Annotated in this window: 40 protein-coding genes (2 of these 40 cut by a window edge); 12 read left to right on the top strand and 28 right to left on the bottom strand. The window is 36.3% G+C overall.

Translation table 11 applies throughout. The annotated features are described in order from the left end of the window. Positions 1–1,186, bottom strand: partial view of an efflux RND transporter periplasmic adaptor subunit gene (locus BC781_RS12570; RefSeq protein ID WP_109618199.1) — the 5' portion only. It extends 56 nt beyond the left edge of the window; the window shows 1,186 of its 1,242 coding nt (coding positions 1–1,186); it begins with the start codon at positions 1,184–1,186; its stop codon lies off the left edge, out of view. A 373-nt stretch (positions 1,187–1,559) separates the two neighbouring features. Between BC781_RS12570 and BC781_RS12565 the strand changes: the two genes are divergently transcribed. Further along, positions 1,560–2,972, top strand: coding sequence for an aldehyde dehydrogenase (locus tag BC781_RS12565; RefSeq protein ID WP_109618197.1), 1,413 nt, complete (start codon positions 1,560–1,562; stop codon positions 2,970–2,972). A gap of 125 nt (positions 2,973–3,097) precedes the next feature. Here the strand turns inward: BC781_RS12565 and BC781_RS12560 are convergent, their stop codons facing one another. The 4 genes from BC781_RS12560 to rpsU all read right to left on the bottom strand — a co-directional run bounded on the left by BC781_RS12560 (position 3,098) and on the right by rpsU (position 6,391). Next, complete coding sequence (locus tag BC781_RS12560) at positions 3,098–4,615, bottom strand: peptide MFS transporter (RefSeq protein ID WP_109618194.1); 1,518 nt, start codon at positions 4,613–4,615, stop codon at positions 3,098–3,100. A gap of 265 nt (positions 4,616–4,880) precedes the next feature. Further along, positions 4,881–5,327, bottom strand: coding sequence for a DinB family protein (locus BC781_RS12555; protein ID WP_109618192.1), 447 nt, complete (start codon positions 5,325–5,327; stop codon positions 4,881–4,883). 178 nt (positions 5,328–5,505) lie between these two features. Further along, the gene (hpf, locus tag BC781_RS12550) at positions 5,506–5,814 is read right to left on the bottom strand and encodes a ribosome hibernation-promoting factor, HPF/YfiA family (RefSeq protein ID WP_109618190.1); all 309 of its coding nucleotides are present in this window, start codon (positions 5,812–5,814) and stop codon (positions 5,506–5,508) included. Between the two features lie 382 nt (positions 5,815–6,196). Then, on the bottom strand, positions 6,197–6,391 hold the full coding sequence (rpsU, locus tag BC781_RS12545) for a 30S ribosomal protein S21 (protein WP_109618188.1): 195 nt from the start codon (positions 6,389–6,391) through the stop codon (positions 6,197–6,199). A gap of 338 nt (positions 6,392–6,729) precedes the next feature. On the opposite strand from rpsU, the gene BC781_RS12540 reads away from it, so the two are divergent. The 3 genes from BC781_RS12540 to BC781_RS12530 all read left to right on the top strand — a co-directional run bounded on the left by BC781_RS12540 (position 6,730) and on the right by BC781_RS12530 (position 11,313). Next, positions 6,730–8,847, top strand: coding sequence for a L,D-transpeptidase (locus tag BC781_RS12540; protein WP_109618186.1), 2,118 nt, complete (start codon positions 6,730–6,732; stop codon positions 8,845–8,847). Between the two features lie 493 nt (positions 8,848–9,340). Next, positions 9,341–10,159, top strand: a complete 819-nt coding sequence (pgeF, locus tag BC781_RS12535; protein ID WP_109618184.1) for a peptidoglycan editing factor PgeF — start codon at positions 9,341–9,343, stop codon at positions 10,157–10,159. A gap of 53 nt (positions 10,160–10,212) precedes the next feature. After that, a complete protein-coding gene (locus BC781_RS12530; RefSeq protein ID WP_109618181.1) occupies positions 10,213–11,313 on the top strand; it encodes a Nif3-like dinuclear metal center hexameric protein in 1,101 nt (366 codons plus the stop codon). On the opposite strand, the gene BC781_RS12525 is transcribed toward BC781_RS12530, so the two are convergent. Genes BC781_RS12525 through BC781_RS12515 form a run of 3 tightly spaced genes read right to left on the bottom strand, consistent with a single transcriptional unit; the run spans position 11,310 to position 13,780 of the window. Continuing rightward, a complete protein-coding gene (locus BC781_RS12525; RefSeq protein WP_109618179.1) occupies positions 11,310–12,710 on the bottom strand; it encodes a COG3014 family protein in 1,401 nt (466 codons plus the stop codon). The two genes, BC781_RS12530 and BC781_RS12525, sit on opposite strands and share 4 nt — an antisense overlap. 39 nt (positions 12,711–12,749) lie before the next feature. After that, complete coding sequence (locus BC781_RS12520) at positions 12,750–13,331, bottom strand: penicillin-binding protein activator LpoB (RefSeq protein ID WP_245935615.1); 582 nt, start codon at positions 13,329–13,331, stop codon at positions 12,750–12,752. Positions 13,332–13,351: 20 nt separating this feature from the next. After that, a complete protein-coding gene (locus tag BC781_RS12515; protein ID WP_109618175.1) occupies positions 13,352–13,780 on the bottom strand; it encodes a hypothetical protein in 429 nt (142 codons plus the stop codon). Positions 13,781–14,006: 226 nt separating this feature from the next. On the opposite strand from BC781_RS12515, the gene BC781_RS12510 reads away from it, so the two are divergent. Then, entirely contained in the window at positions 14,007–15,776 is a 1,770-nt protein-coding gene (locus BC781_RS12510) for a glycoside hydrolase family 3 protein (RefSeq protein ID WP_109618173.1), read from the top strand. 37 nt (positions 15,777–15,813) lie between these two features. Here the strand turns inward: BC781_RS12510 and BC781_RS12505 are convergent, their stop codons facing one another. The 4 genes from BC781_RS12505 to BC781_RS12490 form a co-directional block, all read right to left on the bottom strand. Continuing rightward, positions 15,814–16,221 carry a nuclear transport factor 2 family protein gene (locus BC781_RS12505; RefSeq protein ID WP_109618171.1) on the bottom strand — a complete coding sequence of 136 codons (408 nt, stop codon included), beginning with the start codon at positions 16,219–16,221 and terminating at the stop codon, positions 15,814–15,816. Between the two features lie 86 nt (positions 16,222–16,307). Beyond that, the gene (locus tag BC781_RS12500; RefSeq protein ID WP_109618169.1) at positions 16,308–17,153 is read right to left on the bottom strand and encodes an enoyl-CoA hydratase/isomerase family protein; all 846 of its coding nucleotides are present in this window, start codon (positions 17,151–17,153) and stop codon (positions 16,308–16,310) included. Between the two features lie 77 nt (positions 17,154–17,230). Next, positions 17,231–17,527, bottom strand: a complete 297-nt coding sequence (locus BC781_RS12495; RefSeq protein WP_109618167.1) for a putative quinol monooxygenase — start codon at positions 17,525–17,527, stop codon at positions 17,231–17,233. 41 nt (positions 17,528–17,568) lie between these two features. Further along, positions 17,569–18,372 (bottom strand): glycine betaine ABC transporter substrate-binding protein, encoded by an 804-nt coding sequence (locus BC781_RS12490; protein WP_109618165.1) that lies wholly within the window; start codon positions 18,370–18,372, stop codon positions 17,569–17,571. Between the two features lie 291 nt (positions 18,373–18,663). Between BC781_RS12490 and BC781_RS12485 the strand changes: the two genes are divergently transcribed. Then, entirely contained in the window at positions 18,664–19,557 is an 894-nt protein-coding gene (locus BC781_RS12485; protein ID WP_109618163.1) for an AraC family transcriptional regulator, read from the top strand. A 21-nt stretch (positions 19,558–19,578) separates the two neighbouring features. Here the strand turns inward: BC781_RS12485 and BC781_RS12480 are convergent, their stop codons facing one another. Further along, on the bottom strand, positions 19,579–21,519 hold the full coding sequence (locus BC781_RS12480) for a GTP-binding protein (protein ID WP_109618161.1): 1,941 nt from the start codon (positions 21,517–21,519) through the stop codon (positions 19,579–19,581). A gap of 180 nt (positions 21,520–21,699) precedes the next feature. Here BC781_RS12480 and BC781_RS12475 point away from each other — a divergent pair, with 180 nt between their 5' ends. The 6 genes from BC781_RS12475 (at position 21,700) to BC781_RS12450 (ending at position 30,725) form a co-directional block, all read left to right on the top strand. Continuing rightward, positions 21,700–23,157, top strand: coding sequence for a DUF1214 domain-containing protein (locus BC781_RS12475; protein ID WP_109618159.1), 1,458 nt, complete (start codon positions 21,700–21,702; stop codon positions 23,155–23,157). Then, positions 23,114–24,622 (top strand): DUF1214 domain-containing protein, encoded by a 1,509-nt coding sequence (locus tag BC781_RS12470; protein WP_158281460.1) that lies wholly within the window; start codon positions 23,114–23,116, stop codon positions 24,620–24,622. Before BC781_RS12475 ends, BC781_RS12470 begins: the two co-directional genes overlap by 44 nt. 23 nt (positions 24,623–24,645) lie before the next feature. After that, complete coding sequence (locus tag BC781_RS12465; RefSeq protein WP_109618154.1) at positions 24,646–25,575, top strand: DUF5996 family protein; 930 nt, start codon at positions 24,646–24,648, stop codon at positions 25,573–25,575. Between the two features lie 83 nt (positions 25,576–25,658). Then, positions 25,659–26,591, top strand: coding sequence for a tRNA (adenosine(37)-N6)-dimethylallyltransferase MiaA (gene miaA / locus BC781_RS12460; RefSeq protein WP_109618152.1), 933 nt, complete (start codon positions 25,659–25,661; stop codon positions 26,589–26,591). A 188-nt stretch (positions 26,592–26,779) separates the two neighbouring features. Then, positions 26,780–28,426, top strand: coding sequence for a SulP family inorganic anion transporter (locus tag BC781_RS12455; protein WP_109618150.1), 1,647 nt, complete (start codon positions 26,780–26,782; stop codon positions 28,424–28,426). Between the two features lie 325 nt (positions 28,427–28,751). After that, on the top strand, positions 28,752–30,725 hold the full coding sequence (locus BC781_RS12450) for a SpoIIE family protein phosphatase (protein WP_158281459.1): 1,974 nt from the start codon (positions 28,752–28,754) through the stop codon (positions 30,723–30,725). Between the two features lie 109 nt (positions 30,726–30,834). Here BC781_RS12450 and BC781_RS12445 read toward each other — a convergent pair whose 3' ends face one another. From BC781_RS12445 to BC781_RS12375, 15 genes are all read right to left on the bottom strand, one after another. Then, positions 30,835–32,703 carry an Ig-like domain-containing protein gene (locus BC781_RS12445; RefSeq protein WP_109618146.1) on the bottom strand — a complete coding sequence of 623 codons (1,869 nt, stop codon included), beginning with the start codon at positions 32,701–32,703 and terminating at the stop codon, positions 30,835–30,837. A gap of 270 nt (positions 32,704–32,973) precedes the next feature. Next, on the bottom strand, positions 32,974–34,605 hold the full coding sequence (locus tag BC781_RS12440; RefSeq protein WP_109618144.1) for a hypothetical protein: 1,632 nt from the start codon (positions 34,603–34,605) through the stop codon (positions 32,974–32,976). Between the two features lie 20 nt (positions 34,606–34,625). Beyond that, entirely contained in the window at positions 34,626–36,314 is a 1,689-nt protein-coding gene (locus BC781_RS12435; RefSeq protein ID WP_109618142.1) for a RagB/SusD family nutrient uptake outer membrane protein, read from the bottom strand. Between the two features lie 19 nt (positions 36,315–36,333). Continuing rightward, the gene (locus tag BC781_RS12430; protein ID WP_109618140.1) at positions 36,334–39,465 is read right to left on the bottom strand and encodes a SusC/RagA family TonB-linked outer membrane protein; all 3,132 of its coding nucleotides are present in this window, start codon (positions 39,463–39,465) and stop codon (positions 36,334–36,336) included. Positions 39,466–39,797: 332 nt separating this feature from the next. Then, positions 39,798–43,049: a glycoside hydrolase family 2 TIM barrel-domain containing protein gene (locus tag BC781_RS12425; protein WP_109618137.1), complete on the bottom strand. Its 3,252-nt coding sequence runs from the start codon at positions 43,047–43,049 to the stop codon at positions 39,798–39,800. 4 nt (positions 43,050–43,053) lie between these two features. Continuing rightward, positions 43,054–44,523, bottom strand: a complete 1,470-nt coding sequence (locus BC781_RS12420) for a hypothetical protein (protein ID WP_109618135.1) — start codon at positions 44,521–44,523, stop codon at positions 43,054–43,056. 83 nt (positions 44,524–44,606) lie between these two features. Further along, on the bottom strand, positions 44,607–46,082 hold the full coding sequence (locus BC781_RS12415) for a family 16 glycosylhydrolase (protein WP_109618133.1): 1,476 nt from the start codon (positions 46,080–46,082) through the stop codon (positions 44,607–44,609). A 6-nt stretch (positions 46,083–46,088) separates the two neighbouring features. After that, positions 46,089–47,489 carry a sulfatase gene (locus tag BC781_RS12410; RefSeq protein WP_245935614.1) on the bottom strand — a complete coding sequence of 467 codons (1,401 nt, stop codon included), beginning with the start codon at positions 47,487–47,489 and terminating at the stop codon, positions 46,089–46,091. A 138-nt stretch (positions 47,490–47,627) separates the two neighbouring features. Then, positions 47,628–48,467 (bottom strand): AraC family transcriptional regulator, encoded by an 840-nt coding sequence (locus tag BC781_RS12405; protein ID WP_109618131.1) that lies wholly within the window; start codon positions 48,465–48,467, stop codon positions 47,628–47,630. A 306-nt stretch (positions 48,468–48,773) separates the two neighbouring features. Next, complete coding sequence (locus BC781_RS12400; RefSeq protein ID WP_109618130.1) at positions 48,774–52,874, bottom strand: hybrid sensor histidine kinase/response regulator transcription factor; 4,101 nt, start codon at positions 52,872–52,874, stop codon at positions 48,774–48,776. 181 nt (positions 52,875–53,055) lie between these two features. Continuing rightward, on the bottom strand, positions 53,056–53,700 hold the full coding sequence (locus tag BC781_RS12395) for a bifunctional 4-hydroxy-2-oxoglutarate aldolase/2-dehydro-3-deoxy-phosphogluconate aldolase (protein WP_109618127.1): 645 nt from the start codon (positions 53,698–53,700) through the stop codon (positions 53,056–53,058). Next, positions 53,693–54,640 (bottom strand): 2-dehydro-3-deoxygalactonokinase, encoded by a 948-nt coding sequence (locus tag BC781_RS12390; RefSeq protein ID WP_109618125.1) that lies wholly within the window; start codon positions 54,638–54,640, stop codon positions 53,693–53,695. Before BC781_RS12390 ends, BC781_RS12395 begins: the two co-directional genes overlap by 8 nt. A gap of 4 nt (positions 54,641–54,644) precedes the next feature. Then, positions 54,645–56,117: an aldehyde dehydrogenase family protein gene (locus tag BC781_RS12385; RefSeq protein WP_109618123.1), complete on the bottom strand. Its 1,473-nt coding sequence runs from the start codon at positions 56,115–56,117 to the stop codon at positions 54,645–54,647. After that, positions 56,062–57,234 carry a mandelate racemase/muconate lactonizing enzyme family protein gene (locus BC781_RS12380; protein WP_109618121.1) on the bottom strand — a complete coding sequence of 391 codons (1,173 nt, stop codon included), beginning with the start codon at positions 57,232–57,234 and terminating at the stop codon, positions 56,062–56,064. The genes BC781_RS12385 and BC781_RS12380 overlap by 56 nt, the downstream gene beginning before the upstream one ends. 5 nt (positions 57,235–57,239) lie before the next feature. Next, positions 57,240–57,671, bottom strand: partial view of an L-rhamnose/proton symporter RhaT gene (locus BC781_RS12375; RefSeq protein ID WP_109618119.1) — the 3' portion only. The gene runs 573 nt beyond the window's last position; only the last 432 of its 1,005 coding nucleotides appear in the window; its start codon lies off the right edge, out of view; its stop codon occupies positions 57,240–57,242.

The following is a 57,671-nucleotide window of genomic DNA, read 5'->3' as shown; positions in this document are numbered from 1 at the left end:
TACTTCCCTCTTCAACTCCAGCTTCAATAATAATATATTGATCATTGGCATCACCAACCACAACTTCTTGCTTCGTGTAAGAGAATCCATCTTTAAGAATTACATAAGTGATCGAGTCTCCTTGAGAATGAAGAGATTCTAATGGGATATACAAACAGTCTTTAACCTCTTTAGTAAGAATCACATTTGAAGTAGTCATTGCTGGACGTAAAATTTCATCCACTTCATTAATCAGTACCAATACTTCATAGACTTTGCTATCTGTATTTGGTTTTTGTTCTCCAATATTTGCGACAGACTGCACTTCTCCAGTTAAAGCTTTATCTGGAAATGCATCTAGCCCTATAGAAACTGTTTGCCCGATTTCAATCTTACGAATATCAACTTCGTTTACATAAGTACGAGAAACCATTTGTGACATATCGGGTAGAGTAGCTACTCTAGGATTCCAAGTTCCGATCTGATCCCCTGATTTAATCTTCTTACCATTCCAGTTTTTAATATATATCACCATTCCATCTTCTGGAGCTGTAATCGTAAGCTGATTTTTCACCTCATCATAAATCTGAACTTTCCTTTTAGCCATTTCAAGTTTGGCCGTTGCTGCCTGCATTTTTGCAATCATCTGTTCCTTTTTCACATCATAATTCGCCTTCGCTTGCTTGAGATCTCTTTCAGCTTTAATCACATCCATTTTGGCTTGCTTGATTGTTGCAGGTGGCTCAAAAGCAGATTGCTCTAACTTAATTCTTTTCTCTTCTACAGAAAATCCTAGATTGATCAGTTTATCTCTAGCTTCTCTGAGTTGCAAAGTCGTATCCAGTTTAACCTGTGTATACTGAGATTCTTCCTTTGTGAGATTATCTTCGCTGTTTTTAATCTTATCCTCCAAAGAAGATGCATCCAATTGGGCTACATAGTCACCCTTCTTAACTTGAGTTCCTTCAGGAATCAGATCATTGATATTAATCTGCCAAATCCCAGCCTTTCTTAAGCCTGTACTAGGCCCTAAGATATCCACTGAACTTTTAGCTTCAAGCTCCCCAGTTGTACTTACTTCAATTTTAATATCCCCTTTTAGGACTTCGGCATATAAGATTTCATTTTCTTCAGTTGAAGGGACAAACAACCAAATTAATAATCCGGCAATAACTAATCCTGTACCAAGCAGGCTGTACTTTTTCATAATTAAAAATATTGGGCTCTAACAAAAAATTTGACAACTAAATGTATAGAAGGTTAAGTTTAAATATTAATTAATTTACACTTTTAACAGATGGAAACATTTACAAAATGTATATAAAAAATTCCTCCCCTCTATTTACTTATTTTATTGGTAAATACTCCCTTTCTCTTTTTAAAAAAGTTAAAAAGGATTATTCTAAAATACTGAAAATATAGACTTTGTAAATTATCGATGCAAATACGTCATCTTTGGTTGCATGAGAAACTCCCAATGTTTTACAATTTTTTGAAGTAAAAAGTACAATTGCTTTTAAATTCTAGATTTCTTTATATTTTTAAATAAATACTAATAACCAAATAGCATTTTTATAAACATGGTCACAACAACAGAATCAGCACAAGACTGGACTGCTCAGAGCATAAATTCAGTACTCGAAAAACAAAAAGCTTTTTTTAAGTCAAATAAAACCATCGATATCCAATGGCGTGTACAGCAGCTCAAAAAATTAGCGCATGTCATTAAGAGGTATGAGAAAGATATATTAGATGCCCTTTATAAGGATTTTAAGAAGTCTGAGTTCGAAGGTTATGCCACCGAAGTTGGACTTATGCATAAAGAACTTCAGCATATTATTAAAAAAACAAAGTCATGGGCTAAAACGAAAAAGTCATTTAGCTCATTAATTAATTTTCCTTCTACCAATTATATCTATCAGCAACCATATGGAAATGTTCTGATTATTGGCCCTTGGAATTATCCATTTCACCTCACTTTATTTCCTTTATTTGGAGCTATATCTGCAGGTAATACAGCCATTCTGAAACCTTCAGAACTTACGCCTCATACTTCAGCTATCATTGAAAAAATAATTACTGAATGTTTTGAACCAGAATTTGTTGCTGTAGTTCAAGGAGGTGTACAGACCTCTCAAGACTTATTAAACCAAAGATTTGATTACATTTTCTTCACAGGAAGCGTTAACGTAGGAAAAATAGTAGCTGAAAAAGCGGCTAAATACTTAACTCCTGTAACACTTGAATTAGGAGGAAAAAGTCCATGTATTGTAAGTCATGATGCCGATATTAAAGTTGCAGCAAGAAGAATTGTATGGGGTAAATTTGTAAATGGAGGACAAACTTGTATTGCCCCTGACTACATACTAGTACAATCGTCTGTAAAAGAAGAATTAATTAAAGAGATAGGAAAAACGATAGAGTCATTCTACGGTAAAAATCCTCAAGATAGTACGGATTTCCCTAGAATAATTAATGAGCGTAACTTTGATCGTCTTGCTAAAATGTTTGAAGGTGCAAACATTGTCATCGGAGGACAAACAGATAGAAACGATCTTTATATTGCCCCAAGTGTTTTAGATGATGTAAAATGGGAAGACCCTGTAATGGCTGAAGAAATTTTTGGTCCAATCCTACCTGTTATCAGCTATGAAGAGATTGATAAAGTACCAGAAATTGTCAATGGTTTTGAAAGACCTTTAGCTCTTTACTTATTTACGAAAGATAAAGAGACAGAAAATCTCATCATGGAATCAATTCCTTTTGGAAGTGGTTGTGTGAATGATACTCTCGGTCATATGGCAGAAGGAGACTTGCCATTTGGTGGAATTGGAGAAAGTGGAATCGGTCGTTATCATGGAAATGAGACCTTCCATACATTTAGTCATAAAAAGAGCGTCATGAAGAAAGGGTTCTGGTTTGATTTACCACTCCGTTACCCTCCATATAAAGGTAAGCTAGGCTTAGTAAGGCAAGCCTTACGCTTTTTTTAAACTAACATATCAAGACGTTGAAGATAGAGACACAGCCCCGCTTAACTTTGTTGAGTGGGGTTTTTCAATAAAAAAGTCAGCACATTTTCATATGCTGACTTTCTATATCTGATAATTGAAAAGGCTTAGTGAATACCTTTCATCATTTTGTTAATCTTAGGAGATAGTGCTAATAATAGCAAACCTGCAACTAGAGCTTCAACTCCAATAAAGCTAAACAGCTCCAATCCGTACTCATCACGTAAAGGCTTAACCACATCGCTATTGAAGATTCCCATCATACTTGCAGCCATATAGTTACCAATCGCAATTGATCCCATCCAAAGTCCCATCATTACTGAAACGATCTTTTGAGGAGAAAGCTTAGTAATCATTGAAAGACCAATTGGAGACAAGCATAATTCACCCCAAGTATGAAGTAAATAAACCATTACCAACCAAAGTGGTGAAACTAGTACCGTACCACCTTTAGTAGCATTTGCTCCAATCTGCATTACGAAGAAACCTACAGCTAGCATCAATAGACCTATTGCAAATTTCACTGGTGTACGTGGGTTCTTTCCTGCTTTATCTAATTTACCCCATATTACAGTAAATAGTGGTGCGAAAATAAAGATTGCAATTGCATTTACTGATTGGAAAATAGATGCTGGAATTTCAGAACCAAAAAGCATTCTATCTGTATTTTCTTTGGCAAAGAAGTTGAAAGTACCTCCTGCTTGCTCAAAACCTGACCAGAAAATCACGTTGAATACCGCCAAAAGAAGAATTACACCAACACGGCTCCATTCTGTACTTCCTTTTGTATTCACGACAATTGTCCATAACAAGTAACCAACACCACCGATAGCTACAGCATAAACGATATATGACTGAACATCTGAAGGAATAAGCCCCCAAATTTTCAAGAAACCTAATACAAGAACAATACTTCCAATAGCATAAGCGACTACATTCATCCAATCACTACGCTCAATCTTATTTGCTGATTCAGATGCTTTTGGTGCAAGACCTACATTGTTCATTGTAGTTTCTCTAAAGAAGAACCAAGCTGTACCCAATAGCATACCAATACCTGCTGACATAAAACCATATTGCCAAGCTACTTTTTCTGCCAAACTACCTGCTATAACTGGTGCAAAGAAAGCTCCTGCATTGATACCCATATAGAATAATGTAAAACCACCATCTCTATTCGGATCATTGGCTTCATAAAGTCCACCAACCATAGTCGAAATATTTGGCTTAAAGAAACCATTACCCACAATCAGCAAACCTAAACCTGCATGTAACAAGAATTCTCTAGTTGCTGAAGCTGCTTCAGGATCCATCATCGCAGAATAAGCCATCGTAAACTGACCTGCAGCCATTACGAGCGCACCAATGTACACTGTCACTCTTTGCCCAAGAACTTTATCGGCTAAAATACCTCCAATAATAGGAGTTACATATACCAAACTTGTAAAGATTCCGTAAATCGCAAGACTTTCCTCTTGAGACATACCAAAACCTCCATTTATATATGTTGCAGTAAGGAAGAGTGTTAAAAACGATCTCATTCCATAATAACTGAAGCGCTCCCAGAACTCAGTTGCAAATAGGGTTGACAATCCGATAGGATGCCCAAAAAACGTTTTAGCCATAATCTCTTTGGTAACTTTATTTTATCAAATGCGTATATTTTCTCTTATACTTGTGATTGTGCAAATATATACAAAAATAATCCAACCATAAATATTTTCTATTGCCCACAGACAACACTCCATATAGAATCTAAGGTCAGAACAATAAAATAAAAAATACATTATGAACTGTGTTAGAAACCTAATGAAAGTAGGTTGAGACAATAAAAGAGTCAAAATTTACCAAGATAATGCTAATTACTGCAGAAATAATTCTTAATAAGTATTATCGTTTATAAAAAATATAGTTGGTTTCTGGAGGTGAAACCCCATTATCTCGTAAAATATTTGCGGTTTGAGCTCTATGATAATTAGAATGATGAAAAATATGAAAAAGTATATCAGATAGACTATTGGTAAATGGCTCCCCTTTAGAGTTTTCATATCTAATACTCATATTTAGAGGTAACTCCTCGATGATCTGCCGAGTAAGCGTAAAATTATCCTCCCCTATTTCTCGGAAGTTATCTCGTTCATGAATTTCCCAAATCCCATATAAACTCGCCTTTTTCAGAATTCGACTATTCCAAGCGGAATGTGCATTCAAAAGATGACTAACTTGTCGGATAGCAGCCCTTGGAATTCGCTCTTCCTTGATAGCACCTAGGATGTCAAAAAATTTCTCATTTGCATAAAGATCAAAATCCAATAGTTCTTGAAAATGGAATTGCATAGATCAAAGGCTAAGTAATCGTTTTATTTCTTTATCAAATTAGAAAAAAAATCAAGGAATAAAAACACTATAAATCAGAGCTTTGAACTAGGAAAGTAAAGAAAAAACAAAAGCTTCCTTTAAATGAAGGAAGCTTTTGTTTTTAGGTAGCTAAAATGATTTTATTAGATCATATAAATTAGTGCTTTTCGTATGTTTTTTCTTTATGTTTTTTAGCTTGTCTTCTTAATGATTCTGTTGCTTCATCTGTAGCAGCCTCAAATGAATTGTTATGCTTTTTAGCAACTAAAGTTTCACCAGGAAGGTTAAGAATAATTTCAACTACTTTGTTATCTCTGCTATTATCTCCGTTTTTTTCTACCTTCAAGAATACCTCACCATCAATAAATCGGTCGTAGAAATGTTCCAATTTATCTACTTTTTTTTGAATGAAGTCCAACAATTTTTGGTCTGCTTTGAAATGAACTGAATGGAAGTCTAATTTCATATCGAAAACTGTTTTAAAGTTAGAAAAAAAGAAAACTGATGGTCATCTGCTACCTAAACATTTTAAGATGACTCTTTAATATTTTAGTATCAAAATACTTATGCTATACAATACGTGAACGTGAGACTGTAGTTACATAATTTTTACTATTTTAATGAACTTTTGTACTTGTTTATGTTCATAATAGCTATAGCACACTGTAAACCAACAGTTAATAAGATGAGAAAATTTTCATTGGCTTAACATTTTTTTAATCTTACCTAATATAACGAAAAAAATACTCAGAAAGCTCATAATTAAAAAGTAGTCTTGAAAAACTCAGGTAAGAAAAAAGCCCATCTTTTAATAAGATGAGCTTCGGATAAACAAAACCTAGTAAATCCTAGAAGTTTTGCTCAGCATACAATTTTTGCTTGTACGCAGCTTTCAATTTTGATGTTCTAGTAACAACAGATGGTTTAGTATAATATGCTCTACCTCTAATTTGTCTTAGAACTTTAGTTCTTTCAAACTTTTTCTTGAAACGTTTTAGAGCTCTATCGATAGACTCGTTTTCTTTTACGTTTACAACAATCATTATTTTTCCTCCTTTAATATTTACGGTTAGCAAAGGTACAAAACTATATTACAAAAAAGAACTACTCTCCGTTTCTTTTCTCAAATTTATTCTAAAATCTGAAATAGAGCACTTAAGGCAGAAATACGCCACTAAAAGCATAAGATTCTGTAATCAAGTACTTTTCGTGGTAATATTTAGAGAGACTCTTTAAATTATACAGGAAAAGGCAACTGTGCTCATGGATTTAATGTTCAGCTTTGTAATTATGTGCAAGTTGTTTGTACAAGTACCTAATAAAGAATACCCAATATACTAACAACCCAATTAGATAAAACCTTGGTTTAACTCTAATACCCATGAACCAAATTATCAATCACCTAATTATGAACACCTTAGTGTTCGTATCTACCCTATCTGTGCTCGTAGCTTCTTCTAGAAACCATGAGTCAGACTCCCTATTATCAAAAAGTAGTGCTCAATTAAGTGACATTATTGCAGTACAACAACTCAATGCTGAAAAGCAATATATGTCGTCAGAACTTTCTAGAGCTTGTAATTCATTTCTTGAAAAAATTCAAATTTCCTTCGATTCATTAAGTGAACATCAAAAACAGTTGATGTTCGACCACGCTACCTTTACAGGAAAAGTTCTTTCTCCGAATCATAACTATAGGAAATACATCCTTGTCCGTAAGAAATTCAGTAAACAACTAAATTATCTTAGAAATACTGAAAATATTAAAAATGGTTTTGCGCTCTTAGTCAATGCTATTGGAGATAACAGAGGAGGACAAAGAGCCTATCTTGTGAATATGCGAGATGCTAGTATTCTTGAAATCAAAATATCAACTGCTTGGAAAGGTATAGGATATAGCCCAGATTCAGGAAGAACCCCCTTAGGATTATTCAATGTCTATAGTCTCTTCGATGAAAAAAGTTGGGAAGCCCAAACTATGATGGGAGGAGCACTGGATATCTATAGAAAAATTGAAAAAAGAGAATGGTTAGATGTTTCTAAATCCTTAAAATATAATCCAGATGAAAAGGAGAAAGCATATATCGTTTCTAATCAATTTGGATTGATAGGTCAGAATGATGGAAAAAAACACATTCCTATTGAAGCACCGAAATACTTATATAATAAAGATACGTCCGTATATTATATCAATAACTCAAACTCAGGGCTTAGACAATTATATATTCATGGCACAAACAGAGTTGAGCAATTAGGCTTTGCACTTTCGGGTGGCTGTGTAAGAGTTTCTAGTATTTTTAGTTATCTACTTTCTGAAATTATCTCTGTTCAAAATACTCTGCCTGTATTTATTGATGCCGTAGCATTTCATAGCCCGAGATCAAGGCACAGAACTCCGACTTTTGTCGCCAATGATTTAGAAGATACATATTCCTTCTCATTTTCTTTTTCATTTATGTATGACAGTATGTTTTGTGAAGAGGGAACTCCAAACTTTAAAAAGAACTTGGAACACCAATTGATTCAGCCATTAACAAAAGGTTTTATCAATGACAGAAACATAAATGCAAAACTTAAAATAGCTTCTGCTCTTCCTCTCCCTGAAACCGCAATGAAAGATTGGTACTTTCAGAAGGATGAAATTGAAAATCTTGAACACAAAACCTTCAGATATAATTTTGATCTTGACGGCAAATACATTGGCAATAAATTCAATGTAAAAAGTAAAAACTCGTCACAGTTCATAAGTCAAAATGAAAGTATTGATATTATCAGTAAAAGAGTTGAAACTACTAAAAAATATATCCTTCACAGATTAGAAGAAGAATTATCTAAATTTGAAATCAATGTAGAAGACCTTACCTCTCAAATTGAAATTGATTTCATTCCGTTAAAAGAAAATCAAAATCAAAGTGAATCTGATTCTGTAGGTTTAGGGTTTTGCTTATCTACAGAAAGAGAACGTGTATTATACTACTTAGAATATTTAGATGGACTCCATCAAAGTAAGCCCTTCAAGATTCTAAATCGGAAAGACTTGAAATGGTTAACACCATATCTCACTCAAGAAGGGAATTTAGAAAGTATAAATTCAGAAGAAGGTAAAAAGAGTGAACCTATGAATATTGAAGATGGCTTTCTTGCTCAGGCTTACATTTATGCAATCGGTGAAATGGAATTAAGAAAAAGAGGTGTAGCGGATGGTTTCTTGAAAAATAAGAATGATGAGACAGGCTATCAAAACTATAAATCTACTTTTGATGATGATGAGCTAATGATCAAATTAGATCAATTAGGACAAGCTGAATTACTAAGGTTTTCCACAAGTTACGAATCTAATATTTATGGTAATCTAACTCCTCATATGAAGCAATATGGGACATGGACTTTAGGTATTATACTGACCTCAGAAGAGTACTTCAGCCAATACAAAAAAGATAGTAACAAACTCCATATCATTTCTGAAATCTCACTAAATAACAAGTTACTTGAAGAATAAAATCTACTGTTAAACGAATAAAAATAAGCTCTATTTTACCGTGGTAAAATAGAGCTTATTTTTATATCAACTTATGAATGTAAAATTCGAAAACCCCAACTCAAAATATTAAAAACAAAAGAGTTACAATCAATATGATTGTAACTCTAACAACTTAGCTAAAAACTAAAACCAATTAAAAAATGAGAATATCTTTTGAAAAAGGCACATAAATGCCTTCTGATTAATTTCTTTATTACTAAAACCAAAGATTAAGACTTTGGGTTCATTACTTCTTTACTGAAAAATCCTTAGCTTGATTGAAGCTATTTCACTTTCTAACTTCTACTCTTAAGAAACAAATATGTCTTTACTGTGGAAGCATTATGATGAACGCAAATTTGAGAAAAGTGATACAGTAATTTTGGCTTTTTGCACTTTGTTAACAAAAGATTACACTCGTTTAATCACTACTGTTAAATCAAGATAAATCATCTTCAAAATTTTATATAATATGTCGAATAGTCTAGATAAAAATGAAATCAAACTATATCACTTTGAGAGCTTTCAAAGCTTCAAAAATATCGAACATTATATTTCTACTCGACAAGGAGGACATAGTATCGGCGCTTATGATTCTTTAAATCTTGGCAAAAACACAAAGGATAATCCTGAAAATTTCTTAAAAAACAGGCTTGCCCTTGCAGAAAAATTAGTATCAGAAGTTGATAAAATGACATTCCCTCAACAGACACATAGTGGTAATGTTAAGGTCTTAAATGAGCATTTTTTCAATTCCACTACTCAAGAACAGGATGATTTCTTACGTGAGACAGATGCAATCATTACTAATGTGAAAAAACAATGGATTAATGTTCTTGCAGCGGACTGTGTACCCATTCTTCTTTATGACTCTGAGAAAGAAGTTGTAGCTGCTATTCATGCTGGCTGGCGTAGTTGTGTTCAAGGCATTTTACAAAATACCATCGATTTGATGATTCGTACATTTCAGTCTAAACCTAAAAGTATAAAAATGGGTATTGGTCCATCCATTTCTCAAAAAAACTATGAAGTTGGAGAAGAAGTGGTCAGTAGTTTTAAAGATGCATTCCCTCAATTTCATGAACAGATTTTTTCAAATTTCAAAACTGACAGAAAAGCTCATTTAGACTTATGGACAGCCAATAAGCTTCAAGCAATAGAAAAAGGTATTCCAGATTCAAACATTGAGGTTTTAGGAATATGTACTTATGAAAATCATGACACTTTTTTCTCCTCACGATTTGATAAAGGAATTACAGGTCGATTTGCTACAGGTATCAAACTGAATTGAGAAGTCCTTTCTCTTGCACTCTAATTTGATATCTTTGCTAAAAAAATTAAGACATGATAGTAGCAAATATCACTTCACATCTCGAAAAAATAGCTCCATTAGCCTATCAAGAAAGTTATGATAATAGTGGACTAATCACAGGTTCGCATAACCAAGAAATTACAGGTATTTTGGTTTCGTTGGATTGTACCGAAGAAATTATAGATGAAGCCATTCAGAAAGGTTGTAATATGATTGTGGCACACCACCCAATTATATTTAAAGGATTGAAAAAATTGAATGGTAAAGATTATGTGGAAAGAACAATCATAAAAGCGATTAAAAACGATATCGCAATTTATGCCATTCATACCAATCTAGATAATGTAGTTGGAGGAGTTAGTGATCATATCTGTGAAAGATTAGGTTTACAAAAGCGTTCTATTTTAGCTCCTAAAGGACAATTATTAGCCAAACTCACCACTTTTGTCCCTCAAGCTGACAAAGATAAAGTCTTAACAGCCCTTTCAGACGCTGGAGCTGGTCACATCGGAAATTATCAAGAATGTAGTTTTCAAACGAATGGTGTTGGTACATTCAAACCAAACGATAAAGCAAATCCTCATATTGGAGAAAACGGTAAACTTGAGCAAGTCGAAGAAACTAGAATTGAAGTGATCTTCCCTTCACATATTCAATCTAAAGTTTTGAGAGCATTACAAACAGCTCACCCTTATGAGGAAGTTGCCTACTATTTACATCAACTCGAAAATGTCAATCAAGAGGTTGGTTCTGGAATGGTTGGTTCTCTAGAAAATGAAATGGAGCCGATTGAATTCCTTAAATACCTTAAAGATAAAATGGAGCTTTCTTGCATTCGTCACACAAAATTGACGGATGGAAAAATCAAAAAAGTAGCCGTTTGTGGTGGAGCTGGTAGCTTTTTACTTCATAGAGCTAAAGCTGCGGGAGCAGATATTTATATTACAGGAGACTTCAAATATCACGAATTCTTTGATGCTGAAGAGCAAATCATAATTGCAGATATCGGGCACTATGAAAGTGAGATTTTCACCAAAGATATTTTGGTTTCTTATGTAAAAGAACAAGCTAAAGACGTATTCCCTGTTATCAGTTGCGATACAAATACAAATCCAATTCAATATTTTGTCTAACGGCGTATAGCCCTTGGCTTAGGTTGAAGATTAAAAACAGGATAAATTAGTGATCTAGAAATGCTATCAAGCGTGATGGGTTCAACTGTTTTAGAACCACTTCTTGTTTGCATTTCTAGGTTCATTCTTTGAGAACCTGCCTTAATCGGTACTCTTGTATAATAAATAGAGTGAGGTAGAGTTTGCCAATTTCGAGTATCTGCACTTTCACTGACATTACCGATCACTTGCATAAGCGTTCCCAAGTTTTCATTATTTCTCTTAACTTGATAAGCCGCTACTTGCTTTAATGCCACCCTTGCCACAGCTTCCCCCAACTCAATAAGCGCTCGCTCTTTCTGTATTTTAAAAGCAATTGCATTCAAGTTTTCTGCTTTATCCAATTCATATGCGCCACTCTGATCTTTTACAATAGCCTTGTCAAATAGTAGAGGTCGCTCAACATATGTTGGAACCACAATTTTTATCCAATTCAAGCCCGATAAATCATTACTGCCTATATAATAAGGAAAGCTCATTCCGTATTTCTCATTAACAAAAGTTACCCATCCCCCTCCATTATGGATAATGGCAAAGTTGAGTCCTGTTTCTACTTTTACAGGACCTAAACCATCATTCCAAAGTACAAACATTGACAATTCATCTTTGGGAGGACGAGTGTATTCTATATTGAATTTTTTAATGTACCGATCTCTTTCATCCCATATTCCTGTAAGATCAGCAGTACGGATCACGTCTTTCTTCAACTGTTCTGGTACACCCAGGTTAAAAAGCGTTGAATAGTCTTCTTCATAGATTTTTACTGCATTTCTGTAAGCAATAAAAGCGTTGTTATAGTCTTCAGAAATATCATAAAGAATGCCCATTAGAGTATGAATAAAAGCATCTCTCTTATACTTTTTATCTGATTTATATTTATCACTTAATTGCTGCAATCTTAGGTTTAGCCTACGGCACTCGACTAAGGCTGCTTCATAATCTCCTAATTGTGTATAATTAAGCGCCTTGAAATAATTAACCATCAACACCTCATGATCTTCCCCGAAATAAGTCGAGAGATTAGGGTTGAGCAATAATGCACCTCCTTCTTGTAAGAATTTTTTACGCTCGTCTTCTGTAAACAGATAAGCTTTTTCATAATACTCATTGCTACTCGTGTAATCTCCTTGTAGTGTTTTGAGCATCCCTCCATTTACAAAATGAAGGAAACGGTTTTTCCCACTTGCTTTCTTATCCGCTTTTTCATCAAAAATCTTTTCCGCAGTTACATAATCATTCCTGTAAATTGCTTCATTGAACGTAAAATTCTTTTCATAATAGGTAGGAAGACTACAAGTTTGTAGCATGACAGCAAGCGTGGCTATCAGAATGACACCAAGTAGTCTAAAATAAATCATGAGTTTGTTGTTAGTTAATTATTGGGTTAGAATGTAATCTTAATTTTTTACATACTTTTTAATCTCTTTATCTCCAATCCAAACCGTCTCTGTCGTCTCAAGATTAGATAGCTCTAAGTTTACTTTATAATTGATCACTTTTTCCTTTTTGTATTCATCAACAATAGAGTTGATCGTTCCGAATAACATAAAGTCCGCACCTAGCTCTACCCCAATTTTCTTCCTAGTTTCTGGGGTAACGTTTGTTTGCTGTTGTTTTTTCTCATCTCGAAGCGCTTCTCTGAACATTGCATTTTGTACAATTCTCACTTGCCCAGAATTAATTAGCTCACGCTCGACATCTTTGATAAAGGTATCAGAAGAAATATGCTCAAATGATTTATTAACTACATCTCCGACAATCACGACTGGGGTCTTACCATCGTTTTCACTTTGAAATCTTCTGTACCATGGTTTACTCAATACATCTCTAATCATTTCTTCAGCTACCAATTTGGAATCTGTATCATTCCATCTACCACTAATATCGATTTGCTGATCGGGAGAAACCCTAGTTACTTTTCGAGAACATGCACCTAGTGCAAACAGTACGATCAAAGAGCTAATGAGAAGTTTATTCATTTTCATATCTAGTTTCGAGCTTATTTTAATACTATTTTTCCTTTAGGAGAAGTTAGTCTTTTGAGTAAAAGTTGTCCTTTTTTTGCTTTTACAATCTTGTAAGTAGTTGACTCTATTCTACTTTCAGTAGTCAAGGCATCATGAACCAATACCAATTCTTTATTATTGACTACCCATTTCCCTGCCTGATACTTATAATCGTTATTTTTAAAACCAAACTTACCATCAATATTAAAGGACAAGACATTTCCTACTTCAATTCGGAAGCCATCCATTTTATTTTCTTTCGTAAGCTTATTTCTTTTCACTTCTACTACCGTCCACTTTTGAGAAGTCAGAATTCCTTTGACTTTTTCTACCCGATTGTTTTCAACATGATCAATCGAAATAAAGCTCAATGTAAGCAGTGCCAAACATACAATAAGTAAGACTTTGGGAAATTTTGTCATGAGATTGTGCTATTGAATACAAAAAAGAGGAAAGCTATACTTTACCCTAAATACATGAACTTACTATAAAATGTTCCTAAATGAGGGATAATGAGATTTCTCGAAACTTTGAGGAATTTCACCAATTTCTGTGATTTTATAGATTCACATCCAACTCTAACCTTCATATAATTTGTTTTCAATCATTAATCCTCTAATATCGTAGGAGTTTCAAAACACACTTTTTATGATCTGTTTGAAGAGGATTTCGTCAGTCATTGTACTGAGTTTTATACATTTCTTTGCCAATGCACAAAGTGAACCTGATTTTTTAAAATATTACGATCATCCTTGGGTCGATTCTGTTTTTCATAGCCTTAGCCTAGATGAACAGATTGCCCAACTGATTTTTATTCCTGCTCCCTCAATAAATCATCAGCCACAAGTAGAAAAGCTAATAAAAAAGTACAATGTAGGTGGAGTTGTATTTTTTAAATCTGAAGCCAATGAAGTCGCAAAACAGATTAATGCTTACAATGAAGTGGCAAAAGTACCTGTTGCCTATGCTATTGATGGAGAATGGGGAATTGGGATGCGGATCAAAGATGGTATTAGCTTTCCGTATGCAATGACAATTGGAGCTATTCAAGATGAAGGACTCATTTTTCAAATGGGTGAAACGATTGGGAGACATTGTAAAAGATTAGGTATTCATGTCAATTTTGCGCCAGTAGTCGATGTAAATAATAACCCAAAAAATCCAGTCATTAGTTACAGATCATTTGGAGATACCCCAAGTTTAGTTGCTAACCGAGCTACCTCATATTTTAAAGGCATGGAATCTGAGAATGTACTTTCTGTTGCAAAACACTTTCCTGGCCATGGAAATACACAGACGGATTCACATCATACACTCCCCATTCTTAAACAGTCTAAAGAAGAAATGTTGCAGACAGAGGTTTATCCGTTCATAAAAATGATTGATAATGGAATTGGGGGAGTCATGTCTGGACATTTGGAAGTTCCAAGCCTAGATCCTACAGCTAACACTCCTGCCTCTTTATCGAAACCTATCTTAGAAGACTTTCTACAAAATGAGCTTACATTTGAAGGATTGATCTTCACCGACGGTATTCGAATGAAAGGAATTACTGCTCACCATTCAGAAGAAAGAGCTCATGCCTTAGCATTGGCTGCTGGAAATGATGTGGTAGAATTTAGTTTTAAAGTACCTCAATCTATCAGAGAAATTAGAAAAGCAATTGACAAAGGAGAACTCTCAAAAGAAGACATTGAATATAAATGTAGAAAGGTCTTAGCTTTCAAATTTTGGTCTGATGCCTATTTGAAGGAAAATGTTGAATTAAAGAACCTTGAAAAAGAACTGAATAAGGAGGAAGATCTTTTACTAAAAGAAAAACTTGCAGAAGCAGCGATTACTGTATTAAAAGATGATAAACAACAACTCCCTCTTTTAAACCTAGACCAACGTAAAGTAGCAGTACTTTCAATTGGGCGAAGATCAAGAACAAGTTTTCAAAGAGCAATGAATGAAAATACCAACGTTGATCTTTATAATATTGATCTAAATTGTTCTGAAAAAGAAAGAAGCTATATCCTCAAAAAACTTCAAAATTACGACCTTGTTCTAGCAAGTATTCATCGGCTGAATATGAGTCCTACCCGAAAAAGTATAGTAGTAGATGTAGTCGATAATATTCCTCAAAAAGTATATACACGGGCATTTGGCGTTACGAGTGGAATGGAGGCTCTTGTCAATTCTTTAGCGAAAAAGAAAAATACTATTCTCTGCTTTTTTGGTAATCCATACGCACTAAACGAATTCCAAAATCTCAAAGATTTGCCAACTTTAGTTATGGGCTATCAAGACTCTAGACAAATGCACGAAGCTGCTGTGAGAGTTTTATTAGGAAAAATTGACGCTAAGGGTGAGTTACCTGTAAGTATCAATGAAGATTTTAAAACGGGAGGTGGATTGAAACTAAAAGCCTTATAAACATCAAAACCTCTACTAATTTAGAGGTTTTTCATATTTACTTATCATCGATAAAAACTGCTTTTACATGAATAGTATCAAAGTATTCTTTCACTAAGGAGACTTTCCCATTTTTCACTTTGAAGAGGTAATGATAAAGATTATTATAGACTGTACCATTTGCCTTTTCTCCATAAGAGACAACTTCTGCTGCTACTCTATCTTCTTCTGCAGTCAATGTTTTAAAAGTCAACTTCAATCCCTCTGGAAAAGTCTGATCAACTAACTGAATCAAGTTACCAATACCATCTTTATCCATTTCTCCAGAAATAGGCAAATCACCCTTAACTCCCATAGCCAACCATTGTACATCATCTGTCAAACAATCCAAAGCTGCTCCCACATCTGCATTTTCAAATTGTCTAAAGAATTCCTGTACAATCTGCTTATTGCTTTCTAAACTCATAATAGCTTTTTTATCATACTAAATGATCTCAATAGCAAAAGAGGACGCCTTCTATCTAAAAGACATCCCCCTTCTCTATTTTTGTCTTATAAGATTTTTTGAACTTCAATTAGGAGTTTTTCCCAATTCCTTTGATTATCCATATCAAACTGCATTCCTTGCTCATCTGCAGCAGTAAATCGTTTCACCGCAGGAGTTTTACTTGTCGCTTGGAACAATTGATAAGCTTCTTCTTTTAGAGCTTCTGCAATTGGTAAATCTATAGATGCATACACAGCTCTTTTACAAGCTTCAATAGACTCTGCAGGGAATAATGCAATACGTTCAGCCAAAGCATCTACATACGGACCAATTTCATCTGGGTCAAGCGCTTTATTGATAGTTCCGAATTTTTCAGCTTCATCAGCATCCCAATCTTTTGAACCTAATATAATTTCAAGGGCTTTTCCTAAACCGACCTGTCTTGCCATTCGAGATGCTCCACCTCCACAAGGCAAAATCCCCATACCACACTCCATTTGCATGAACTTCGCTTTGCCTCGTGCTGCAAATCGCATATCGAGTGCTAGTGCAAATTCATGTCCACCCCCTCTCGCAAATCCTTCAATTTTTGCAATGGTTGCTTGTGGGAGCTTACTAATTCTTTCCAATACAGCTTGTAAGTCAAGAAGCTGAACTTCATTTCTAGGTACAGCCTCAGTTGACATATCTCTTAATAGGTTTGTATCATAGTGACAGACCCAAATATCGGGGTGAGCCGACTGGAAAATGACAACCTTCACACTTCTATCTCGCTCTAGTCTCAGCGCAAGACTGCTTAAGTCTGCCAACATCTCTTGCCCTTGAACATTCACAGGACCAAAATTGATGGTAACCGTCAAGATTGCTCCCTTTTGCTCCGCTGTAAATGTTTGAAAATTCTTGTACTCCATGACTTATAATTTGTTTGGGTTCTATAATTATTCTGAAAATATTGAGAAAACTTGTACAACTCTCAGCCCTGTTTTCCCTATGCGATATGGGTCATTTCGTGTAAGATGAATTCATCTACAGCACCCTCTGTTGCTTTCAGATATTGTGCTAAATATTTATTCCCCATATGAATTTGCCAGAGTTCACGATTTTCCCAATTCTCATAAAATAAGAAGAGGTTTTCGTTCTCGTTATCTTGATGTAAATCATAATTGACACATCCTTTTTCAGCTCTTGTCACATCAATCAGTTTTAGCAGCTCCTCCTTCACAAACTCTCTTTTTTCGGGTTTTGCCAAAATTCTAGCGACAATAGTTAATTTCTGATTACTCATAATAATTGGATGAATAGTGATAGATATTAGAGTAAAAGTTTCTAGGACTTCAAATGTGAAACATAGCTCTCAATTCCTCCAAACTTTTCTTCAATCCACTTAAGGGATGCTTTTTCTGCATCCAATCCTTCAATGTTGATATAAAAATCAATCTCAGAAATCACATCATTCCCAAGATCAATTTTCTGTAAGACTGAGATAAGCTCTTTGTTTTCGTTTAATACAGAATCTTTTCTCAAAATTGTTGTAGCTTCATCTTCCCCTCTGAGAAAATTCTCTGGGTCTTCCAACGCTCTAATACGATAATCATGATGAATATACTGAGGGTGCCAAAGTGGAATAACTACATATTCTTGTTTCTCCACTGCATTTTTAAAAGCTTGAATACAATCATCTAAGCTTCCATTCGCAAAGTGAAAACCTAGTTGATCGAGTTGGAAATGAGCTACTATTTCTAATGAAAATCTACTTATCCCTGCTCCAGGATTAATACCCTGAATCAGTTTATTGAACTTATTTCCTATTTCAGCTTGGGAAAGGTCTTCGATTTTACGGATGAAAGACGTTGGAACATATTCTGGCACTCCCCAGATACAATAAGGCCTATAAATCACAGATAACTTATCATAATCATCAAAGCCTTCTAGATACTTACTATGACTTCCAGGCAGCCATGCTGAAAGTAAAATTTCTACTTCCCCTGACTTGAATTTGTTAAACATGGCTTCATGAGGTGCACTAGAAACATTGACTTTATAGCCAAAGTATTTTAGAAGGTTGACATAAACACCTGCCGATGCCCAATGGAAGGAAAGGTCAATTTGTCCGAGATTAATTGTATTCATAGTAGTTGCAGTTCACGAGATTCATATACCTAGCAAAATATTTTACCATTTCATCTATGAATGCTCAAGTTTCAACACAAGACTTTACACTCAATACTCTGAGGTAAGAGTAGAAAATCTGTAAGCTTTGGGAAATCATAACTCACCGAACATTCTACAAATACCTACTGTTACAAATTTAGCCTACAAGAAGAAATATCTTGGGGTAAGCAGAAGGGGTATTTCAGTATTTATAAAGGTTTACAAATACAGGAAGTTTACCTAGAGGACTTAGGAACAAATAGAACACTTATGCAGACAGAAATAGCTAAAAAACTTTTTGAGGTACAGGTGGAAGAGTTGACTTCTTGGGAAAAAAGACCACACAAGCATAATTTCTTTGAAATCGTCTATATCGAAAAAGGGGCTGGACTTCAATGCATCAATGACCATGAATTTGAATACCATGAAAAAAATATCTTTCTGCTACCTCCTCTAGACTGTCATTCTTTCAAAATACACCAACCTACTACCTTCTACTTTATCAGATTTACAGATTACTTCTTCCTAAAAGATGATAATCTCACCGATTACAAAACATGGTTTGATAAAATCACCTATATCATAGCAAACTACAATAAGATTCCTGGAGATATCATTCCTACGGAAAAAGAACGAGAATTTATCATCAATAACATCAAGTCAATTCATAACGAATATTTGTATTCTGATGGTTATTCCAATTCAATCATAACAGGTGGTGTTGCTTCTATTCTGAATATTTTGGCAAGAAGTATTGAGAAAAAATATGTTGAACAAGCTAATGAAATTGAATGTAAGTTTGGTGAAATCTTGAGGTACATCAATACCAATATTTTGGATAAAGAGAAATTAAGAGTACCCACATTGGCAGAAAAATTCAACATTTCTAAATCTTATTTTTCTGAATATTTCAAAAAACAATCAGGGATCAGTTTGGCAGATTATATACTGAAAGCAAAACTCAGAATAGCACAGACGAAGGTTGAACATACTGATTTATCTTTAAAGGAAATTGCTTATCAACTCAACTTTACGGACAGTAGTCACCTTGCAAAATCATTTAAAAAAGTATATGGTATTACCATCAAAGAATTTAAGAATGGAATACATATAAGTTGCAAAGATAGACTGCTCTACCCTGCCTTATTGAAAAAAAGCTCGTAAAAAAGATTAGAAATGCACGACCTATTGCAGTGCATTTCTTGCTTTCAAAATATATTTTGAGCGGTCTAAAGGACTAATTCCTTTAAATTCACGGATAACTCCAAGATCATCTTCACAGGCTTGATAAGAATGAAACTTTGTCGACAATTTCGCTTTACCTCCCGATTTAGAACTCAAGGTCACAGGATAATCCAAAGAAGTAGCAACAGGATACGTTCCTTCTAAAATAAATTTACCATCAATAATTTCTGGACTTCCAAAACTTCCTCGCATCTGAATGATATCAGAACTTATGGTTCCCAATAGTTCTTCGGGAGCAACTATTTTAAATGAAAGAATGGGTTCTAGAAGTGTCGTACCTATTTCATCTAACCCTTTCATGATTCCCATTGGAGTACAGGTTACAAAATCACCTGCTCTGGAGTGCATCACATGGTCTTCGCCTTCTATCAAAGTGATTTTAACATCAGTCACTTCCCAACCTTTAATCCCTTGAGATAGGGCTAAAGGGATTGTTCGTTCTACCTCTTGTTGGTATCTGATGAGAATATCATTTACTCCAACCTTACTTTCATACTGAACACCACTTCCACGTTCCAATGGTTCAATCAAGAAGCGACACACAGCCCAACAAGGTTTAGGCATTGTATATCTTTCATACCCCTCACCTACTCCACTTGGCGTTTCTTTATAAATCACGATTGGGTCTTCAAAACTCACCTCCAAATTGAAACGATCGAGTAACATCTGCTCCAAAATTTCAATTTGAATTTTACCCATAATCTTGATGTGTACTTCTCTTTCTTCTGCCAACCAATCAAACTCAAGGTTTGGGTCTTCAGCCGCAAGAACATTCATGGCTTGTACTAAACTTGCCAAATCTTTTTCAGCCTTAGGTTTCACTTGGATGGTTAAAAGTGGGGCTTGCAGTTTTACCTCTTTAGGAATTTCAGCATTCGACTCACCCAAAATATCACCTACTTTTACCTCACTCAAACCATAAACTGCGGCAATATCACCAGCACCTAGCTCTTGAATATCGGAAGTCTTTCCAGCAACATTCTTTTTCATCTGATGGACTTTTTCTTCTAAACCTTGAGTAGCATTGTACACTACATCCCGATTTTTAAGCTGACCATCAAAGATTTTTACATTTGCTACCTTCCCTCTATCATCATGATGAACAGCATAAACTAATGCAGAAAAACCTTTATTTTCAATTTGGGGAGATGGAAGGTAATTGATTACAGCATCCAACAATTCTTCAATTCCAAGAGATAGTTTGGCTGAACCCAACATAACAGGCAAAATAGCAGTCTCCGAAATTCCTTTTTTCAGTGCATTTTCCAATTCATTTTCTGATATAGCTTCGCCTTCCAAATACTTTTCCATGATCAGATCATCGATATTAGCTAAACTCTCGATGTAAGTATCATCTTTCGGACAAAGTTTAAGAACTACATCCTTATCTCCTTCTCCATCACAATCATGAAGTGAGATAAATGGAACTTTTAGCTCTTTTTCAATATCTGCCAGTACTTTATCAATGTCTGCTCCAGCTCTGTCTATTTTGTTTATCCAAATCAGTGTCGGAATTTTTTGTGCTTTCAAAGCCTCCCAAATCGTTTCGGTATGAGCTTGAATTCCTTCTACCGCAGAAACTAATAAAATGGCACCATCTAATGCTCTTATTGTTCTTTCTACTTCAGAAGAAAAGTCGATATGACCAGGAGTATCTATCAAGTTAATTTGGGTATTTTTCCATTCAAAAGAAGTAAATGCCGCTTTTACAGAAATACCTCTTTCTTTCTCAATGGCTAACGAGTCCGTTTTAGCAGTACCCTGATCTACACTTCCGAGTTGTTTCACTGCGCCAGAATGATATAAAAAGTTTTCTGTTAGTGTTGTTTTGCCTGCATCTACATGGGCTAAAATCCCAATATTTCTGATATTCTTGCTCATTCCCTTTTTGCTTTGCTCACTTCTAATTGAAATGCAATTTAAACATTCAAAAGATATTCATGCTGCTCAATACAAGGATTACTTAATAAGTCAGACATTCTTACATCTCTTTCAATAAATAAACCGAAGTCTATTTTTTAGCAGTTATATAGTTTGCAATGTGCGTTAAGGCAAAACCCAATGAGATTATTATTATACATATATTTCTTATTTAACTTCATTTTCTTGACTTCCTGTGAACCCGAAAAAAAACAAAAAAAGGAAGAAGAAGAAATTAAAGACCCCGAATACAGCGTCATCGGTTACCCCACTAAAGAAACCGTTGAGGATATGTTCGAGGAAATGGCATATCATGGTGCTACGCAAGCCTACTTATGGGGAACAGTTGTATTGGTAAATGACACTTGGCGACAAGTGAACTTGAGTGTAGCTGGTCCATTGGACTTTGTGACCTACAATACGTTGGAAGAAAAATACAATACCATCACTTCCAACTTGAATACACCGTATATGTTGGCATTCCCTAACCTCAGCGAAACAGGGCCTCTAATTTTGGAAGTTCCTGCAGGACCAACAGGTGGATTACTCAATGATATCGAATCTCGGAATATTGGTGATATAGGACTAACAGGCCCAGATCAAGGAGAAGGAGGCAAATACCTAATTCTTCATGAAAGTTGGGAGGTTCCAGAAAACCATAATGCAGATTTCATTTACAGAGCAAAAACCAACTTGATTTGGGTAGGAACTCGTATTCTCACCTCCGATGATGAGGAAGTTCAGAAGCTTCAGAAAGCGCACAAAATTTATCCATTAGGTCAGAAACCTGAAACGAATGTAGTTTCTATAGGTAATAAAGTTTTCCAAGGTTGGCAACCCGAAGGACTTGCTTTTTGGGAAGCGATTCATCGAGTGGTACAAGAAGAAGACTTCCCTCCAGAAGATCGATACATTCTACAATTTTTAGAACGTGTAGGAATTGAAAAAGGAAAAGAATTTAAACCCAGTATTCAGCAAAAAAAGATATTAAGAAAAGCCGCCAGTCATGGTAAAGCTATGGCTGAGAGTTTATCAAACGGAAGAAGGTTCTTAATCACCCCTTATTACAATGATGGTACAAAATGGACTGTACACTATGGTGGCTTAACCAATGCCAATCACGTCAACGTAAACGGGATGAAAGAATTTGATGGATTGGTTTCCTATTGTTGGGAGGCTTTTTCGGTTTCTGAAGGAATGATGCAAGACTTGATTGGAGCAGGCTCAAAGTACCTTGCGACTTATGAAGACCAACATGGAGATTGGCTTAATGGCTCTTTTACCTATGAACTTGACATTCCTGCCAATGTCCCTGCCGAGAAATTTTGGTCATTTATTGTGTACTCACAAGCTACGAGAACATTTATAGAAAATAAGGATAGAAAACCAGGGTTAAGCTCAAAAGGAAATCTCTATCAAAATATTGATGGTTCTTTTACAATCACAATGGGTCCCAAACGTCCAAAGGGTGTTCCTAAGACGAATTTCTTGTATACCAATCCAAATGAGGGATGGTTTGCCTATTTCAGATGTTATGACCCCAAAAAGGCTTATTATGATAAAACTTGGAGATTACCAGATATTAAGCGTATCAAATAAAAACATCATAAAAGTCTTTAAAGTCCTCATCTATAGTATTCTTATTTTAAGCTTTTTGAATTGTGAAGAAAAAGCACTAGAAACAAATTTAGAAGAAGAGGATAAAGAATTAGACTACAGTCAAAGTGGGTATCCAACTAAAAGAACCATAGCAAAAATGTATAGTGAAATGGCTTTTCATGGAGCTACGCAAGCATTTTTATGGGGCGTAGCCATATTGGTAAATGATGCATGGAGACAAGCAAACCTTAGTGTAGCTGGTCCACTTGACTTTGTAAGCTATAACACTTTAGAGGAAAAATATAATATCATCACTTCAAATCTGAACACACCATATATGGTTGCTTTTCCGAATTTAAAGGAAACAGGACCTCTTATCATTGAAGTGCCAGCAGGACCTACAGCAGGTATTCTGAACGATATAGAATCTAGACATATCGCAGACCTTGGGCTTGTTGGTAAAGACAAGGGATTTGGTGGTAAATATTTGGTTTTACATGAGTCTTGGGACGAACCCAATAATCACGGAGCTGACTTTGTTTTACGGTCAAAAACGAATTTGTTTTGGGTAGGAACACGTATTCTTAGTACAGATTCCCTCAAAATGAAAGAACTTGAAGAAGCGCACAAACTTTACCCTTTAGGTGAAGAAAGTAACACTAAAGTCATTTCAATAGGAGAACAAAACTACAAAGGTTGGCACCCTGAAGGAATGGCATTCTGGAAAGCATTAAATGAAATCATTCAGATTGAAGATTTTCCAGAGGAAGACCGATACATGTTACAATTTTTACAAAGGGTTGGTATCGAAAAAGGGACTTACTTCAATCCAACGATACAGCAAAAACAAATTTTAGCAAAAGCTGCGAGACATGGTAAGGCGATGGCTGAAAGCCTTTCCAATGGCAGACGCTTTTTCATTCAGCCATTTTATGGCGACAAATCAAAGTGGACCGTACCGCTCAAAGGTTTATCCAATTCCGATCATATCAATAAAAATGGAATGAAAGAGCTTGATGGATTGGTTTCTTATTGTTGGGAAGCATTTTCAATGTCCGATGGAATGATGAAGGAATTAGTTGGAGTCGGTTCCAAATATCTTTCAGCTTATGAAGATGCTGAAGGAAATTGGTTAGATGGCTCAAATACCTATCAGCTTACTATACCTCCAAACGTACCCGCAGAACAATTTTGGTCATTCATTGTCTATGCCCAAGAAACGAGATCATTTATAGATAATAAAGATCGAAATCCTGGAGTCAGTTCAAGAGATGAACTTGTGAAAAATGATGACGGTTCTATAACGATCACAATTGGTCCTGAAAAGCCCAAAGAAGTTTCTGAATCAAATTTCATTTACTCCAATCAAAATGAAGGATGGTTTGCGTATTTTAGATGTTACGCCCCAACACAAGCCTTTTTCGACAAAACTTGGCGATTACCCGATATTGATAGAAAAAAATAATTCAAATACCCATAAAAAAGATTATGTCTTCAAAAACTAAATTACCTGAGCTTCCCTTAGAAGAATGGGAAGATAGCAAAATGATGCTTCATCTAATTCTTCAAATTATTGGCAAAGTAAGAATGGGACTTAGTCCAAGAAAAAACCACTGGTGGTATATCACAGAATATATTACTCCAAGAGGTTTTTCAACAGGTCCTATACCTTATGGCGATGGATTCAAATCATTAGACATAACTTTAAATGTACACAAGGGACAACTTGAACTATACAATAGTCTCAATCATAAAAATGCCATTACACTCACCAATGGAGTAAGTATCGATATCATTTATCAAAGGTTTATGCATGCCCTTGAAGAATTCGGCATTCATCCGCCTATTTATGAATACCCTTTTGATTTACCGATAGATAAGAAATTTTCAGAATTACATACTTACAGACAGTTTGATTTAGAATATGTCAAACGATTTTGGAAAATACTCATGTGGGTAACAGCCGTAATGAGAGAATTTGGAGGACGTTTTTATGGTAAAACTTGTCCTGTACAACTCTATTGGCACCATATGGATTTAGCCATCACTAGATTTAATGGGAAAAAAGCCCCTCCGCTAGACTCTTCTGCTAGAGCTTCAGATAAAGATGCATATAGTCATGAAGTCATTAGTTTTGGTTTTTGGGCAGGGGATGATACCGTAAGAGAACCGGCATTTTATTCATACACCTATCCTTCACCTGAAGGTTTAGAAAAAATGCCATTGGAACCCAAATCTGCTAAATGGGTAGAAAATAATGGTACTCAGATGGCTCTTTACACCTATGCAGATTTATTACAAGAAGAAAACCCACACCAAGCACTTTTAGACTTTTTTGAAAGTAGCTACCAAGCAGGTGCCCAAAAAGCCAATTGGGATATTGAAGGTTTTAGAGTACCTCCTATTGATGAATTATAAATCGTATCAACTGGTCTCTTCTTAATCCTTCACAGAATTACAACTATATTTGTATTTCAATTAAAGGATTAAGAAGAACTGTGATGAATAGCTTACCACTAATTACCATTTTAGGACCTACTGCCTCTGGAAAAACAAATTTAGGCGTTCAACTTGCAAAGCTGATACAAGGGGAAATTATTAGCGCAGATTCAAGACAAGTTTACAGAGGAATGGACATAGGTAGTGGAAAAGACCTAAATGAATATACGCTTAACGATGGGACTCAGATTCCTTATCACCTCATAGACATCAAAGATCCAGGCTATGAATACAATGTCTTCGAGTTTCAGAAAGACTTTTTAACCACTTTTGAAGATATCCATCAGAAAGGAAAAATCCCCATTCTTTGCGGAGGAACAGGAATGTATATCGACTCTGTAGTAAAAGGCTATAGACTTCTTGATGTCCCAAGAAATATTGAATTAAGAGCTGATTTGGCGGATAAAGAAAATGACGAATTAATCGAGATTCTCAAAGAATATAGACCCCTCCACAATACTACAGATATTACAGATCGAAAACGGTTAGTCAATGCCATAGAGATTTCTCTATTCGAAAAAGAAAATGAAGCACTAAAAAATGACTTCCCTCCCATCAACCATCTTATTTTCGGTATCAACCTAGACCGTACAATTGTCAAAGAAAAAATCACCAAAAGGCTTAAACAGAGACTAGAAGAAGGAATGATAGAAGAAGTTCAAGGCTTACTAGATCAAGGCTTTACTGCTGAACAATTGAAGTTTTATGGTCTAGAATATCGTTTTGTCACTCAATACATTCAAGGTGAGCTAAACTACAATGATATGTACCAAAAGCTAAATACTGCCATCCATCAGTTTGCAAAAAAGCAGATGACTTGGTTCCGAAGAATGGAAAAAAAGGGAACTGAAATCATTTGGATAGATGGAAATAAGACGACTGAAGAAAGGATGAACTTCGTGATGCAAACCATACTTCAAAAATCTTTCCTCTAAGATTTCATCAAAATATAATATGTAGCAATAACCTCCTCGTTACGAAAACTGATTAGAATAGTTGTAGAAATATTTAATTATTAAGGAAAAATATAGAACGTAAGTTGTACGCTTAATTGGATTGTCCCTTAAATGTCATTAGGTTTGCCTCCGTTTTTCACAGAATTTAAGAGAATATTTCAATAATTATGATTGAACTAATCAAGAAAAAGACCGCTAACGCAAAAGATGATATCTTATCGGGTCTTACCGTTGCTTTGGCCTTAGTACCGGAAGCGGTTGCTTTTGCCTTTGTTGCTGGTGTTGATCCTTTGGTAGGATTGTATGCGGCTTTTATGATCGGATTAATTACAGCTGCATTTGGTGGACGTCCGGGTATGATTTCTGGAGCAACAGGTGCATTGGCTGTAGTATTGGTCAACCTTGTAAAAGAAGGAAATGAAATGGGAATGGCTATGGCTATCCCTGTTGAAAATATGGGACTTAACTACCTTTTCGCTACGGTAATCCTTATGGGTATTATCCAAATCAGTGCTGGGGTATTTAAGTTGGGTAAATTTGTTCGTTTGATCCCTCACCCAGTTATGATGGGATTTGTAAACGGTCTTGCAATCGTAATTTTCCTTTCTCAATTGGGAATGTTTAAAGAGACAATTGGAGGAGAAAAAGTATGGCTTCAAGGAAGTGAATTATATATCATGGTTGCTTTGGTAGCACTTACAATGGCTATCATGTATTTCTTACCTAAGCTAACTAAGAAAGTTCCTGCGGCACTTACAGGTATCTTGGTTGTTTCTGCAATTGTGATTGCGGGAGGACTAGATGTACAAACTGTAGGTTCATTTATCCGAAACGGTGGTGGAGAAGGTCTAAAAGGTGGACTTCCTCAACTACAATGGCAATTGTTTGAACCAGGTAACGGACTTTATACTTGGGAATCTTTTACTTTCATGCTTCCTTACGCCTTGATTTTGGCTGCCATTGGTCTTATTGAGTCATTGATGACACTAAACTTGATTGACGATATCACTGAAACAAGAGGTAGCAGTAACAGAGAATGTATCGCTCAAGGTTCTGCAAACATCATCACTGGCTTGTTTGGTGGTATGGGTGGATGTGCTATGATTGGTCAGTCACTTATCAATATCAACTCAGGAGGTAGAGGTAGACTTTCAGGAATTGTAGCAGCAGTTACTCTACTATGTTTCATCTTGTTTGCATCTGCTTATATCGAGATGGTTCCTATCGCTGCTCTTGTTGGTGTAATGTTTATGGTTGTTATCGGAACATTCGCATGGTCAAGCTTTAGAGTAATCCCTAAAGTACCTAAATCAGATGCATTTGTATTGATTCTTGTATCAGGACTTACAGTAGTTTTTGATCTTGCTATTGCAGTACTTGCTGGTGTTGTCGTTTCAGCATTGGTATTCTCTTGGGAAAATGCAAAAAGAATCCGTGCTCGTAAACGTCTAAAAAATGACGGAACAAAAGTATATGAAATCTGGGGTCCATTATTCTTTGGTTCTATCTCAGACTTCAACTCAAAATTTGATGTAAAAGGCGATCCACAAAATGTAGAGATTGACTTTATCGAATCTAGAGTTTCTGACCACTCTGGTATTGAAGCAATCATTAGTATTGTTGAAAAATATGAAAAAGTAGGAAAAACAGTAAAACTAAAACACTTGAGTGAAGAGTGTAAAGTGTTACTGAAGAAGGCAAATTATAGTTATCACTTGCATGCAATTATTGAAGATGATATTGATGATCCAAGATATCATGTAGTTGCTCATCAAAAAGATTTCGATAATACAGCCATCGAGCCTGCACAATAATTTAATCTTTAAGATTGAACTAAGAGCCTCCTTTAATTTTTAAGGGAGGCTTTTTTTATTCTTATATATCCTAGTATATTGCCGCCCATTAACCAATAAATACAATTATTAACACTATAAAATAAGTTTTAGATATTCACCACCACTACCACATATCTAAAGGCTTATTCATACAATTAACATACACTTTTATTTATTTTTTATGAATTGTAGAAACGTAACTTTTACAAGCTTACTTGTATACTTTTTATTTTCATTTTCTCTGCTATCAGCCCAACACAATATTATAGATAGCCTTGAAAACGAGGTAAAAACCTATACTCAGGTGGACTCTAATAGGGTTTATTTATTGAATGAGTTAGGATATCGATATCATCAAATCAACCCTGTAAGAGGGCTAAAGTTAGGAGAAGAGGCTTTAGAAATTGCCCAAAGTATTGACTATAAGTATGGTATTTATGATGCCTACAACACTATGGGTTCGAACCATTTTACAAACTCAAAATATGCAGAAGCTCTTCAAAGCTTTTTCAATGCATTGAAAGTTGCTAAAAAATTAAATTATGATCAGCAAGAAATTAGTTTACTCCAAAATATTGGAGCTGTTTACTGTGCACAAAACCATTTAAGAGAAGGCTTAAAATATTTCCTCCAAGTAGACTCGATCAGAAACCAAGCAGAAAACCCTGACCCTAGAAGTCAGATGATTACACTTAGAAATATTTCAGAGGTTTACATCAACCTAAATAAGATTGATAGTGCTGATTACTACATCTTGAAAGCCATTGATATTTCTAACAAAACCTTTAATTCAACCGAGCCTAACATTTTACTTTCCTATGCAGATATCCAAAGAGAGAAGGGAAATTTCAATGAAGCCTTAGAGGCACTTAATTTTGCAATCAATAACCTTGAACAAAACGGTTATACTTCAAGTATGATCAGTGGACTTTATAAGAAAGCGACCACTTTTCAGAAAATGAATGTTAACACAAAGGCTTTCAAAGAAGTAAATAAAGGAATTAAGATTGCTCAAGAGAATGAGTTTGATGACTTGGAACGTCAAGGATATCTGATTCTTCATGATATCTACATCAATAAAAAAGATTATAAAAATGCGCTAGAAGCTTATCATGAATACAAAAGAATAAATGATAAGATCTACAACCAAGCGCAGTTGAATCAATTGGCTCAAGTACAGGCACAGTATGAAATTGAGCAAAAGCAAAAGGATTATCTACTGAACGAGCAGAAATTAGAACTTCAGGAAGCTCAACTTGAAAGACAAAATTGGATAATGATGTCGCTAGGTGTAGGGATGTTTACCACTATTTTCTTCCTTGTTTTCTTATTTAAAAGCAATCGAGACAGAAAGCGTAAGAATACCATTCTCACTGAGCAGAAGAGTCAACTCTATGAGCAACAGCAAGAGCTTATGGTTCAAACCGAAGAGCTCACACAGCTTAATGAAGAAGTGCTATCTCAGAGAGACCACCTTGAAAAGGTCAACATCAATCTTAATGATTATAATAACAGATTAACTGACAGTATTTCTGCAGCTCAAATTATTCAAGAGGCACTATTACCTTTTGAAAATAGAATGAAAGATTCGTTTCAGAATAATTTTGTCATTTATAAACCAAAAGACATTGTCTCTGGTGATTTCTATTGGCTAGTGAAAAGACAAAACTTTCATTTCTTGGCGGTCATAGATTGTACAGGTCACGGTGTTCCTGGTGCTTTTATGTCACTACTTGCCTACTCCTTACTCAATGAAATTGTAGAAGCAGAATACGAATCTGACCCAAGTAAAATTCTGAACCTTTTACATGCCAAACTTATCAAAGCAATCAGCTACACAAGGCATGGGAAAAAGCATGATGCTGGAATGGACATCGCACTTTGTCGCATGGAATATTTGGAAAATGATGATTGTAAAATTACTTATGCAGGAGCAAAAAGACCTCTGTACTATGTAAAAGACAATCAGCTCCAAAAAATTAGTGGTACTAGACTGAGCATTGGTGGTAACAAAAGGAATAGAAATAATATGGAGTTTTCGAATTCTGAATTGAGTTTATCTGCTGGTGATTCAATCTACCTAACTACCGATGGATACATTGATAACCCGAACAAGAATAGAAAGAAATTTGGCACTCCAATGCTAGAAAAACTCATAGAAGCCGTCCACGGACTCTCTATGACAGAACAAAAAGAAGCCTTCGAGTTGGCTCTTGAAAAACATCAAGGCAATGAAGCGCAAAGAGATGATATCACACTTGTAGGTGTTAGAATCTAGGCAAAACGAAATCTAAAAATACGAACAAGGCATTCTTTAAATTTAAAGAATGCCTTGTTTTATTTATGCTAATCCTCAATGTCACAAGCTACCTATCTTGAGTAGTCGACTACTCTTTTACAAACTTCAATTTAGAACAGCCCATATCATTAGATACATTTAAAATGTACACACCAACAGGAAATTCTGAAACTGAAATAGTCACCTCAGCTAAACCTTGAACTTGCTCTGAGTAAAAAATATCACCTTGAACATCATAGATTTCTAAAAGGCTATTTTTTTTTGAAAGACCATTAACTTTAAGCTGATTGGAAACAGGGTTTGGGCTTAGTTTAAGCGCTGAACCTACCTCACTTTCAAGAAAGGTAGACTTTCGTGAAGCGGCATTTACCTCTTCCAAAATCCATTGTGTAGAATAATTCGTAACTGTATTAGGTCTTTCGATCACATCTGTAGAAACTGAATGAGGTCTGAAGTAATTACCATTGGATTGATTTTCAAAATAAGAGTATCCACCACTAGCTGCGACCATCTTCCACTCCGTTGATGGATTAAGCGAGCTCGACTGCGTTAAAACAGAAGCACTTGAACTACTTGCAGCAGAAAGGTACTTTCCACTAGCTACATTTTTAAGTCTAAAGTTCACTCCATTCGTAGCTATTTTTTCCCATTTCATTTTATCCGTAACTTGAGTATTTGAAGTACTATAACTGATTTTTGCACCTTCAGAATTATCAACTGGATGTACAATTTGTCCCTGATGCTTATTTTTAAGAAGGAAAATATCACCTCCTACTTCATTTCCTGTAGACACAGAAACTGTTGATGAAGCTTTAAAATTACCATCATTTGTCGTCACAGTAATTGTTGCATTTCCTACGCCTACACCAGATACAACTCCTGCTTGACTTACCGTTGCAACACTTGTGTTACTCGAACTCCAACTCACACTTTTATTACTTGCGTTTGAAGGCATTACAGAAGCTGAAAATGTTGTACTTGCTCCAACACTAATTGATGAAGATGCAGGAGATAAACTTACTCCTGTAACTCCTATTGGAGTATTACTTTCTTCTTTTTCCCAAACTCTCACATAATCAATTTCCATAGTCGTTGGGAAACCTTGTGTAGTAGTATTGGCTGCATTAGGATAAAACTGATTACACCTAAATTCTGTAAACTGACGACGTAGTCCTACTGAGAATGTGACATTCATTGGTCGGTGCCAATACAAATTCTCCTTTTCTCCAACCTTAACACCATCTACATACCATGTGATTTTCTCTTTTGTTACTTCACAACCATAAATATGGAAGTCATTACGAGGGTCAAATGGAGCTTCATAAAGGTTCATGTTTTCCTCTGGATACGCTTTAGGTCGATGCCAAGTAGGTGTACCATTCTCATTGACCACAATCGTATGAAGATTATGTTCCATCCCTTTCGGATTGTTCCCAAAACCGTGATCCGTATCTCCTTGTTGCATTTCTACAATATCAATTTCACTATACTGTACATCTCCTGGGCTTGTAAGACTTCGGTCTATCGAACTGTACAACCAAAATGCAGGACATACTCCGGGGAACAGATCAGCACCTTTAATTTTCGCTTCATAATAACCATAAGTACCTGTGGCAAAAGATTTTAAAATCCCAGACTTATAATATAGTTCAAAATTCTGAACCTGTTTTCCGTTACAGCCATCCCAAAATGTTCTTGTATGATTTTCTTGTGTTACTTTGATTTTAGCTGTACCATTTGATACCGTTACGTTGTCGTTATCCCACGACCAAACACCTACATGTGAAACATTGGGATTCCACATACTTCGGTTGACTGATGTACCATTGAAATCATCGGATCTGTTCCATTTAATGACCCAATTTTCTCCTTCTTTAGCTGTGAGTGGTTGATTCTGAGCAAATGCATTTAATGCAATACACAACAGAGCCAGTACTGAAATGAAATTCTGTTTCATGGTTTTAATTTTTGGAAATAAAAAATTAGTCGTATTTGAGCCTCTCTTTAAGAAAAAGAGTCCAAATACATTGGGTTTAAAAGTCTATATAGGGTTTTATATTTGTAACTAACGATTGAGCACACTTCTACAATCTCCCTTCTATATTTAGAAGTTGAAAGAAAATCAATGAAGTCTGTTTTTTATTGATCATTCATTTGAATACTGAATGAAGTAATTGAAAAAAGAGCCTTTACATTAGTTCATTTGCAAAGGCTCTTTTAAAAAAGTTTATGGTCTAGGATTCCACCTCGTCACTCTGATATTATCGATATAGATCGTCACATTTTCCAGCCCTGTCTGAGCTATTTTCACAGCCATTCCATAGCTAGGCTGAATATTTGAAACGGTCACAACATCTACATATTCCTTCCATACACCTTCTTCAGTACCACCAATTGTATGTGGTTTTTCAGCGCCACCAGCACCCCAATTCAAGTACATTCTCATATTTGTATTGAACTGATTTGGTATTGTTGGATCAATACCTCCTCCATTTTCTTCTAAATAGCCATCGAAAGCAATTTTTATTTTGTTACTGCCTTCAGCTACATAAGGGAAGTTATGGGCTACACCATTTTCAAAAGGTTGGATGATCGTACCATTTCCCCAAGCACCTACTCCATTGTAAGGATTAACTGAAATTTTAAGGCTGTACATACCAACTGTTGCTCTTTCTGTTGTTTTTACGAGTGTATTCGTAAAATCTCCACCCAACCAACTTGGCTGTCCCGCATTCCAATTTACAGAAGACGACTCAAAACTATAGTCGTAACCTGCTGTTTCCAATAAATTCTCTTCTACAATCTTTAGAGCTGTATCTTCAAATTCAGCAACGATAGCCTTATCAGCTGTTTCTACTTCGCCACCAAAGTAACTCACAGTCACCTGATCATCACTATAAATTTGCTCTCCATCTAACTTTAGCACGATGATACTTTCATCACTTGGGTTTACAGATGCTTCTAAAGCAGGTGTCAATACTACTCCATCTGCTGTAGTTATTTTTACAGCAAAGTTCTCTGAAGCAACAGAAGCAGGATTTAGACCTCTAGAAAAAATTAGATGAACATTAGCTTCATTAGCCATATCATATATGACTTCATCCAATGTAACAGGCTCTTCAGAACGTACACATTTCACAAAGTTTTCAATGTATAAAGTATCACTACTCTGTGGCATTGGTCTTATCAGAACAGGACTTGCACTGTACACTTTATCAAGTGTCACATACTTCACATCAAAAGTACTGTTCTCAGCATCATTTCCAAGTAATTGTGCTCCATCGAAATTACCATCAACAACAGATGGCGAACCAATTGCTTGATAAGTAAACCTTACTACACTACCAAAAGGTATTTCTGTAGGAGTTGATGGATTGAGTGGCAACTCTTCACCTACCTGTCCATCAGACGATAAGAGATTTGCCTTCATTGATGAGATTTCCAAAGCAGGCATCACTGTCACATTTATAGTCGTGTCATAAGATGTTCCATCAATTGGAGTTGTTCCATCTCCTACATAAGGCTGATTCTTAAATTCTTGATGAAGTCCTACTTCCCAAGTTCCTACTTTATGAAAAATACCTCTCACTTGAGCCGTAGTTGGGTCACCTTCTACGGTAACGGTTCCTTCCTCAGTAGGAAATGTCCAAGTTCTTGATTTCACCCCTTGCGAAACATCGGCAAAATCAATCACTTGATCTATATTAATCAAATTATCATTCCCAGATTGAGACACTTTAATCACACTATGGCTTGGTGTGATGACCTCAGGAATATTCATTTCTTCACCACAGCCCGCAAAAAAAGGAAGTGCAGTAGCAAGAAGAAATTGGCTATATTTTTTGATATTCAGTTTCATATTGCAAACAATTTTAAGACTTAAAGAGCATCATTAGCTTGAACTTCTGCTGCAGGAATCGGGAAATAATCATCATCTTCAGCACTGTAATTCGAGTGATTGCTGACAAAGTCAGGTCTGATACGTTGCTCGATGAATAAAGGTGCTCTTGAAGGATCTGCTCCAATTGCTGTTCTAGCAACTTCGTCATTGTGATGCGACGTAAGAACTTCGCCAACTACACCCCATCTCACTAAATCTCTCCATCTCACATTTTCAAAAGCCAACTCAGTTGGTCTTTCTACCATTCTTAAGTGAGTTCTAATATTATCTACATTAGCCACAACTTCTGGTCTTGTTCCATATAAATCTTGGCTAACATGCAACTGAGGAATCGTACCATTTGTATCCATGTATTCTTGAAGCGTGATGACACCAGCTCTTTCTCTGACCATATCAATATAGTCAATGGCTGTTTCTACATTTTGCTCGCCTTCAAGCACTGCTTCTGCATACATCAAGTACACATCTGCCAGTCTCATATGCTTGTAATTGATTGAAGACCTCCACTCATTATTTTCCTCACCTAAGTGATACCAATTCGTGTATTTCTTCACATAAGAACTCTCACCAAAATTCCAACGTCTCGGAACATCAGACTTTAATTCCGATCCTGATTCTCCATAGTATAAACCTTCTAAATCTCTGCCCGCAAGAGTTGCCAAATACCTAGATGATTGTCCGCCTCCAGCTACTTCATCTGCAGTCATCAATTCATGAATCCAATAGGTAGGCATCACGACTTGCCAACCGCCCAAAGAATAAGGGCCATACCATCTTGCCAAAGAAGTTGACTCTCCTCCTGCTGCATTCGGGTCATCATCTATATAATGAGGATTACCACTTCCAGGGTTAATACTTCCATCGTAAGGGACTTCCATAATTGCCTCAGAATTGTAAGGCATATCATGTCTAAAGTTATCGCCAAAGTTTGAAGTGAGGCTATAAAGTCCAGAGTCTATGACCTTCTTAAAGTTCTCAGCAGCACTAGCCCATTCTTTGTCGTACAAATAAGTTTTCCCTAACAAAGTAGTTGCTGCCCCCCATGTTACTCGTCCTAATTCAGCATCTGGTCTTGTTTGTGGCAAATGTGCCATGGCATATTCAAGATCAGGGATAATTACTTGCTCATTTATTTCAGCAATTGAAGACAATCCTTTATGCGTCTCATCATCTGATGTGGTTCTGATAATCGCTTGACCAAATGAATGCGCTAAGTCAAAGTAGAAAAATGCTCTCAAAAACCTCGCTTCTGCAAGGATTTCCGTTTTTGTCTCCTCTGATAAAGCATCCATTGTTGGTACATTATCAATTACCTGGTTGGCTCTAAAAATACCTACATAGTTTTCAGACCACTTATTAAATACAGGGGTCTGGTTATCAGCCACAGTCAAGGCTACATAAGCGAAATGACGTGTCCATGAATTTGTTCCACCCAAATCACTTTTGGCGATCTCATAGGTAAGTCCACCTCCACTTACATATTGGAATTGCAATGCTCCATACACTGTGGTAAGTGCCGAAAATGCATCTGCTTCAGTCTTCCAAAAAGTAGATTCCGTAATCGCATTTGGGTTGACCTCTGTCAAAAATTCATTATGATCACAGCTTCCTAAGAAAAGTGTTCCCGATGCAAAAATTGAAAGAGCTATATGTTTAAAATTCTTCATTATTAATCCATTTTAAAGGTTAAAAACTGAGCTGAGCACCAATTAGGAATTGTCTAGAAACAGGATAGTTACCTCTGTCTACACCTCTCAATGAAAGTCCATCTCCACCTACTTCAGGATCGTAACCTGTATATTTTGTGAATGTGAATGGATTTACTGCCGATAAATACAAACGTGCTTTGCTGATTCCCATGCCACTTACATATTTTTGGAAATTGTAACCTAGCGTAAGTGTTCTAATTCTGAAGTAAGTACCATCTTCTAACCATAAATCTGAATATGCTCTTACGTTTTCAGATTGTCTATCTACAGCTACAGGGATATCTGAGTTCGGGTTTTGAGGACTCCACATTCCCAATAACTCTTTGTGTCTACCTTCTGCATAAGCGTATAATCTTGCTCCATTGAAGATTTCAGCTCCGTACGAATAGTACCCTTGAATAAAGAAGTCAAATCCTTTATAGTCTAATGAAAGTTGCATACCTGATTCAAAATCTGCTTGTCCTGAACCCATGTACACTCTATCATTATCATCAATTTTACCATCACCCGAATCTGGAATTCCATCACCGTTTGTATCAACTGTCAACTGATCTACATACTTCACATCACCAAGAATTGCATTTGGATTTATCTGTCTGTATTCAGCTAGCTCCTCTTCCGTTTTGATAATCCCATCCGTTTTTACGAGGAAGAATGATCCTGCTTCATGACCAACTGCAAAGAACGTTGTCTGATCCATCCAACTATGTGTCAATGACGGACGACCTCCTCCAAAGCCTCTTTCTGTTCCGTTTAGGTCAGTAACCTCATTTCTATTTTTAGTGAAGGTAGCACCCAAGCTATACTTCAAGCCATAAGGCGTTTCGTTTCTGTAGGTTAAAGATAATTCCAAACCTTTGTTGGTCATATTACCTGCATTCACAGTTACGGCTCTATAGCTAGCAATTTCATAATCTGGTCTTGTGATCGATGCTCCTAAAGATGGAGGTAATTGATATCCCAAGATCATGTTGTCTTTATCACTTTGATAGACATCAGCAGTAAACTGTAACTTATTGTCAAAGAATGCCATGTCCAATCCAATATTTGTAGAAATACTAGTTTCCCATAACAAATTTTGATTAGCAAACTGTCTTGAAATCAGCCCTGAAGTTAATTCTCCTTCTTTACCATATATATAATTTACACCTTGCTCAATCACTGGAATAGCTTGGTAAGGGTTAGCACCTATCCTGTTATTACCTAACTGTGCATAACTTGCTCTGAATTTTAAACCATTCATGAATGGAACATTCCAGAAATCTTCTTGATCAATATTCCAACCTACAGAAACCCCAGGGAATGTTTTGAATCTGTTTGCTTCGCTAAACTGTGATGTACCATCTCTTCTCAGAGAAGCTGATACCATATACTTTCTTTTGTAATTGTATTGGAATCTTCCCATCATCCCGACAAGGCTTCTTACATATTTAAAACCTGTTGCATTACCTGTAGAAGTCAATGCACCCAATTCTTGAATATCATTATTACCATTTGGTGAATGAACTCCTTCTATTCCTGCATTCTCGCTCACATACTTTTCAAGAGAATAAGCTGCTGTTACATTGAAATTATGATCACCGAAAGATTTATCATACGACAAGATATTTTCTAATGTATTTCGCTCATTCCATACATAGTTCTCTTCTTGTCTAGCTTGAGGTCTTGAAGCTGTAGGGTTGTAATTCCCTTTGAAATCATAAATCAGATATTTTGGCTGAAACTGAACACGTTTTGAATTCTGAATATTGCTACCTGCTCTCACTCTAAACGTCAAACCTTTCACCAACTCATAAGAAGCATTTACAGCTACATTGAATCTTCTTACATTTTCGATATCTGTATTTGATAAAATACCTGATAAGTAACTATAAGTGATTTCATTTTGGTCTGGAATCTGAATTATATCTCCATTTGTTGGTAAATCTTCAATAGCTGTATTCCAAGGCGGTTGTCTCAATGCTTGCTCATACAAAGCCCAAGGCTCTCTATGTCTTTCTTCATTTTGGAAACCAATACTCGCAAACATTTTAAACTTTTCTTTATTGATCTGCCCTGTAAGTCGAGTAGCTAGACGGTCAAAGTTTGAATTGATAAGAATACCTTCTTGTGAGAAGTAATTCATGTTTGCATTCAAAGTCATATCTCCTTTACCAGAAGATACATTTACTTCATAATTCTGAATGGCTGCATTATCATTCTGAATGGCTGCAATAAAATCTGTATCATTCTCTAAAGCTCTAGGGTTTACATCTAAAACTGTAGACTCGATACCTAAAGCTCGTGATCTGACTTGATCATAATAGAACTGCTCATGAGTATTCATTAACTCTGTGCCAGAAGTAATATTCTGAATACCTCCCCATGAAGTAAAGTCTACTTTTACTTTGCCTTGCTCACCTGATTTTGTTGTAATCAAAATCACACCATTGGAAGCTCTCACACCATAAACTGCTGCTGATGCTCCATCTTTAAGAATATCAATAGATTTGATTTGGCTAGGAGCAATATTTGGGTTGCTTTCATACGGAATTCCGTCTACCACATACAATGGATCTCTAGAACCTGTGAGTGAACCCACTCCCCTAATTTGAATATTTGCTTGTTGACCAGGAGCACCACTAGAGGCTTGTACGTTTACCCCTGCTACTGCTCCTTGAATAGAAGCTCCCAAGTCTGACGTAGGAACATTGTTAAGTGCTTCAGCCGATACATTGTTTACAGCACCAGTCACTTCCTTTTTGGTTTGAGTACCATAACCAATGACTACAACTTGGTCTAATATTTCTACGTCTTGTTCTAAGGACACATCAATCACTGTAGAATTCCCAACTTCAACTTCCTTAGACAAATAACCCACGTAACTAAATACAAGGACATCTCCTTTGGCTACATTTAGCTTGTAGCGTCCTTCCATATCGGTAATAGTACCACTTGAAGTACCTTTCACACTTACATTTACACCAGGCAACGAAAATTCATTATCGCTGACTGTACCGCTTATGATAACTTCTTGGCCATAAACTGCTCCTAGACATGTCATTAGCAATGACACTAGAACTAATTTTTGGAGCTTAGTTCGCCAGTTAACATGTTGTTTGATTTTCATGTGTCGCATTTTTGTGATATAAAAAATCAATGAACGGCTCTCCAAAATCAGAGGCGGTCATTTATTATACTTTGAGATAATCAACTTTATGAGCGATTATCTATTAACAATATTAAGGAGGTCTGCTTGGAGATTATGTGTTAGATTTACCCTTCACTTCTTCAAATTTACCACATCTTATTATTTGTTAATTTTTAAGTATTAGGACAAAAATTCCGAGTTTAAAAACTTATCGTTTATTGGTTTTATTTTCCCAGCTTACAAGCTACTTATCAAGCTTTTAACACTTAATAAGTAGTTTGTAAAGCATATAAATTATACAAATATAATAACTATTGGCTCTTTAATGTTTTCAAAAGAGAGATACTTATCTTATGGCTGTATTTACCCGCTGATATTCGATATTGAGGTAAAGTTTGAGATAAAGTCCCTCCCAAACCTGTTTGCATTAAATCGAGATTAAGCGTATAAAAACCTTGTGCTTTTAGGTCATAAGGATGATCTGCTTGTTCTATATTTTCTGCTGAGTATGGCCAAATTGAAAAATTAAACTCAGGTAAACCTTCTACTCGAATCCCTTTCCCTTCTTTATTTTTCATCTCTAGCCAACGAACCTCTGTTCGATTTCCATTTTCTTGAGGTTTCACATAATTATAGAAATAGTCATCGGCAAGCATTTCATACACTCCTATTTCAACTGATCTCTTACGATCACGATAAGACTCCCAAGGTCCATTTCCATAATACTTTGTCAACGAAAACTCATCTGATACTCCCATCGTAAAGCCAAAACGAACCATATCCTCAGTGATCAAACTATCTGCATCAACAGTCATCTCCATTTCTATTTCCCCTTCACTTGAGATCAGATATTGTGTAGAAAGTTTTATTCCTTTCGTAGATTGTAAAACTTTCAATTCTACCATTCCATTCTGCTGACTGACACTGAATTGATCAACTTCAAATCGATCTTCCAATGCTTTCCATACTTTTTCAGACTTTCGCATTCCTTTATTGCTAGCCCCTCTGACATCATTATCAATAGATGGTCTCCAAAAATTTGGTTTGATAGCAGAAACTAAATATTCACTCCCTTCAATATTTAAAGAACTTAAGCGTGCAGTTTCTTTTGAGAACGTCAATTTAAAATCAGAGCCAGAGACTTCAATGATCTGATCAGTCTCTTCAACTCGTGACTTCTCTTTTTTTACCTTAGTTGTTTGACCTACTTCCTTTCTTGCTTTGAGCAGTAATTGTTCTTTGGCAATTTCATAACCCGCCTTACACCAAGCTCGATCTTGCTTTTCATGTACACTTAGTCTTAACCAATAATCCGATGAAGATTTATACTTAATCCGCTCAACAGGAATCTTTATTTGAGCTATTTCTCCTGCTGCCAACTCAAAGTTGGCTAATTCACCCGACTGTATTTCATCTCCATCTTCAGAAACTGTCCATTTTATAGTGTACTCCTCAAGATCACTGAAAGTAAATCGATTGGTGATCGACATTAAACCCTTCTTTATTTCTACTGCTTTTAACTCAATAGGCTGGAACACATACTTACATTCATAAGCCTGTGGGTGTGGTGCTAAATCAGAAGCAAAAACACCATTTATACAGAAGTTTTCATCATTCGGAACATCACCGAAATCGCCACCATAAGCATAATAAGGTTTTCCATCAGGTCCTATTTTTTCTAGCCCCTGATCTCTCATATCCCAAATAAAACCACCTATCACATTTGGTGTCACACGGATAAAATCCCAAAACTCACCTAAACCACCTACAGAATTTCCCATAGCATGCATGTACTCACACATCATTATTGGTCGATTGATGTAAGGACTCTGAGACATGTTTACCACCTGATGTAAATTTGGATACATTCTACTCACTACATCTACAAACTCAGGATCATCAGGATTCGCCATTGCATCCCAATTTTGAGAAGTATAACCAACATTGTCTCCTTCTTGATAAAGCGGATGAGTTGGATCTCCCTGCGCTCCTTCGTAATGCACAAAACGAGAAGGGTCAAAATCTTTTACCCAACCAGCTGCTGCAGCAAAAGCAGGACCTGTTCCAGACTCATTTCCTAATGACCAAGATATGATACTTGGGTGGTTTTTATCCCGTTCCACCATTCGATAGACTCTACTCAAAATTGGAGCAGACCACGAAGGTTCATAAGGAATAAAACTACCTAGGTGATGGCATTCTACATTTGCTTCTTCCATCACATAAAGTCCGTATTGGTCACATAACTCTAAGAAATAAGGATCATTCGGATAATGCGATGTTCGAACAGCATTGAAATTAAATCTTTTGAGCTGTAAAACTTCGGCTAACATATCCGCTCGACTCACCGCCTTTCCTTTTACAGGGTGATGATCATGTCGATTTACCCCCATAATTTTAGTTTCTTCCCCATTGATCAAGAGGGTATTTTCAGGGCTGAAGGTTATCTTTCTAAAACCAATTTTATGATTTCTTGCCTCCACTACTTTCTGATCAGCATCATGTACCGAAAGTACCAAAGTGTATAAATTGGGCTTTTCAGCAGACCATTTTTTGGGTGATTTCACTTCTGCTTCAAGGAGTGCAAATTTTGGCAAATCTCTCGGTGGCCACCTTTGTAAAAAGACTTTCTCTGCCGATACACTCAAATGCTTATCCAACACTTCATGTCCATTCTCATCATAAAGCATTGCCTTTATGCTAAAATCGTTTAGCTCACTTGGATTCATCTTCATCCACAATTCTGGACGAATTTCCATTTTCACATTTTGCATCAATGAATCAAATGTCGTTCGCACATGAAAATCATTGATGGCTAATTTAGGTTGAGCGAGTAGTAAAACTTCTCGATGAATACCACTCAATCGCCACATGTCTTGATCTTCCAAATAACTTCCGTCACTCCAACGGAAAACCTGTACAGCTACTCTATTTTTTCCTTCTTTCAGATAGTTTGTAACATCAAATTCAGCTGCTAATCTACTTCCTTGACTATAGCCTACTTTTTCTCCATTTACCCAGACATAAAAAGCCGATGAAACTCCTCCAAAATGAAGAATAACAGACTGATCTTCCCAATTTGAAGGAACTTCAAAATCACGGAAATAACTTCCAACAGGGTTTTCTCTATAAATTTTGGGTGGTAAAGGAGGCTGTGGCCCTTTCCAATCGTAACTTAATGTTGCATTTTGAATATTTGGAGTAAAAGGATAGGTTATATTCGTATAGATTGGCTGCCCGTAGCCTTTCATTTCCCAATTTGAAGGCACTTCGATTTCATCCCAATTTTTTCGCTCAAATTCCGTTTCCCAAAAATTCATTGGGCGGCTTTCTGTATTTGAAACAAATTTGAACTTCCAATTCCCATTTAAATTTAGCATTCGAGCATGCTCTCTATTCCCCTCTAAAGCCTCTTTTTCTGTTTTATAAGAATAGCTTGCTACCCTAGCAGGTAATTTATTTCGTTCAAAAACGACTTCATTTTCCCAATCATTTTGCGCTTGTACAATATGGTTTATACACAGCAAAAAGCATCCGATAAGCCAATACCTTTTCATCTTCATTATCTTATAGGTTTGTCAGATCAAGTGTATCTAGTAAAAAATCTTCTTGGTTGACTGATTGAATTCGTATTTCAACTTTCGAGACTTGACCAATCAACTCTTGTTGAATTTCATGATTCAACTCAAAACCATGTAAAGGATCAACTTCTGAAAGTTCAATGGTTTTCAAAACTTCTGATGAATCACCCCACAGTTTTAAAATTGCTTTCCCTTTAAAAAACACTCCATACTTTCCTTTTAAAGCAGATTGCTTTTCGTCAAATGTGAGGTATTCGGTTACTATACCTGCATTCTTAACCGCCAAGACAGGCGTAGATAAGATTTTAGCGGCTGCATGAATTTCCTCAAAGTCGAAATGCTCACCCGATTTGAGTTTGTAGATCGGTGTTTTCACCTCTGTTTCCAGATAGCCAGTTTCCATTCCACTATTGTATATCGCGATATTTACTCCTTCTTCGTAGGTTAAAGTGGGGTCATAAGGCGCAAACATCTTTACAAAAGCAGTCAAGTTGGTTTTATTGACATAACATAACCAAGATTCAGATGAAACCATGTGGAAACCGCCCATTATGTTATAATCAAAGTGGATTTCAAAAATGCCTGGGGCTACTTCTCCTGTCCAATTCGTACCTACATTGAAATATTTTTCTACATGTTCAGGGTTATTTTTATCTAATGGCATTCGGTTTCTATGCACATATCGCCAATGCATTTCGGGGGTAACATTGATATGAAATTGTTCTCCATCAGGCATTTTATATTTTGTACTAAAAGGAATATAAGCCACAAAGTTTTCTCCATCTTGTAATAAAGAATCTGTCCAAGACATATGTTGACTCGTCGTCATTATTCCTCTATCAATTTCTTTTTCACCTACATTTTTAAGCGTATGTGTATAAAAAACTCTGCTCGAATTTTCCTCTGTAGACAGTGTTCTGCTATACTGGATTTCTTCATCAACTGAATTAGGTTGGCTGAATGCTTTTTCTCTTCCATTCCATAAAGGCACTGGCATTTGTTGTACTTTAGAATGTACTTCAAGTACTTCTTTCCCTTGCTTATCTTCTGAAATTGCGACTTGATAGGGCGCATCGCCAATCGCCACAGGAGGTGGCCAACGCTCTACTTTACTCCCTGCGGTATTTATTGCCCAATTATTCATAGGAATAGGAACAAGTCGATAACCACCAAAATTTCGCCACTCATGAAGCTTAACTTCATCCCCATTATCATAAGACTTTCCTAATTCTTTTGGGTTGATCCACAAAGAAGCGGTTTCTCCAAGGTTGTATTCCAACACTCTTCCTGCTGCATCTGGAACGACGGCCAAGCTGATATAAGGGTTTTTGTAAACATAAATACTATCCCATTTCCAACCTTTATAGTTTGAAACTACTTCAAAATGTTGAGCCGATAGTGTAGTGATGTTTACAAGAAAAAAAATACTCAAAAGTGAGTTTTTAATGTAGTTCATTGGTTTAAATTTTAAGGATATTCATTAAAGAACATGTCTTCTGGTATTAAAAAGGGAAAGCAATGCTTTCCCTTTACTGTATCTTAGTTTTTTAAAAATCGCAGTGTCCTTTCACCCTGAGCGGATTCAAGCTTCAAGCAATAGACTCCGATTGGTAGTTGAGAAATTCCAATACTTTCATCTTTTGTCAGTTGTTTCCTTAAATGTACCTTACCATGTACATCGAAAATGATCATCTGACACTTCTCTTCTATCCCTAAAATCTTAATTTCATCTTTTGCAGGATTCGGAAAAAGCTCAATTTTACCCAATGATGAATGATCAGTTGAAGTAATTGCCAGTTCTTCCACCTCAATACCTACAATCTGGTTGGATAGATTTACTGTTATTCCTCCGTCTTTTGATGAAATAAAACTCGCAACAATCTGATAATAATTTCCATTGGGAAGACTGGATGTAAATGGAACTTCAGAGATATCCATATTCACCACTAGCTTTCCCGCAGCTCTTCCGATTATACTATTATCAGTTTGTGTATATTCCTTTACCAACTGTCCATTTTCATTCATTTCTTGTAATCTGACATTCAGGCCAGAAGACGCTATAAAACCACTACCCGCATCAAAGTAACAATCAAAATTTAACGCTCCGCTTAACGTCTCGTACTGAGAAGGATTGGAGATTATTTGAGGTGCAGCTTCCCACACTCTCACATAGTCACAATGCATGTGTGTCGGGAAACCCTCTGTGGTTGTCGCTTCGGGAACAGGCTGTCTTTGTCCGTTTTCATCATATCTTTCAAACGGACTTCTCAAACCCATTGACACTGTAATATGCATGGGCAAATGCCAATATAGATTTTCTTTTCGCCCCCTTTCTATCCCATCTATGTACCAAAAAATAGAATCGGCTCTGCTCAACACACCGTAAGTATGATAGTCATCTCTTGGGTCAAAATCTGCATACCATTTTGTCTTCGCAATTTCGGGTGATGACCTCGGTCTTATTTGAGCTAATTCCCCATTTTTTAAGACTACTGCATGAAGGTTCATATCAATGGCTTCTGGCCCTTCCCAATCATTGGTATCAAAATTCCATTCGCGCTGTGTCAACTCCACCACATCTATTTCACAATACTTAGATTGTCCTTCTTCTGTCGGATTTGGTTGATTGATACTGTACAACCAAAACGCAGGACAGGCTCCTGGAAATCTTTCACTCCCCTTCATTCGAGTTTCAAAATAACCATAAGTGATTGTCTCATGATTTCTGATAATCCCCGATTTATAATAAAATTCACTATTATTTCTAGTATGGGTATCTTGAATCATCTTGATTTTCAAGTCTCCACCTTCTACATAAGCCAACTCAGGCTCCCAAGACCAAATCCCCCAATCATTCGGATCGTTCGTCCATTTTTGTAAATCCAAGGCATCGAATTCATCCGACAATTCCTCTACTTTTTCCCACTTAAAATCTGGATGAGAGACCGGAGTTTGAGCAAAAGTTTCTTGGACAAGAACGAGTAGAAAAATTAGTCCAACTGATATTATTTTCATCTTTCTCTATAGTTTGTAATTGTCCATACGATCATTGTCGTATTTTTCAAAACTTCTTTTCAATTGCCATAAAGGACGTTCTAAGGTTAACTCCCACTCATAAAGTTTTTTGAATAGCACCTTTACTTTTTCAGGATAATCCAAAGCCAAATTGTTTTTCTCAGAGATATCATCCGCAAGGTTATACAACTCTGCAGGTCTGTCCGAATAACGAATCAACTTCCAATCGCCATCTCTTACAGCAGCTCTTGTCTCTTTTTTCCAGAATAAAGTTTGATGTGGTCGTTCAGTATTCTCCCCTTTCACGAAAGGTAAAAGGTCTACGCCATCTACATTTTCAAGATCATTCAAATCCCCTCCTGCAGCAGCATAAAAAGTAGGAAGCAAATCAAAAGTACTTACGGGGTAATCATAGCTAGCATTTTTCTTCAATTGCTCAGGCCATTTTATAAGATAAGGTACTCGAATTCCGCCTTCTAAATGATTCGATTTTGTACCACTCAATGGCGTATTGATTGATGCATTTTTATCTGAAGGTCCTCCATTGTCATTGGTGAACACTACAATCGTGTTTTCATCTAAGCCTAAGTCTTCTAACTTATCCAATAGCTTCCCACAAGCTCTATCCAAAGCCCAAGTCATTGCTGCCAACTCTTGTCTTTTCCCTTCTAATTTCGGGAATCGTTTAAGGTCTTCTTCAGTAGCCTCCATTGGCGTATGCACTGCGTTATATGATAGAAAAATAAAGAATGGCTCTTCTTGATTTCTTTCCATAAAATCAATTGCTTTTTCAGCAAATAGGTCTGTGGCATATGTTGCAGGTTCTTCAAAATTGCCTAGACCATTTTCCATTTTTTTATCAGGATGATTTTTAGGCAGTTGTTGGTAAGCAAAATAACTACGGTCTCCACCTCTAAATCCATAAAACTCATCGAAACCTCTGTTCATCGGGTGATGCTCATCCGTACCTCCTAAGTGCCACTTTCCATAAAAAGCTGTTTTGTAGCCCAAAGACTTAAGGTAATCTCCCATCGTTTTTTGATCTAAAGGCAAGCCCATATCTTCTCCCAACAGCTTAGAAGAAGGACTCATATAGCCAGGCACATTATTCTCTTCGTAACCAAATTTTTGTTGATATTGCCCTGTGATAAGCCCAGCTCTTGAAGGTCCACAAACTGAAGCTGTTACATAACCTTGCGTGAACTTCACCCCTTGTTTTGCAAGTTTATCAATCTCAGGAGTTTTGATTTCTTTACTTCCTTGAAAACCAAAATCGGCATATCCGCCATCATCAGTAAAAATAAGTACGATGTTAGGCTTTTTTTTACTTTGCCCTAAAGTGGCTGTACAAGAAAAAATGCTCAGAATAAATAAAACAGTCTTTATACTCAATATCTTCATCATCATATCGATTTAAAAATGGATTGACTCGCTTTTATGACTTGTGGCAAATAACTTTTTTGTCAAAAAATCAATGCAAACTTCGGGAGTTTCCTAAGGAATTATCTCCTTTAATTTACCTTGTTCTAAATCTAACTTAGCCCTCTAAATAGCTAAACGGTACTCTTTAGGCGTTTTGCCTACTATTTGTTTGAAGTGTTTATTAAAGTTGGTCACTGAATTGAAACCTACCTCATAACAGATATCTGCTATTGGAAAATCTTCTTGAATCAGCAATCGGCTTGCATTTTTTATGCGAACTTCATTTAAGTATTTCTTAAAAGATTTATTGGTTGTCTTCTTAAAAAATCTACAAAATGAGTTTGTAGTCATACATGCAATATCCGCTATTTCTTGTAAATCTAAATCTCTATCGTAATTATTGGCGATGTACTTCAGCACCTTTTCTATTCTTTCCGAACTATCATCAACTTCTTGTCGCATGTCTGAAGTTGATAATACTTTGGTTTCTCCACTACTTGCCAATCCATTTAATATCTTCAGAAGCTTTATTGACTGCTCTGCATACGAACAGTTTAAAAGATCATCTAGGTCAGCTTTATAATAATCACTACGCTCTTCACAAAACTGTAGACCAAACCTTGCCATTTCTAATAACTGATTAATATGCGTAAACTCTGGTCGATCAAAAGTTCCTTCTCCGATAAAGTCTCGCTCAAACTTTATAACAAGAATATCTACCTTTTCTCCGATATGACGATGTCTCCATAAATGAGGAAGATTAGGGCCTACTAATACCAACTCTCCTTCTTTAAAGTTTGCGACACTATCTCCAACAAATCGTATTCCCGAACTTCTTCTTATATAAATTAATTCATATTGGCTATGATAATGCCATGCAGTTTCTAAGCATGGTACTTTATCCAACGCAATAGATAATCTCTTATTTAACTGAGCCTCCGAATTTTTTAAAACTAACTTCATGACCTAAAAATTTCGTTAATCAATTATTAAAAAATCTCCTTCAAAATCGCTCTAGAATTACGCCTTTCATATTGCTATAATTAGTCTAAAATGAAGCTCTATTCTAAAGTTCTCTCTTGGTTATAATCAGTAATAATCATTTGGAATTCCTTTCAATGTAAAATTCACACTTATCATGATTATTGGCGAAGTAATGCGTCTCAAATATGTCTCTACAAGTGTCATTTTAAATACAAAAACCCTCCATAAACCTTAATTATGGAGGGTTTCATCAAATACGGATACATACATCACTAAATGGACTTGTTATTTTTGCTTTGCAAATTGACTTGGTGTTTGTCCAAAATGTTCCTTAAAAAGTTTACTAAAATGCGTTCGACTTTTAAAACCTGTCTTCACCACAACATCCGCTACTGTGTACTTTCCATCACTTAAATATTCTGATGCTTTTTTCAACTTAAATGACCTAATAATTTCTTGAGGAGTACTGTTGGTAATGGACTTTACTTTTCTGAAAAATTGACTCCTACTCATAAATAATTCCTTCGCAAATTCTTCCAAATCGATATCTTCATTGCTAAGGTTTTCTTCCAAGAGCTTATAAAGTCGTTCTAAGAAAATGTGATCTGTTTCGCTTTGTTGTTTTTTATCTAAGGGAATAGGATAAGCTACTTGAAAACGCTCCCTTAGTTTCTGACGATTGTTCAGTACATTTTGAATACTTGCAATCAAATGCTTCATCTCAAATGGTTTTGAGATATAAGTATCTGCCCCAACTTCCAGTCCTTCTATTCGTTCGTCTGTAGAAGTTCTAGAGGTCAGCAATACAACTGGAATGTGACTGGTTTTGATATCGGATTTCACAAGCTTACAAAGCTCCAAACCGTTCATTTTAGGCATAAGGATATCACTTAAGATTAAATCTGGCCACTCCTTCTCCAATGCCTCCATACATTCTTTTCCATTTGTAAAAGGCACGATTTTAAAGTAACCTTCAAGGATATTACCCACAAAGTTTCGTAAATCGATATTATCTTCTACATAATAGATTGTGAGGTTTTTATGCGCTTCATTTTTGATCAAATTTGTCAGATCAATCGCATCTTTCTTCACAATTCGCTGACGCTCTTCATGATTTTCAGCTTTTAAAATTTCTTCAAGCTTTTGCGCACTCAAAGTATCTGTTTTATTGACACTGATCGGTAAGAATATTTCAAACTTGGTTCCTTTTCCCAATTCACTATCCACATGAATTTGCCCATAGTGCATTTCCACAAGCATTTTTGTAAGTTCTAAACCAATACCCGTACCGCCATAGCTTTCTTCTGAGTTTGATTGGTAGAATCGCTCAAATAAATGTTCGAGATCTTCTTCTGGAATACCCGCACCTGTGTCTTCTACACTGAAATACAAGCCATCTGTTTTAGCTGTATATCTGATGGTAATGCTATCTTCTGCATGGGTAAACTTAAAAGCATTATTGAGCAGATTATTGAATACCACTTCCAACTTCTGCTCGTCAGCCATCACAAAAAGTTGATTCCCATCGCCTATTAGTCGTAATTCCTTTCCAGTATCTTGTGCTAGTTTTTCAAAATCTCTTTTGATATCAAAGATAAAATCAGTGAAATCAAATGAGGCTATATGAAGCTTCAGTATATTTTCATCCGCCTTCCTAATGTCATGGACTTGCTCTACCAGCTGGAACATTTTTTTGGCTTGCCTTTGTATCAGATCAATATGTTGAAAAGCATCTTTATTGGTTTCAAACATCTTCCTTAGCACAGAGATAGGCCCTGTAATAAGCGTAAGCGGTGTTCTGAATTCATGAGATATATTCATGAATAGCTTCAAGCGAGCAGCATCTAATTCCGCTAAACGTGTTTTCTCTAAATGCTCTAATTGTAATTTATGTTGTAGCCCTTTCGTATGAAGAATCACTCGCATAATGACCATCAAGACGATAACCGCTAAAAGGAAATAGATCACTTTAGCAGTCGGGCTAAGCCAATAAGCAGGTTTTACCACAATATCCAATGCCCTTACCTCAGACCACTCATTTCTTGAATTGGAATTAGCTACTTGAAGGGTATATTCTCCGGGGGGTAATAAGCTAAAGTTTATAATTTTATTTTTTGAAGAAGTCACAAACCAATTTTCATCTTCAGGTAAAAGTCTATATCTGATCTGATGATTCTCAGTATTCGAGTAATGAAGCGAAATAACTTCAACTGAAATACTGCTTTCATTGTAGGCTAACTCAATTTTAGGACTTTGATTTAGGGGCTTTTGAAGGATAACATGCTCATGGGCCTTCGCTCCCACTTTCACGATCTTATTATGAATTTTCAGATCTCCAAAAAGTAAAGATGGAATTGGACTTTCTGTCGGAATTGAATTGGGATGGAAATAGCAAATGCCATTATTTCCTCCAAATACCATCATTCCGTTTGCTAACTTCGTAGATGTCACTTCAAAACTTGCAGGGATTAAACCATCATCTGTCGTATAATTTCTAAAGACTTCAGTTTCAGGATTAAATTCATTGATTCCTTTATTCGTAGCGATCCAAAGATGTCCTTTTTCATCAAATTGAAAACTCATCACATCGTTATCATCCAATCCATTTGATTCCGTGTAAGTCTTGCAAAAAACCTTTCCATGCTCTTGCTCCAACTTACTGATTCCCCCTTCCAAACTTCCAAACCAAAGAATGCCATTTTCAGCTCTTTGAATGCTTGTGATTGATAATCCTTGTTTCGTTTCCCCATCCCCTAGATCAAGCCTAATACTTTGATTTTCATCAGCTAGCGAAGAATGATAGTTTAATTTGTAAAGACCTTTCGACTTTGTACCAATCCAAAGACAATCCTCTAATGGATCGGGGTAAATCACTTGAACGACTAAACTATTCGTATAAGGTTCTTCACCTAATTTATCTATAATTTCAACAGATGAAATATTTCGATTTTGGTCTAACTGAAAACGATACAAGGCATTTAAACCTGCCACCCAGATATTTCCAGCACGATCTTCAGCAAAATAGCGAACGGCCTCTCTTTCCAAAAAAGGATACTTTTCAGACCTAATTTGCACCCACTCTTTACCGATAGACTTCTTTCTAAAAATCCCTAATCGTCTACTTCCGCCCCAAATATCTCCATTGGAATCTTTTAGTACTTTTGAAATATTCTGATTATTGATAGCAGGAGATTTAATCTCTTGAATCTGCTTTGTGACCGTATTAAAAACCTTGAGGTCATTGGCATTGAGTGTCACCAATATACTTTCCTTATCGAGCGTCAGTAAACTTAGTACCTGACTCGATTCATTGATTCCTTTAGATTTTAAATCTGAGTTGAGAAAAGGTCTTTTTTTAGATCTAAATTTAAATAACCCTTGGTTGTAGCTACCTACCCAACCACCTTCTTTATCCAAGACGATATCACTGAGTCGTGTAAACTCATTCGAAAAAGTGTATTTTATGAACTCCTCATCAATGTTTATGAGCGAATCAGTACATTGAACTTCAGCAAGTACATTGTTATTCTTCAGTAGCCATAAATTACCCTCTTCAGAAATTTGGAGTTTTGAGAAAAATTCTCCCATCAATGCTTCTTGTACAAAAGAAAAAGTAAGTCCGTCCTCGTTTGTATGAACACGGAAAACCTTCAAAGATTCAAAGCCTAAGGCATAAATAAATTGTTGGCCATCATAGGCAACATCTAAACAATAATCTAACGCTGTGGGTAAAACCCTTTCAAATTTCTCTGTATCAAGTTGGAGTGAAAACAAACCTAAATTGCTCGCGAGCAAGACATGATTTTCATCGAGTTTTGAAGCTCGAAATGACTGAAAACTAGTACTTGAATTGAAAGGAGGCAAAATCTTTTTATAAAAAGTATAGTCCTCTTTCTTAAAAAGAAAAAGCCCATTCAAGTTGGTATTACAAATAATAAACTTCTCTGTTTCTAGAATCTCATTTACAAATGGACCTTGATGAGCATTTGATTGATCATGGGGAGAATAAATAACTTTAAAAGACTGCTTTTCATAATTGTACAAAGACACACCCTGTTCTGTACCAATAATGATATTCTGATTTTCATCTTGATACAAGGATTGAATACGATTGCTCACTAATCCACTATCGGTAGAAGTATAGAATGTCTTAAATTCATAGCCATCATAGAGATTCAGCCCCTTAAAAGTCCCTGCCCAAACAAGCCCCAAATGATCCTCTAACAAAGACGTGATGCCAAAATGAGACAAGCCATGTTCTGATGTCAAATGCTTTGAAATATCAATTTCTGTCTCTTGTTTTTGAGCTTCAACATTCAGTATCAAGCCAAAAAATAATACGATAGAAAAAGTGATGTGTCTGATCATTCGCTCTAGTGATGTCATTGTATGATGAAAAATATGCTGTTAGTCGATATCGTAGTTTCTTTGGGTAAATATATCACTTTTCAAATACATCATACCAAATTCTAGCGACTAGATACCTTTTTCAGTACCCACATTTACCAAATAAAAAAACTACCCTAAACCTAAGGTAGCTTTTCATACATCTGTATTTCTAATCCTGTTAACCAACTAATAAACCTCTCTTCAACTGTTTCTTTATACTTATAAAATGCTCTTCTAATCCCTCTAAATCATCTAATAAATCCTTTTTAAAGAGAGAACCTCCCATACCAACTCCCAAAGCTCCTACTTCCAAAAACTCCGAGATATTTTCTTTTGTCACACCGCCTGTAGGCAAAAGTTTAATCTGATCTAAAGGCGCCAATACATCTTTGATATAACCTACTCCAAGTGCTGTCGATGGAAAAACTTTCACTGCAGAAGCGCCCAATTGCCATGCTTTATAAATTTCGGTTGGACTAAATGCTCCTGGAAAAATCGGGATATTCAATTCTTTACAAGGAGTAAACAATTCTTCTGCAATAATCGGAGTCACTATAAACTGCGCACCAGCAGCCAAAGCAAGCTGTAAATCATCAAGCGTGCAAACTGTACCCGCTCCTATATTTAAGCTCGGAAATTCTTGTCTCAAAGTAGCTATAAGTTCAGCTGCCCCTTCCGTATTCATCGTGATTTCTACGGTAAAAAAACCTGATTCTTGATAAAGGGGTAGTATTTTTCTGATCTGTGCTAAACTCAACCCTCTGATAATTCCAACCACAGGTGTTTGCTCAAACAATTCCCATGAAAATCCTTGATTAGACATATGTTGATAAGATTTTTTTCTGTCCTGCTAATAATGCTTTCTCCAAAACCTCTTCATCATAAAAGTATAACTTCTGAGTAGGTTTTAGTGATGCTAATGCTTTCTGATAAAGTTGTGAGAGTACACCCGATGCGGCTATATGCACATCCAACTCACTTCTTTTCAAATACCCTAATTCACTCCCTATCAGTAAGCCACTTAGAAAGTAGAAATTCGATTCCTTACTTCTATTCCCAAATAAACTTGAAGCCCTTATGCTAAATAGAGCTTCTGTTAGTTCTCCTTCTGCACCTCGTTGTACTCCATCCAAAAAACACTGAGCATAAGTTTCTGAAAATGCTGATTTCTGAATTGAGCCATTAAGAATACTTTGATTTGAAATAATCTCGAACAACTCTCCTGTCATGAACGTCTTGAAGTCTTTGAATACCCCACCTGCATAATGAATATGCTTACTATGTGTTCCGGGTAAAAGAAGTACTCCTTCAGAAGACTTTAGTCGTTCTGCTAAACCCAAAGCCTGAATTTCTTCCCCTCTCATCACACTTTCTTCCGTTTTTGTACCCGAAATCAAGAGCAATTCATACTTTTCATCTAGTTGCTCAAAGCTGCTATTCAAGCTTCTTCCTTCAGCAGACATCGGCATTTTGGCATATTCCAGTTCTTGCATACCGATAGATGAACTGAGCATTCCAGATGCAATGACCGTATTTACCTCTGCGTGTTCTACAAACTTCAATTGCTCAGCTAAATACTTACCGAAATAGGCTTTCTGACTTAAATTTGTCTCACTTTCTACAAAATCTTGATAGACCTTTTTTACTCCTTTATCGGTACTGTGTTCTTGAAGGACTTCCAACGACTCCGTATCTACTAGGCGTAATCTAAAATTGGAAGTTCCCCAATCACAACTGATAAATTGTTTAGGAAGACTTTTCATAAGACTAAAGTTGTTGAGTTACTCTTTTCTTAATCAAGTAATCATCCAAGGCATACACCGAACAGTCAACACTGATACCACTATTTTTCACACCTCCATGCGGTAAATAGATATCGAATTTGAAACCATTCAAATGTACTTCACCAAACTCGAAGGCTTCCATCAAACGTTGAAGCTTTTCTTCATCTTGAGCATAAACATAAGAAGCCAAACCTGCATCGGTACTGTTGGCATACGCAATCACTTCTTCTTCAGATTTGAACGGAACAATAATCGCAATTGGCCCAAAAACCTCTCTCTGAAGTACCGCAGCAGCTGGATTTTTAAGTACAATGACAGTCGGTTCAAAATAATAACCTGCACCTTCTATTGGAGAACCTCCGTACAACAATTCTCCACCTTCAGCAATTGCCTGATCTACAATAGATTTTACTTTCTCCACTGACTGACGATTGGTCATTGGCCCCATTGTCGGAGCATTTTCTTTTCCAAAGCCAATCTTAACCGCTTTTGCCTTTGCAACAAACTGACTTGTAAAATCTTCAATGACTTCTTCGTGAATAAAATATCGATTAGGTGAAACACAGATTTGACCAGTATTTCCAAACTTTAAGGCACTTCCATCTGCTACTGCTTTCGGAATATCGGCATCATCAAAGACTACAAAAGGAGCATTGCCTCCACACTCCATGCTGTATCGTTTGATCGATGTTTTGCTACTTTGTGCAATTAGTTTTTGAGCTGTTTCCGTAGAACCAATCATCGTGACTAGCTTCGTGATTTTACTCTCACAAAGAGGAATCCCTACATTTTCAACATCTCCACAAATGATATTGATGACGCCTTTCGGAAAATTAATTTGCTCACAAATCTCACCAATGATATAAGCGGATAAGGGAGAAAATTCTGAAGGTTTCAAAATGATACTACAACCTGCAGCTAAAGCAGGGCCTAGTTTAAAACCTAAGTTCAACAAGGGAAAATTATAGGCTAAAAATGCCACAACAACTCCTACTGGCTGTTGAACAATCGTATGCTTATGACTTCCTTCTTTGTCTGGAATATCAATCGGGTGAATATCTTGTATGGCTTCCGCATAAAACTGAAGTGAGTTGGTAATACTGGTCAAGTCTTCTTCTGTTCCTTCCCAAGTTTTACCCATCTCATACATGATACTCTCTCGAAGTAAAGTTGCATTTTCGAGCAGTTTGATTCTTAATTTTGAAATCCACTCCAATCGTTCTGAAAGAGAAAGTGAAGACCAATATTGAAAACCAACTTCTGCGGCATCCAATGCATTGAGTGTATCGGCTTTTGTAGCCCAACTGATACTCCCTACTACGGTTTCATCGGCAGGACAGATCACATCAAAACTTCCGTTGTCTGATGCTGGAACTAAGTCACCACCTATATATAAATTCTTATGACCAAACTTCAAGCTTTGATCCTGATTTGTTGTTTGTGCTGTTGTCTGCATATTCTTCTAGGATTTCAAGGTTTACATCTACTCCAAGCCCAGGAGCGGTAGGTACTTTAATTTCGCCTTCTATGAGTTCAATCTTACTGCTCGTTAACTTATCACGTAGCGGATTTTCAGTTCGGTCAAGTTCTATCATTGGCACTTCTCCGTACATTCGTCCAGGATTGCTATCAAGATTTCCTACAAAATGAACTGCCGCACTGATTGCTATCCATGTACCCCATGAGTGCGGTACAATATCTTTATGATAGGCCTGTGCCAATACAGCCACTCTTTTCGCTTCCGTAAGTCCGCCCATTGCACAAATATCTGGCTGAGCGATATCTACACATTCGTTTTCAAAAAGACGTTTGAAGCCATGTTTTAAATACTCACACTCTCCCCCTGCCACAGGAATACTTGACTGTTTTCTCAAACGGCTATAACCTTCATAATCTTCTGGAGAAACAGGCTCTTCAAACCATCCGATGTTGTAGGCTTCACATCTTCTACTCAACTCCAAAGCTTCTCTATAAGAATAAGCATGATTGGAATCGATCATCAATTTCATATCTGGACCTATTGCATCTCTGATCAATCGGATATATTCCAAATCTTGCTCAATCCCTAAGCCGACCTTCATTTTTGTAGCTCTGAAACCCTGTTCTTTGTACATCAGCGCTTCTTTCTGTAATTCTTCCCCAAGGTTTTCTGTCCTTGTAAAGTAGAGTCCTGTCGCATAAGGATGAATTACAGGGTTTTTCACACCTCCAAGAAGTACAGATACAGGTAAGTTCAACAGCTTTCCTTTCACATCCCAAAGAGCCACATCAATGGCACTTATCGCCGCTGTAAACGAGCCACTTCGCGCATAATCCAGAGACCTTCTGTACATTTCTTGCCAAATGGTCTCTGTTTCTAAAGCTGATTTCCCAAGTACAAAGGGTTTAAAGAAGTTCACTCCAGCACGAATCACATCGGCAGGACCATAGCCTTCTCCCCATCCGTATGTACCATCTTCCAAGATTACCTTCACCAAGCAGATTTTACGCGTACTATATTCCCATTGAGAAAAATAGAAAGGCGTATCAAGCTCTTGTGTGACTACATAAGGTATTATATCTACAACTTTCATTTTCCTTAATAATTTGAATAACCCAACACGCAAGTAGCCACAATAAGGATCACTAGCCCTTGAAGTAAAATTTGGAAAGGTCTTTTGGCATTGCTCCATTCGCCTGATCGGTATGCCCAAATATTACTAATGATTAAGGCTAGTCCTAAAAGCATTGGCCACCCAACTACAGGACCTAAATCACCCATCAGTGCTGCTCCACGACCATAAACACCTAGTGCTGCAAACCAAAACAGTCCTGAAACAATCGCCCAAACAAAGGACTTTTGAGCTCCGACCGTTTTAAATGCACTCCAAGAATTATTAACGCTAAGCTTGTACAGTGCAAAACCTCCATTCATGATAAATGCACCAAAAAGTACCACGACCCAAGCTACTAAACTTGCATCTTTCGGATCAATATTAAATTGGCTTGTTGCCATTTGTGCTACGGGTGC

This window comes from Sediminitomix flava (assembly GCF_003149185.1).
Lineage (GTDB): Bacteria > Bacteroidota > Bacteroidia > Cytophagales > Flammeovirgaceae > Sediminitomix > Sediminitomix flava.
Note: the sequence above shows the minus strand (reverse complement) of the source record. Positions and strands in the feature narration are given on the sequence as shown.

Excerpts from the sequence above, each read along its gene's own strand:
- BC781_RS12555 (WP_109618192.1), bottom strand. The coding sequence starts at position 5,327 with ATGCAATTCCATTTTCAAGAACTATTGGATTTTGATCTTTATGCAAAT.
- BC781_RS12505 (WP_109618171.1), bottom strand. The coding sequence starts at position 16,221 with ATGAGTTTAGAAAGCAATAAGCAGATTGTACAGGAATTCTTTAGACAA.
- BC781_RS12385 (WP_109618123.1), bottom strand. The coding sequence starts at position 56,117 with ATGCAGACAACAGCACAAACAACAAATCAGGATCAAAGCTTGAAGTTT.
- BC781_RS12415 (WP_109618133.1), bottom strand. The coding sequence starts at position 46,082 with ATGAAAATAATATCAGTTGGACTAATTTTTCTACTCGTTCTTGTCCAA.
- BC781_RS12495 (WP_109618167.1), bottom strand. The coding sequence starts at position 17,527 with ATGAGTAATCAGAAATTAACTATTGTCGCTAGAATTTTGGCAAAACCC.
- BC781_RS12525 (WP_109618179.1), bottom strand. The coding sequence starts at position 12,710 with ATGATTTATTTTAGACTACTTGGTGTCATTCTGATAGCCACGCTTGCT.
- BC781_RS12480 (WP_109618161.1), bottom strand. The coding sequence starts at position 21,519 with ATGAGCAAGAATATCAGAAATATTGGGATTTTAGCCCATGTAGATGCA.
- rpsU (WP_109618188.1), bottom strand. The coding sequence starts at position 6,391 with ATGATTGTTGTAAACGTAAAAGAAAACGAGTCTATCGATAGAGCTCTA.
- BC781_RS12455 (WP_109618150.1), top strand. The coding sequence starts at position 26,780 with ATGATTGAACTAATCAAGAAAAAGACCGCTAACGCAAAAGATGATATC.
- BC781_RS12530 (WP_109618181.1), top strand. The coding sequence starts at position 10,213 with ATGATAGTAGCAAATATCACTTCACATCTCGAAAAAATAGCTCCATTA.
- BC781_RS12560 (WP_109618194.1), bottom strand. The coding sequence starts at position 4,615 with ATGGCTAAAACGTTTTTTGGGCATCCTATCGGATTGTCAACCCTATTT.
- BC781_RS12400 (WP_109618130.1), bottom strand. The coding sequence starts at position 52,874 with ATGACATCACTAGAGCGAATGATCAGACACATCACTTTTTCTATCGTA.
- BC781_RS12515 (WP_109618175.1), bottom strand. The coding sequence starts at position 13,780 with ATGACAAAATTTCCCAAAGTCTTACTTATTGTATGTTTGGCACTGCTT.
- BC781_RS12510 (WP_109618173.1), top strand. The coding sequence starts at position 14,007 with ATGATCTGTTTGAAGAGGATTTCGTCAGTCATTGTACTGAGTTTTATA.
- BC781_RS12475 (WP_109618159.1), top strand. The coding sequence starts at position 21,700 with ATGAGATTATTATTATACATATATTTCTTATTTAACTTCATTTTCTTG.
- BC781_RS12540 (WP_109618186.1), top strand. The coding sequence starts at position 6,730 with ATGAACCAAATTATCAATCACCTAATTATGAACACCTTAGTGTTCGTA.
- BC781_RS12420 (WP_109618135.1), bottom strand. The coding sequence starts at position 44,523 with ATGAACTACATTAAAAACTCACTTTTGAGTATTTTTTTTCTTGTAAAC.
- BC781_RS12465 (WP_109618154.1), top strand. The coding sequence starts at position 24,646 with ATGTCTTCAAAAACTAAATTACCTGAGCTTCCCTTAGAAGAATGGGAA.
- pgeF (WP_109618184.1), top strand. The coding sequence starts at position 9,341 with ATGTCGAATAGTCTAGATAAAAATGAAATCAAACTATATCACTTTGAG.
- BC781_RS12500 (WP_109618169.1), bottom strand. The coding sequence starts at position 17,153 with ATGGAGTACAAGAATTTTCAAACATTTACAGCGGAGCAAAAGGGAGCA.
- miaA (WP_109618152.1), top strand. The coding sequence starts at position 25,659 with ATGAATAGCTTACCACTAATTACCATTTTAGGACCTACTGCCTCTGGA.
- BC781_RS12410 (WP_245935614.1), bottom strand. The coding sequence starts at position 47,489 with ATGATGATGAAGATATTGAGTATAAAGACTGTTTTATTTATTCTGAGC.
- BC781_RS12565 (WP_109618197.1), top strand. The coding sequence starts at position 1,560 with ATGGTCACAACAACAGAATCAGCACAAGACTGGACTGCTCAGAGCATA.
- BC781_RS12440 (WP_109618144.1), bottom strand. The coding sequence starts at position 34,605 with ATGAAACTGAATATCAAAAAATATAGCCAATTTCTTCTTGCTACTGCA.
- BC781_RS12425 (WP_109618137.1), bottom strand. The coding sequence starts at position 43,049 with ATGAAGATGAAAAGGTATTGGCTTATCGGATGCTTTTTGCTGTGTATA.
- BC781_RS12490 (WP_109618165.1), bottom strand. The coding sequence starts at position 18,372 with ATGAATACAATTAATCTCGGACAAATTGACCTTTCCTTCCATTGGGCA.
- BC781_RS12485 (WP_109618163.1), top strand. The coding sequence starts at position 18,664 with ATGCAGACAGAAATAGCTAAAAAACTTTTTGAGGTACAGGTGGAAGAG.
- BC781_RS12470 (WP_158281460.1), top strand. The coding sequence starts at position 23,114 with ATGATAAAACTTGGAGATTACCAGATATTAAGCGTATCAAATAAAAAC.
- BC781_RS12405 (WP_109618131.1), bottom strand. The coding sequence starts at position 48,467 with ATGAAGTTAGTTTTAAAAAATTCGGAGGCTCAGTTAAATAAGAGATTA.
- BC781_RS12520 (WP_245935615.1), bottom strand. The coding sequence starts at position 13,331 with ATGAATAAACTTCTCATTAGCTCTTTGATCGTACTGTTTGCACTAGGT.
- BC781_RS12430 (WP_109618140.1), bottom strand. The coding sequence starts at position 39,465 with ATGAAAATCAAACAACATGTTAACTGGCGAACTAAGCTCCAAAAATTA.
- BC781_RS12390 (WP_109618125.1), bottom strand. The coding sequence starts at position 54,640 with ATGAAAAGTCTTCCTAAACAATTTATCAGTTGTGATTGGGGAACTTCC.
- BC781_RS12395 (WP_109618127.1), bottom strand. The coding sequence starts at position 53,700 with ATGTCTAATCAAGGATTTTCATGGGAATTGTTTGAGCAAACACCTGTG.
- BC781_RS12435 (WP_109618142.1), bottom strand. The coding sequence starts at position 36,314 with ATGAAGAATTTTAAACATATAGCTCTTTCAATTTTTGCATCGGGAACA.
- hpf (WP_109618190.1), bottom strand. The coding sequence starts at position 5,814 with ATGAAATTAGACTTCCATTCAGTTCATTTCAAAGCAGACCAAAAATTG.
- BC781_RS12445 (WP_109618146.1), bottom strand. The coding sequence starts at position 32,703 with ATGAAACAGAATTTCATTTCAGTACTGGCTCTGTTGTGTATTGCATTA.
- BC781_RS12380 (WP_109618121.1), bottom strand. The coding sequence starts at position 57,234 with ATGAAAGTTGTAGATATAATACCTTATGTAGTCACACAAGAGCTTGAT.